Genomic DNA, 45,332 nt, shown 5'->3' with positions numbered 1-45,332 from the left:
GCTTGAGGCATTGGTTAGTACACTACCTGAAGCAACTTCATCTTCCGCTATCTCGACTTGCTCATTATCATCAGTTAAATCAGATACTGGTGGTTCAGGTTCGGCTACTGGCGGCTCTGGTTCAGGCTCTGGTTCTGGTTCAGGCTCTGGTTCTGGTTCTGGTTCAGGCTCTGGCTCAGGTTCGGCTACTGGTGGTTCTGGCTCAGCTACTGGTGGCTCTGGTTCTGGCTCTGGTTCAGCTACTGGTGGTTCGGGGTCAACAACCGGAACTTGTTCATTAATAGTATCTGCTTCAAAATTTGCAGGTAAAGGAGCCGCGTTATCTTGTTCTGCAGTATCGTAACCCGCTTGTGCTAAAGTTTCATCACCCGTTCGATTCAAAGTTATAAAATCGGTTCCCTCGTTAGCAACTTCACCTGCAGCCGTCTCAGGAAGATCAACGTCATCTCCAGAGGCAATTAACTCTTGAATTGCCTCTATCTCATTCTGCAGGTTATCTATATCTGTAATTTCGACAGCGTTAAGCTCACTCTCTGTAGTAACGGTATCAACAATCTCTTCCTTGACTAATTCTCCTTCAGAATTAGAAACTCTCTGTTGACTACCATCAGCAAAAGTTAATATAAGTTCACTGCCATTTGCTAAGTTAACTGTCGTGCCTGATTGAATAATATCGCCAACTTGTAATATAGTATTTTCAGCCAAATCAATACTTACTTCACCAATAACATCGGTTACTTCGGCATTTGCTGGGTTAGTATAATTTTCCATAGACAACCTTCCTATTAATTTGGTTTACCATATCTTAAAAAGCATTTAACAAAACTTAATGAATGATTAGCAATAAAATACTATAAATTAAGCTTAACTAATATTATTTAAATAAAGTCTGTACTAGCTATCTTTTATCGGTTAATTACTCCATAAAGTCAATGGCGTAATTAAGAATAATTAAGGTTATTTGCTATAACTTTGATCTACATTTGGCTTTTAAGATTATGCGTTCAGAAGTAGGCAATATGAGGTGCTTTTACTAGTTTAACAATGAACAATATATAACAAATAAACAAATAGCGATGCCGAGCGACATCGCCAATTAATAACAAAAATTACTATTTATTTTTAAAGCGACGAGCTGTTAATCCCGCTAACGCTAATGCAAAAATAGCAAGTGTTGATGGTTCTGGAACCGATGTAGTCACAGATTTAAAAACATAGTTTATATTAGCCCCTGCAATTGCACGATCACCAATATAAGCTGAGAATGCACCATCAACATTATAGAAATCATTAGGCTCAACATAAGACTCATCTTTTGATACTACTCCAACGTTAACTCCATTGACTGTACCTCCATAAATATCATACCAAGCCTCATGGTTAACGGTATATTCGGAAATATCTAAAAAATCAAATAAGTCATAGATCGCAATATCATTAGTACTTATAGCATATTTTTGATCACCAGTAAGAGCACCAAAAGTATGTGTTGCAGCCTCAATACCATTAAAGTTAGCAATCTCAGTATTAGCACCGTTTACGATTTCCACATCTGTAGGTAGTTTATATTCAATTTCTGAAGGAACTAAGTCGTATGAGCCTACATACTCCCATTGCACTCCTGCATCATCAGCATATAAATCACCTACAATTAACCCTGCATTCGCTTTTCCTGCAACACAAAGAGTAAATAAACAAACCAAAACAACATTTATAATTTTAGAACTCATACTACTTTCCTTAAACCCTACAGAGGGTCAGTAATTAAATCATATAAAACGGTATAGATCTCTTAACAACAGATAAGGCAATCTGTATGCCAAAAATTAAATATTCTTATATATCAATAACAAACAGCATAAACAATATTTATTATTATCCTGACTGTTAAAAAACATGACAGAAAATATTCCCTAACTATCATTTTTAAATTCAATGTATACTTACTTTATAGCTTAACACTTATGCATTATATTTTCATCAATTGATTATATTTTACCCAAACCATCAATAATTACAATGATATTACTTATCTACCATGACCATTTTATCCGAATTGCAACCTCTACATCATCCACTATTTACAAAACATAACGTAGTAGTTCAAGTAAAGCGTGATGATAATATTCACCCAACTATTTCGGGTAACAAGTGGCGAAAACTTAAATACAATTTAGAACATGTGTTACGGAGTAAAGATATTAATGGTGTACTTAGCTTTGGAGGCAGTTATTCAAACCACATACATGCTTTAGCATTTGCTTGTTTCCAAAAAGGTATACCTTGTGTAGGCTTCATCCGTGGTGAACAACAATATGCCAATAATTACACGTTAACATGGGCTAAATACTGGGGAATGGAGCTACATTTTATTGATCGTAAAACTTATCGTCGCAGACACGACATTGATTATTTAACCGAATTACAGCGACAGTATCCTAATTACTTTATAGTGCCCGAGGGTGGCAGTAACACACTAGCAATTAAAGGTGTTGCAGAAATAATCACAGAATTAAATAAACAAACTGATTACGACACATTAATCACGCCAGTAGGTAGTGGTGGCACTTTAGCGGGTCTTATCACTGGAGACCTCAACTCAAATGTGAATTTGCATAAACTATTAGGAATCGCTGTATTAAAAGAAGCCGATTACTTAACAAATACTATAAACAAATTATTACCAGGGCCAGTAAAATTGCATGATAACTGGCAATTACTCACTAACTTTCATCGTGGTGGTTATGCAAAGTTTAGCCAATTAGATGCCAACCGTATACTTGAATTTAACCGTATCACCAGTGTTGATTTTGAACCTGTTTATTCGGGAAAGATGCTTTTAGCGTTTATTGATTTACTTGAGCAAGGGTATTTTGCTAAAGGAGAGCGAATTATCTTATTACATACTGGTGGTATGCAAGGACTTGGTGGAATGATTGAACGTGGAATTTTAAAAACTGAACATTGGCGAGAGCCTGAAAAAATAAACTTAATAAAAAAGCCGTAATAACTAAAGTTATTACGGCTTCTTATAAACTATTAACTCTTGCTGCTTAATTTCCAGATAGTACGCTAATTTAAAGCGGCTTTTATTTGGCCACTTACTACGCCCATATCGGCTCTACCTTGCATCAAGGGTTTTAATGTTGCCATTACCTTACCCATGTCAGCCATTGAGGCTGCACCAGTATCTGTAATAGCTTGATTAATTAAGTCGTTAATTTCTGCATTAGTTAAAGGTTGAGGAAGAAAGAACTCTAAAGCACTTACTTCTTCAGCTTCTTTCACAGCTAATTCATCACGACCACCATCAGTAAACATTTTGATTGATTCTTTACGCTGCTTAACCATTTTGGTTAATACGGCAATAACATTCTCATCAGTTGCTTCGGTGTTATGATCAATTTTTGCTTGTTTCACTGCAGATATAGCCATACGAATAACACCTAGACGTAATTTGTCTTGGGCACGCATGGCATTTTTCATTTCATCTTGGAGCTGAGTTAGAAGTAACATCTAATTATACTCCAAAGGTTACTAAGGACATTCTAAATAGAATGCTTTTAGTACATGCGAACGTGGCGTGCGTTCTCACGAGAAACTTTTTTCGCTGCACGTTTTACAGCAGCTGCTTTTTTACGCTTACGTTCCCAAGTTGGCTTTTCGTAACATTCGCGACGACGAACTTCAGAAAGGATTCCTGCTTTTTCACATGAACGTTTAAAACGACGTAATGCTACGTCAAATGGTTCGTTTTCTCTTACTTTAATTACTGGCATGTACTTTTTTACCTTAGTATTATATCTATATAAATCGGTGTTTAACTTCGATCTCTTAGTAAATTCTTTCTATTTAAAAAATAAACTCAATCTTGTTTACACCCGCTCTATCAAAAATGGGTGACGTATTCTACTGCTAAGTGCTAAGTGATGTAAAGATTAATCTCGCTCCTGTATCAAATATAGTAGCGAAATATCACTAGGACAGGTAAAATCGTCTCTTTTAAGTGAATCAAAAATAATTTTATGCGAATTTTAGGTATTGAAACTTCTTGCGACGAAACAGGTATTGCTATTTACGATGATGGGCAAGGCAATCGTCCTGAAGGGATCTTAGCCCACCAGCTTTATAGTCAAATTGCTGTACATGCTGATTATGGCGGCGTTGTACCTGAACTAGCTTCTCGTGATCATGTTCGCAAAACAATCCCTTTAATTCAAGCGGTATTAAAAGAAGCTAATTTAACCCCCAAAGATTTAGATGGCGTTGCATACACTGCAGGTCCTGGACTTGTTGGCGCACTATTAGTTGGTTGTTCAATTGGTCGAAGCTTAGCTTACGGTTGGAACTTACCAGCAGTACCGGTCCATCATATGGAGGGGCATTTATTAGCTCCTATGCTAGAAGATGATGTACCTGAATTCCCATTTGTTGCACTACTTGTATCAGGTGGCCACACCATGCTTGTTCGTGTCGACGGTATTGGTCAATATAAATTACTAGGTGAATCTGTTGATGACGCAGCTGGAGAAGCTTTTGATAAAACAGCGAAATTGTTAGGGCTAGACTACCCAGGCGGCCCTGCGTTATCAAAAATGGCCGAATCAGGTGTTGCTGGTAGATTCAAATTACCTCGCCCTATGACAGACAGACCAGGTTTAGATTTTAGTTTTAGCGGTTTAAAAACAGCAGCTGGTACGTTAGTTAGAAAAGAGTGTTTCTCTGCAGATGGCAAAAGCTTCTCGGATGATATACTTAAACAAACCCATGCAGATATTGCTAATGCTTTTCAACAAGCTGTCGTTGATACCTTAGCCATAAAGTGTAAACGTGCTTTACAACAAGAGAATTTAAATCGCTTAGTCATTGCTGGTGGTGTTAGTGCGAATACAGCACTACGAGAAAAATTAGCCATTACCACTAAAAAACTTGGTGGTAGTGTATTTTATCCTAGACCTGAATTTTGTACTGATAATGGCGCTATGATTGCTTATGCAGGCTTACAAAGATTAAAAGCAGGCACACACGCAGATCTAACTTTTAAAGCCAGTCCACGTTGGTCATTAGATAGCTTACCTGCAGTTTAAAGCAATACAATGATGATAGTAAATTAAATCGACTAATTTATTTTTGTAGAGATTTTACTTTCTGTTCCTTTAAGTAAACGAACAATATTGTCTTTATGGCGTAATATAATTAACGCACTCAACATTAAAGCCGGATAAACATAAAGCGGCTTTAATATAAAAATATACAACGGCGCCAAAGAAACAGTAACAATAGCCGCTAAACTTGAATATTTAGTTAATTTTGCCACTGTAAGCCAAGTAATAATCAGTAAAAATCCTAAACCTAAGCCAATAGGTAATAAAGTTCCTAAGGCGGTAGCCACTGCTTTACCACCTCGAAAATTAAAAAATATTGGATACATATGCCCTAGACAGGCTGCGACACCAATAATCCCCAAATCTAAAGGCTCAACTTGCAAGAAATAAGCACTCCATACTGGTAAAGTGCCTTTTAATATATCTAAAAACAATACAGTAGCAGCTGTCAGTTTATTACTTATTCTTAAAACGTTTGTTGCACCAGGGTTATTTGACCCTGTTGTTCTAGGATCAGGTAAGCCAAGCACTCTACACACTAAAATAGCACTTGAAATAGAGCCTAATAAATAAGCAGCAATGATCATAGCAAAGGTTAATAGCAACATAATAATAAGAATTATCACAAATATAACAATTTTCTTTATTCTATCTTGTTATCTGCTAGTTTTTCTACACTTGCACAGGTAAACTCGCTTTTTATTTTGTAAAAATGATTCAATAGGTAACAAATGGACAAGGTTTTTATCAAAGGGCTAGCTATTCAAACCACCATTGGCTTTTTTCAATGGGAAAAAGAAATCAAACAAACCTTAGTTATTGATGTAGACATGGCTTGGGATACTGCAAAAGCAGCTATAAATGATGAACTTGAAAAAACGTTAGATTATGCAGAAATATCCACAGCGATAGAAGCATTTGCTAATGACAACCCTGTTGATTTATTAGAAACATTGGCTGAACGTATGGCAAGTTATTTAATGTCACAGTTTCACATCCCTTGGTTACGACTCGCTATTGGCAAACCCGGAGCAGTACATAATGCTATCACTGTGGGTGTAGAAATTGAACGTGGTACGCTTGAACAAACTAAACTTCATAATGAAACTACAAAATAATGGCTGATATTTATATTTCTTTAGGTAGTAATATTGAGCGTGAATACCATGTTAAACATGGTCTTGAAGCACTTGCTATTACTTTTAATATTCCTTTTGCACAACTGTCCTTATCATCTTTATTTGAAAGTGAAGCTATCGGTTTCAGTGGTAACGCATTTTACAATATGGTTATAGGTATAAAAACTCACGATAGTGTCGAGCAAGTGGCAAGTAAGTTACGTAATATTGAAATTGATTATGGCCGAACACATGACGCGAAAAAATTTAGCCCTCGCACCTTAGATCTTGACTTATTACTCTACGACGACTTAATCATTGATACCCCAGCACAATTGCCTAGAGAAGAAATTGATAAAAATGCGTTTGTACTTTGGCCATTAAGTGAAATAGCGCCAACGCTTATTCACCCTTTATTAAAACTAAGCTATCAAACTCTTTGGCAAAATTATAATAAAACTAGCCAACACCTAAAAATCGTTAAAAATTGTTGGTAATCACCACAAGAACAAGGGCACATAAAATATTATGACTACTTTAGAAATTATTATTTTAGCTTTACTTCAAGGCTTAACAGAGTTTTTACCCATTTCTAGCTCTGCTCATTTAATATTACCCTCTCAAATTTTGGGCTGGCAAGATCAAGGGCTAGCATTTGATGTTGCTGTACACGTAGGTACTTTATTAGCAGTCATGCTCTATTTTCGCAAAGAATTAGGAACAATGTCTGTTGCCTGGTTAAGTACATTTAATATTGGTCCAGCTAAAAATGATACGGACAGCCATATTAAATTTGAAGGGAAACTTGCCTGGTGGATTATCTTTGCCACGATACCCGCTGGCTTATTTGGCTTATTAGGAAAAGATTTAATAGAGGAGCATTTACGCTCAGCACTTATTATTGCACTAACCACAATATTATTTGGCTTTTTGTTAGGGTTTGCCGATGTAAAAGCCGGTAATAGAAAGGTTCATAAGCCACTGGAAAAATTAGGTATTAAAGGCGCAATGTTAATTGGTGTAGCACAAGCAATAGCACTTATTCCCGGTACTTCACGTTCAGGTATCACGATGACAATAGGATTAATGCTTGGTTTATCTAGAGATAATGCAGCCCGTTTTTCATTTTTATTATCAATCCCTGCCATTGCTATGGCTGGTAGTTACCTAACACTGAAATTGGTATTATCAACAGAAGCTGTTGACTGGCAAGCAATAGCCCTTGGCAGTTTTCTCGCTTTTATTAGCGCTTATGCTTGCATTCATTACTTCCTTATTTTATTAAACAAACTTGGTATGATGCCTTTTGTCATTTATCGTTTAATTCTAGGATTTGGCTTATTATGGTTTTTATTAGCTTAGAAAAGCGCACTCTTTAATATCATTTTTCAAAATAAATAATTTAAACAGAACAAATAGCGAATTCAAATATGATTGCAATTACTTTAGAAAATTTTCAACAAATCGTTTTAGAAGAATCAAAAAGCAAATTAGTATTAGTGGCTTTTTGGGCGCAACAAATACCTGAAAGTGTCGAATTAAAAGACAAATTAACCGTGAAAACAGCGCCCTATGCAGAACAAATACTCATGGCGACAGTCGACTGTGAAACACAGCAACAAATAGCGCAACAATTCGGTATTCAAGGTTTACCTACCGCTGTACTAGTGCAAGATGGGCAACCTATTGATGGGGTTTCAGGACCACAAACGGACGAAACCATTGCAACGTTTTTAGATAAGCATTTACCAAAACAAGAAGACACACTACTCGCCCAAGCAAAATTAGCGTTAACCGAAAATAATATCACTGAGGCACAAAATTTAATTACCCAAGCCTACCAACTTGATGAACAGCGCGCTGATATAAAATTGACACTAATCGATATCCATATACAAACAGGAAAAATAGAAGCAGCTCAAACATTATTAGATAGCATAAAAATGGTTGATCAAGATAGCTATTATCAAGCCTTATTAGCCAAACTAGAACTAGCAAACCAAGCTGCAAATTCACCAGAAATTCAAGTGTTAGAAAAAGAATTAGCCGATAACCCAAATGACATTAGCATCCAACATCAACTTGCGAGTCAATATAGCCAAGTAAATCGACATGAAGACGCTCTAAAAATATTATTTCGTTTAGTTCAAGCTGGTGAAGCAACAACTAAAGATAAAAGCAAAGAGTTATTTTTAGATGTATTAAAGTCATTACCTGATGGTGATATTATTGCCACTAAATACCGTCGTAAGCTATATACTCTTTTGTATTAAAAAACGAACGGTAAATAGCTAATTTCAATACCCGAAGAAAGAGATTAATGATTTCTTCGGCAATGAATATTGGCAATAATAAAGGTAACATTCTAAGGTAAATGTTCACTCGCTAAATAATCATGTGACTGCATTTCCTGCAAGCGGCTCAAACAGCGTTTAAATTCAAACGCTAAATTACCGCCGCTATATAGCTCTTCTAAAGGCATTTCTGCAGACATAATTAGTTTGACATTTCGTTCATAAAACTCATCAACTAAAGCAATGAAGCGTCGAGTACTGTCATCACTTTCTCGTCCCATTTGCTTAACATTAGCCATTAATACCGTATGATATTCTTGGCTAATTTTCATGTAATCACCTTGACTACGAGCACTTTCACATAAGACAGAAAAATCAAAATACACAATACCATCAGAGACAAGTACTGTAGGAAGTTGTCGATTATTTATTTCAATATCTACCCCAGACTTGATCGCGTCAGATGAAAGCTGTTTAAAATAATAATGTAAGTTATCAGTAGCTTTTTGGTCGAGTGGGTAATGGTAAATTTCAGCCTGCTCTAAAGTACGCAATCTATAATCAACACCGCTATCAACGTTTACAATCTCAGTATTTTCATTAATCAACTTAATAGCAGGTAAAAAACGTTCACGCTGTAAACCATTGCGATAAAGCTCATCAGGAACAATATTTGAAGTTGCAACTAAAATAACATTATGAGCGAAGAGCTCTTCAAATAAAGAGCCTAGAATCATAGCGTCTGTAATATCAGAGACAAAAAACTCATCAAAACAAATTATACGTGTTTCTTTAGCAAACTTTTTCGCGATAATTTTTAACGGATCTGATTGTCCAGTTAACGCTTTAAGCTCTTGATGAACACGATGCATAAAGCGATGAAAATGTACACGCATCTTGTTTTCAAAGGGTAAGCAATCATAAAAAGTATCAACTAAATAGGTTTTTCCTCGGCCTACTCCCCCCCAAAAATATAAACCTTTTATAGGTTTATCATCCTGTTTTTTATATACTTTTTTCCAACTATTTAAAACTTTTTTAAAGCTAGATATTTCTACCGGTTTGGTTTGTAAATCTTCATACAATCTTTGTAAATGCTTTACCGCATTTTCTTGAGCCGCATCAAAAAGAAAATCATCTTTTTTTAAATCTTGCTTATATTTATCAATAGGAGAGAGTTTAATCATGAATGAACCATGTTGAATTAGTTGTTACTTGCTTAAAAAGGAAAATTTACTTGAAAAAGAAAAAATTGCCAACATATTTAACCAATAAGTTAAGTTATCGCTACACAATATAATGCTTGCACTATATTATACTAAACAGATTAAACCTTACTTAGAGACAAATTTAATTAATTTGGTATTATTGTAAACCATTACAGCGTTAATTTATCACAAATTTTATTTCCATACATTTTAAGGTAATCCTATGACAGTTTTAAGCGCATTAATCATTTTTGTAGTTGGTGCAATTGTTGGCTTTTTTGCTAACCATTTTTTGTCATCTTCAAACCAAGAACAACGTAAATTATCAGAACAAGTAAGTAAAAGTGAAGCAGCGTTATCTCAATATAAAGTTGATGTTAGTGAACACCTTGCAACATCTGCCGGTTTATTAGAGCAAATGAATAATACGTGTCAAACAGCAATGAAACAAATGAAAGAAAGCACTCAGTTATTGCAACGTGTAACAACTAATGATGCTGATGGAATTCCTTTTTTTTCACAAGAAACACAAGAGCAACTAGCCCAAACAGCAGGTTTACGACATGAGAAACGTAGTACTCAACAAGATGAATCAAGTACAGAAGCTCCATTAGATTATTCTAATGAAGCAAGTGGTTTATTTGTCGATCAAAAGCCAAAAAACACCTAATAAGTTAGTATAAATATTGATTATTTATTATATCTTTCAGAAACATAGTGTTACAAATGTCCAAAATGCATTTTTGAACTAAACCTATTTTATTCAGTCTATTTGGAGGTATATCAACTTAACATTAAGTTGATTCAATTAAGTTTAGGAGAATTCATCCGTATGAAAAAGTTATCAATTATTCCCTTATCTGCTGTACTAGGTGCGGCATTGCTTTCTAGCTCCCTCATACCACTTACAGCACAGGCGTACTCTATTTGGCCAAGTAGCGTTACTGGTCAAGAAATGCCGAGTCTGGCGCCAATGTTAGAGAAGTCAACACCTGCTGTAGTCAGTATTGCAGTCAAAGGTACCCACGAAGTTAGACAAAATGTCCCCAACATTTTTCGATTTTTTGGTAATCCAAATCAAAACCCTAACCAAGCACAGCAACGCCCATTTCGTGGTTTAGGTTCAGGGGTTATTATTGATGCTAAAGAAGGATATATTGTTACTAATAATCATGTAATTGAAAAAGCAGACGAAATATTAATAACATTAAAAGATGGGCGTCAAATTGAAGCAAAGAAAATAGGGTCTGATGCTGATTCAGATATCGCCCTATTACAGATTGATGCCGATAATCTAACTCAAATTAAAATAGCCGATTCAGATGAACTACGTGTTGGTGACTTTGCTATTGCTATCGGTAGTCCTTTTGGCTTAGGCCAAACGGTAACCTCAGGTATTGTCAGTGCTTTAGGACGTAGTGGGCTAAATATTGAAGACTACGAGGACTTTATTCAAACCGATGCAGCGATCAATAGTGGTAACTCTGGTGGAGCCCTAATTAACCTACGTGGTGAATTGATAGGCATCAATACTGCCATTTTAGGCCCTAATGGCGGTAACATTGGTATCGGTTTTGCTATTCCTAGCAACATGATGAATAATTTAACTAAACAAATCATAGAGTTTGGCGAAGTACACCGTGGTGTATTAGGAGTTTCAGGCCGTAGCCTTAACAGTGAAATTGCAAAAGCAATGGAGCTAGAAACAAATCAAGGTGGTTTTATTGAGCAAGTAATGCCTGATTCAGCTGCCGATGAAGCAGGTATAGAGCCTGGTGATGTCATCACTAAAGTGAATGGCAAGCCAATAAAAACCTTTAATGAGTTACGTGGCAAAATTGGCTCTATCGGTGCAGGAAAAGAGGTTGAATTAACCATTGTACGTAATGGTAAAGAAAAAGAACTCGACGTTACCTTAAAACAATCTCAAGGTAATAATGTAGCAGCAGCTAGTATACATCCAATGTTTAAAGGGGCTGAATTAGAAAACAACAATAATAATAATGGTGTTATTATCAAAAATGTTGAAGAAAATTCTCCAGCTGCGCTAGTTGGTTTAAAAACTGGTGATTTAATTACTGCAATAAACCGCACACGTATTAATAATGTTGGAGATCTGCGTAGTTACTTAAAAGACAAAGAAGGTGTTTTTGCATTAAACATAATTCGTGATAATTACTCTCAATATTTAATGATTCGATAAAAACCTTATCATTAACAATAAGGCTAGTGAAAACTAGCCTTTTTATTTTTCTATTCGTCCAATATTTTATGCTAAACTCAAAAAATATAACAAAAATGATTATCGCAATGATAACTATTATACTGGACGCTATCCTTTGAAATTAAAACCTGCATTAAAGTACATTATAAATTCTATTAGTTATGGCGTATTATTTGCCGTTGCTTTACTTCTATTAAAGCCAAATTTGAATGACAATACTTTCATAAAACAACTTCTGAGTACCGAACAGCAAGAAACAAGCCCTCTTTCTTATGCTAAGGCTGTCAGTGTCGCTAGTCCTGCTGTAGTGAATATTTATTCTGAAGACATTATGCCAAGCTCTGTATATGGTCAGGCTGCCCGTAAAACAACCACATTAGGCTCGGGTGTTATCATGGATAGCAATGGCTATATCCTAACTAATCTGCATGTTATTCAAAATGCAGATTTAATTCATGTTGTATTGCAAAATGGCCAACAATTTCCTGCTCAAATCATTGGTTTTGATAAAATTACCGACCTTGCAGTATTGAAAGTTAACGCCAGTAATTTACCTACTATTCCACAAAAATATAATCAGCAATCGCTCGCTGGCGATATCGTTCTCGCGATAGGAAACCCTTTAAATCTAGGACAAACAGTTACGCAAGGTATCATCAGTGCTACAGGTAGAAGTGGCTTAAGTAACACTAGTTATCTAAACTTTTTACAAATGGATGCCGCTATTAATGAAGGCAACTCTGGTGGTGCTTTGGTTAATAGTAATGGTGTATTAGTTGGCATCAACTCAAGAAAATTTACTCAGTCAAACCCTCAACTAAATATTCAAGGAATTTTCTTTGCTGTTCCTTATGAACTAGCAGCTAAAATCATGCAACAAATTATTGAGAATGGTCGTGTAGTTCGTGGTTGGCTGGGTATTTCTGCGACTCAATATTCTACAGATGCAAAAGGAATTGTCGTTGAAGAGGTAAGTCCAAATAGCCCAGCAAAAGTAGGCAACATTCAAGTAGGTGATATTCTGTACCAGATAGGATCTCAACCTATAAATAGTATTGTACAAGCACTAGATATAGTTGCTGAAACAAAACCAAATACAACATTAATATTTAAACTGTACCGCCAAGGAAAAATTATCGAAACAAATATTACTATTGCTGAGTTTACTAATTAACTAGCGTATAACTTGCTAAAATAATTTATTAATGGCTTAAGATATATTGTTCCATTTCATCTGCGGGCATAGGTTTCGCGTAATAAAAACCTTGCCCATATAAACAATCCATTTTTTGAAGTAATTGTGCATTTTCAAGACTTTCAATGCCTTCACCTATGGTGGCCATACCAAGACTTGTCGCTAGATCAATAATAGTTTTGATAATAGCTCTACTATTATTCTGTTCATGAAAGTTATTAATAAAAGAGCGATCTATTTTCAAAACATCGATAGGAAATTGATGTAAATAACTTAAACTTGAATACCCAGTACCAAAATCATCAAGTAATATTTTAACACCTAAACGTTTGAGCGCTTTCATATTAGATAACACAATTTCGGTATTTTCCAACAGCGCTCGCTCTGTTAACTCAACCCTTAAATTCTCTGGCTTCAAACCAGTTTCTATCAATATACGTTCAATATCATCAGGTAATGTCGCACTAAAAAACTGATTACAAAATAAATTACAGCTAACATATAAGTCATGACGTAATAACGTGTCTTGCCATAATTTCAACTGCTGACACGATTTTTTCAATATTTGAAAATCAATTGCTTGCACTAAATTGGTTTCTTCGGCTAACGGAATAAACTCATCTGGATACACAAAGCCACGCTTATGGCTTGGCCAGCGAGCTAAGGCCTCAAAGCCTTTTATTTCTTCATTATTTAGCTGTATTATAGGTTGATAGTAAGGAATAAACTCTTCCCACTCAATCGCTTCCCTAATATCCGCTTCCAGAGAGAGTGCATTTTGTACTCTTTGATGCATACTTGCATCAAAAACTTCATAACGTCCCTTACCATTGCCCTTAGCATGATACATTGCAGTATCGGCATCTCTTAGCATAGTATCTGCATCATTGTAGCGTTTGTCACTAAACAAAATACCAATACTAGTTCCAGTGAATACTAATTGGTTATTAATAACAAAAGGCTCGGTAAGAAAATCAGTTATTCGTTGAGCTATATCAAAGGCTTTCTGATCTGATTCGAGATCTTCAATTAAAATAACAAACTCATCACCACCAAGTCTAGCAACAGTATCTTTACCACGTAAAATAGAAGACAACTCATAGGCTATAAGTTTTAATAATGTATCTCCAGCTTGGTGACCTAAACTATCATTAACAACTTTAAAACGATCCAAATCTAAAAATAATACCGCAAAGGATAACTCTGGCTTTCGTTTGTTGCAGGCAATAGCATGATTTAATAGGTCAAGAAATACAGCTCTATTAGGTAGACCTGTTAAACTATCGTGTGAAGCGGTGTGTTTTAATTTTTTTTCAGCTTGCTTACGTTGCAGAATTTCTTCTTCAAGCGCTAAGGTTCTTAGTTTGACTTGTTCCTCTAAGAGCTCATGGTTTTGTCTTTCTATTTCCGACATTTCTCGGCGTTTAATCGCAGAAGAAACATGATTAGAAACAAAATTAAGTAATTCTGCATCTTGTTCACTATAAATAGTACGAGGAGAATAACTTTGAATCACCATAACGCCTAATAGCTTTCCAACATAAAGTAAGGGAACCCCTAGCCAAGACTGTTCATCAGAAGTAGGCTTTCGAGTTTGACCACTCTCAAACAGCTCTTGCATATCTTGCTTCGTTAAAAGAACCGTTTTTTGCTGACGAATAACCAGCTCAGAATAATGATCTGATAGCTTTCTTTTTTTGAAATAATTTCGATCATGGTTTGACTCTTCATCGACAACATAAACATACTCAATCGTGTCACTTTCTTCATCGTATTTAGCAATAAAGAAATTAGTTGCGTTAATGAGCTGGCCAACAATATTGTGTACTTTCGAATAAAAAGCATCGATATCAAAACTAGCATCATTCGCTAACTCTGAAATTCGATATAAGGACTCTTGTAATAATTCGGACTTTTCTCGTTCCCGAATTTGTGCCATTAATTCTTGTGTACGTGCGTTTACAGCACTGGTTAAGCGCTCTTTATCTTGTAGACGGATCATAGCACTAACTACATGTTGACCAGTAAAAGTCAGCATATTTAAGTCTTGCTCAGTATACCTAACTTTTTCATTGTAACTTTGTACAACCATCACTCCAATAACTAAATCATTATGTAATAACGGCACACCAACCCAATCAGTTCCAGTTGAACCATGCTGCGTTATTTTACCGTTTTCATAGAGTTGTTTCTCTAATGATGGATTTACTAAGAGGGGCTGTGATGACTCTATCACCAGATGGGTAAAAGAGCCTGCAAGGGCATCATAATCTATAACACCTTCAGGCCTTTCATCTTTTTCATCTACATGATAAACAAACTCAAGTGTATTAAAAGTTTGATCATAAGTAACAACATAGAAATTCTCAGCCGTCATTAATGAGGCTATAGTTTTATGGACTTTAGGATAGAAATGGTTTAAATCTTCACACTCTTGAGATAATTTATTCAAATTAAACAAGGCATTATAACGCAACTGCAAATCTTGATGTTCTGATTGTAAAGTCAGAAGTGCTTGTTCCGCTGTTTCTTCTTTCTTAAGTTTAGCAGTGTCCATATTATTTTTTAAAGATCCATTAGACATAAATAAAAATCACCATTTCTACTACTTTCAATTTAATTCCATCAAGTGTATATAAGCATAATATCTCGACGAAAAAATTCACTCTGATAATGCTAAAATGACTGAATGATATAGGTATTATTTATTGTTAGCTTCCTCATTCATATTTTTTATAATTTCTTTTCTTTTGTGTTTATTACCACAAATAGCTTGTTGCTTTTCATCACGGTAATAACGAATATCAATACAATCTTGCTGGTATCTGCGCTCAAGTTCAGTACGAATTAACGGTTGCCCTTTAGTGTTCACTATTTGACGATGTAATGCTTGGCATTGTTGAATTTGTTCTGATGCTAACGTGATATCTTCACAAGTCTCATTATTACTTGAGCAAGCGGCTAAAAAAAGAACCAAAAATATAACTGAAAAAAAAGATAACTTCATGTTGTGTTTCACTTATTTATATTACAAATTTATTATTGAGCACATTATATAGCAAAGCATTAAAAAATCGTTATTATTTGTTTATATGCTTGATGATAGCTAATATCCGTTTACAATTGGCTTATACTTTACCTTAAAGAGAAAAAAATGACACTATCCGTTGTTGATTACACTGCTAAGAACGCACCAGAGCTGTTTGTGAAAAGCCTGAGAGAAACAGGATTTGGCGTATTAAAAAACCATCCTATTCAGCAATCTTTAGTTGAATCTATTTATCTTAATTGGCAAGAATTTTTTAATAGTCACGCCAAACAAGAGTTTGCTTTTGATGTTGAAAAACAAGATGGCTATTTTTCTTCTGAGATTTCAGAAGTAGCTAAAGGCCATACTCAAAAAGATATTAAAGAATATTTTCATGTTTACCCATGGGGCCGTATTCCTGATTCATTAAAAGATGAAATACTCAACTATTACCAATTAGCGTCTAACTTAGCCAGTGAACTATTAGACTGGGTGGAAGCCTATAGCCCTGAAGACGTAGCAAAAAACTATTCTCAACCGTTGTCTAGCATGATTAAAGATACACCAAATACGCTATTACGCATTTTGCATTATCCTCCATTAACTGGCGATGAAGAAGCTGGCGCAATAAGAGCTGCTGCTCACGAAGATATTAACTTGTTAACTATATTACCAGCAGCAAATGAACCAGGCTTACAGGTACAGTGCCAAGATGGTAGCTGGATAAATGTCCCTAGTGACTTTGGTAATTTAATTATTAATATAGGTGATATGTTACAAGAAGCATCAGGAGGGTACTTTCCTTCAACTACTCACCGTGTCATTAACCCTACCGGTAAAGCTAGCACAAAGTCACGTATTTCATTGCCGCTTTTCTTACACCCTTGTAGTGATGTAAAATTGTCAGATCAACATACTCAAGCCAGTTACCTACTTGAACGCCTACGCGAACTAGGTGTTAAATAAACGGCTCCCTGAATGAGTAAATTGGGAAATATCAATAATAGCGTTAGTAAATAAGTGATTAAATACTAACGTTAATTAGCTTACTTTCTCCTAAGCTCAAACTCTCATCTAAAACGTACTTACCAATGGATGTTCGATGTAAAGCTGTCACAGGGTTATTAAAGCGACCAAACATTCTTTTTATTTGATGATAACGCCCTTCTGTTAAGATAACTTCCGCCTGATATTGATTAATAATAGTCAAGGCGACTGGCTGAGTTGTAATATTTTCATAAGCAAAGTACATACCTGCAGAAAAAGCTGCAATATATTCTTGTGTTAATGGGTTTTGCAACGTAACTAAATAATGTTTAGCTACTTTGCTTTTTGGGGATGTTAATTTTTCAGACCAACGGCTATCATTAGTTAACAACACCAAACCTGATGTATTTAAATCTAAGCGCCCAACAATATGTAAACTCGCTTTTTCTTCAGCCGATAATAGTTCACCTAATAAGTCTATAACTGTTATATGTTTACTATCTTTGGTAGCGCACACAACCCCGATAGGCTTATACAACATAACGTACAAAGGTTGGTGTTGCTGAATAATCTTATTATCTAATGAAATAACAGAAAATTTATCAATAGATAAGGCAATATCTGTCGCGATCACCCCATCTACAGTTACTCTTTTTTGTGCTAATAATAAACGCACTTTTTTCCGATTAATTTGACAAGTTTCACTAATAAAGCGATCTAGACGAGCACGATTTATAGACATAATATAATAGTTACTAAATTAAAAAAGTTAATTTGATGAGACTAAATAGTATCTAAAGTTAACTGCTTAGCAACTAAATTAAGTACTTTTTGTAGTTTAATATGGAGCAACCCAGCAAGTATTTTATGCTGCTGGTTTAACATAGAAAACTCTGAATCAGTAATAGCAATATAGCAACTTAGTGTTTGATTTTTTTCACTGTTATTGTAATAGCTAAAAACATCATCGCTATAATTCTTTATTTCTGATTGAGCTTGGGCTTGTTTATGTATAGTAAAGCTGCTCGCTGTTTCTATAAATAGTTTAACGCTAAGCACAGCTTCTTCATTACCATACCAATTAGCAGTCATCGTTTGAAAATTAAATTGTGCTTCAAGTTTATTACATACCGATCTTATTTTAGTAAATTGCTGTACTAAATCATTACAAACAGAAATCGAAATAGGTAATTGTTCTGACATATTTTAGACTCAATTTAAAGCGACACATAAACGATATTATATCGTCAAACTATAATTAAAGCACGATGAGTAAGTGATTACCTAGAGACGATAAAAGAGCTCAAAAGTGAATAAATACTATCTTGATAAACTTTGCTATAATCTAAGTAAAGTTTTTTGTGAATAAGCCGATATATGGTTATTGAACATAATTATTAATTCATTCTGGAGTAGCGCTATGGCTATCAATATTACTAATGCACCAAGTTTCGCCCCCGAAAATAGCGGTAACGGTACAATTTTATCTGTTGCCGTAAAAGCAAAAGAGGTAGCCGAAGCTGAAGGAGAAATGGCATTGCAATTAATTCAAAGTGCAGCCCCTGTAGCTAGTTCAAACAATACAACTGCCAGCATTGGACAAAACATCAATATTAAAGCTTAACTCTATACGTTTAATAAGCTCATTTTAAAGACAGTTTATTCCATAATTATCATCGTTGATAAGCTATTCTTACTTTATCAAAGGGAATGATTTTCTTTGTCAGTCAGCTATGGGCTCTGCCCCCTGTTTTATTCATATTGTTGCCATAAAGAAGCTGCTACTTTGTCAATTGGCAATCTTTGTTCACTAAGTAACCATTTTACTATTTCAAAAGCTACATCAGGTGTCTTTTTATTTATTCTAGGCTTACACTTTTCCAGCCAATCAGCGACAATATCTTCATCTAATGTCCGCATTACCTCAGCAAATTTAAGATCATGTAATGCAAGTGCATTCGACTCTTGCTCCATTTGACCTTGTAATGGTTTAACGAGTAAAGGCAGCCCTAAATGCAAACATTCACTGATTAATTCAAAACCGCTATTTGATATAACCGCGCTAGCACGACACAAATCTTGTTTAAACCCTGCATAACAAGTGGCTCTTATCGATACATTCTTATCTTCGGTATTATTAACATCAGGAGAATATTGGATAAAATGTTTACTTGGAAATTGTTGTAATAACGTGGTTACTTTACTTTGATTTTCAAAGGGAAGATAAACTAAAACTACATCTTCATCCATTTTTCCAGTAAGACCGACATCAATAATTGGCGGTAAAATGGATTGCTCAAAAGGTGCCCAGTGCAGCCCAATAGAATCCTTTGCTGGCGCAAAGTAATTCATCACGAATTCAGCGAGTAAACTTTTTCCGGCTCGCGGTGTATTATGACCAAAAGCATATTGATGCCCAATACCAAGTACTGGCTTTTTCTTTAGCTTTGCAGCCCAAGCGGTCACAGGTTCAAAATCGGTAATAATTAAATCATAATCGTCAATTGCCAACGTATGAGCATCATAAATAAATCGTAAAAAATTGTTATTGAATGCGGTTGCTAAATAATTAACTTTGCCATTTTGAACAATAAAAGTAAGCCCTTGTTTATAAATAAAATCACCAAAGATCTCCATATCAAAGAGCTTATCTTTAGGGCGGCCAGAAAAAAGAAAAGTCACCTCGACACCATTTTCTTTTAATTGCTTAGCCATAATTCGACTTCGAGCTATATGACCATTCCCTGTGGCTTGAACACCATATAATATTTTCACACCATCACCACAACATAAGCAATACTACTTCCTAAAGTAGCCCCTACCAGCGTATCTGTTGGAAAATGAACACCAAGTATTACCCGTGATATTGCAACACTCGTTGCCCAAAAATAAAGTGGTGATGCAATTAAACCTAGCTCAAGCACACATAAGTTAGCTAATAGAAATGCTGCCATGGTATGTCCAGAAGGAAAGCTAAACTGATCAGAGGCTTCAATTACACTGGTGAAGCCTGTCACTATTTCAGGTGGGCGCCTACGCTTTAAGCTATTTTTTAATACAAAATATAATAACCGCTCTATAGCACAAGCCCAAAGCAATATAATAACAAAGCGCTTTCCTTCTTGAGGACTTATTAGCCAATAGCATAATGGCAGTAGAAACTGCATATAACCATCACCCGTTCGAGAAATAATACGAACCATGGCAATAAACTGAGGATAAAATCGAGATTTTCTACACCATAATAATACACGAAGATCATACTGATAAATGTCATTTAGCATAGCCATTTCCTCTAGTTTCTTTGTTATATGTAGTAGTTGAATACTGCTCTCTTAAAGAGAATTTATCTAACAATCAAGCGAATCACACTAGAATTATTGATGCTTTTCAATATAACGAATGCGTTTTTTAGTAAGCAATTTATCAAGATCAACCACCACTAAACCATCAACACAATCATTAAAATCTGGATCAATATTAAATGCTGAAAAACTGACACCGCCCTCTTCACATAAAGAAGAATATTGCTTATAAAGTGTTGGTACACTTACACCACAATTCGCCAATAAATGCTTTAAAGTTACAAAATCTTTTTCTTTATCAGCACCATCAAATGCTGCAAGAAGTTCACCTTTTTCCATATCGTCAAGTTGAAAAGGTATTTTCGCTTTCGCTATCATTTCTTCACTCGGAAAATAATGCTGGTAGTAATGTACAAGTAAATTTTTGGCCGGTGTTGGTAAAGCATTACTAATACTGACAGGCCCAAACAAATAACGATATTGCGGGTTTTTAGCTACAAACGCCCCTATTCCGACCCATAAATAGTCTAAACTTCGTTTTCCCCAATATTTTGGTTGAACAAAACTACGGCCTAACTCTAAGCCTTTGGCAAAGATTGGTGCCATACTGGGTTGATAATCAAATAACGTATTAGTATATATACCCTGAGATTGTGAGTTATCGATTAACTTCTGAGTTTCAGCAAAGCGATAGGCACCTACAACTTCTAAATCATCGTCGTCCCATAAAATCAAATGTAAATAATCTAGATCATACCCATCAACATCTCGACGCTTCCCCGTACCTTCGCCCACTAAACGAAAAGCAACTTCCCTAAGTCTGCCAATTTCGCGCATAATAGGTGAACAGCCTTGCTGACGATAAAGTAATATTTTCTTACCGTCTGCAGTATTACCCAATAACTCACACTGGCGAATAGCCGATCTAAGCTCAGCGCGATTCTCTGGATGAGCAATGGCTTTTTCTGTTTTTAATATTTCAGCTTTATTTCGAGCAATATTATACAAATGCTTTTTAAACAGTTTAACTTTACTGACTTGCGGCACATCAAGAGAATCAAAATATTCAAATGGAATAACATCACCAATTTTAATATTCATGCGTTTGTGCGCTTGTTTGAACATTTCCTTAATCAAGAGTAACGTAGACAATGGTTTGTACACTGCTGATATTGCATAGAAAAAAGCAGAATTTCGTGCATCCATATACACTGGAAGAATAGGCGATTGCGTAGCGGTAGCAAAATTAAGAAATCCTTTATGCCAACTACCATCACGTATCCCACTAGCTCCCATACGAGAGACCTCTCCTGCAGGAAAAATAATCACAGCCCCCTCGTTATTCAGGTGTTGGTATATGGCTTCAAGATTTTTTTTCGGCGTTTTATTACCCATATTATTCACGGGTAACAATAGAGAATGCAATGGTTTAACATTCATTAATAAGTCGTTGGCAACTACTTTAAAGTCTGGCCTAACTTCACTGATCATCTTTATTAGTGCAGCACCATCTAACGTGCCGATAGGATGATTCGCGATAATAATAACTTTACCGGTCGCCGGAATTTTTTCTCTATCTTTATCGCTGACACAGTAACCAAAATCAAAGTGATCGAGCATTGCTTCGGCAAAGTCTAGCCCCTTGGCATATGGATATTGTTTTTCGATAGTCAGTAAGGCTTTTTCATGCAACAGATAACGTAAAATGTTTCTGATACTTTTGCTCATCAATGACTGATGATTCATTTTTGGTAGGCTGTCACTAACAACTTGATCGACATTAAACATGTTCATTCCGCCATAATCAGATATTCACTGATTACTCAGAATATAGTACTTTTATGGCTAATATTTGACGTTTAAATGACAACTTTATGACATATTAATAAGTAATTAAACAACAGGAAAGTGTAGCGCCCGCTAAAGCATTATTGTTAATACTAACATCAAAAAATATTAATTCTTTAAGCTATGCAACCTTACGCCCTTTCGTGCCGTGTTTTTCAGGTACAATGTTAATAAGGTTACTAACATTATTAATTTTAGCCCAATAAACAAGTGATAAGTCTCCCCTGCTAGACTCTACTAACGCTGAACAGTTTTCAATCCAATCACCGTCATTTAGATACAGAATACCAGCTTCTTCAACGATTTCGGGGTGATGAATATGCCCACAAACAACACCATCAAAACCTTGTTTTTTTGCGGTATCGCAACACGCCTTTCTATATCGCGCTATTGCCTTGCCAGCCCCTTTCAATTTTCCTTTAATATAACTAGCTAATGACCAATAAGGCTGGCCTGATTTTACTCGAGCCCAGTTATACCAACGATTTAAAAACAACAAAAAATCATACAATAGATCCCCAACCCATGAATGCACAGGCCCAAAACAAACTTGTTGGTCAAACTGATCACCATGTAAAACCAGAAGTTTTTTACCTTGAGCTGTTATGTGTGTATAACTTCTATGAATCTCGATATCACCAAAATTCATTCCATCATACTTTTGAAGGGGTTCATCATGATTTCCTGGTAAATAAATAACGCGAGTGCCCTCTGAAGGCAAAGAGAGTAGTTTATGAAATAAGTTATTATGCGCTTTCGGCCAACGAAATTGTTTAGACATAGCCCACATATCGACAATATCGCCCACAAGATATAAGGTCTCTATTTGACTATGAATAAGAAAATCTAATAAATACTCAGCCTTACAGTCTTTACAACCTAAATGAATATCAGACAACCAAACAGTTTTATAATGCGTTTTTGACATAATAATTCCTATAATGAGTCATTATGGGCAAGGCTAATAAACGTTTCTTACAGTAGTGTGACTATTTTTTGAACATATCATGACAAGACATATGATGTAAGCAAGAAAGCCTAATATTGCGTGTTGATTTTTCTTTTGATCATAAGAAAATCAAGCAAAAAAAAACGTTTACCTGAAATCAAGTAAACGCATTATAAAAACATGAAACACTAAGGGAATAAGTATCTTCATATAGTAAGAGTAGTTATTCGTCTTAAAGTTCCCAATACCATGAAAATAATTAAACTTTATATTTTTTATAAAATTTAATTATCATTAAATAGAAAAAACACTTACCACATATAATGCTAAGACCCTTAACTTAATAACATTTTTTTGTGATACTTACTTTTAGAATACTAATTTTCAGCAAGCTAACTTTAAAAGTACTGATTGCCATATTACGCTCTATTTCATACCCCCTAAACAAATCTGGCCCTAAAAGCTGTAGGTGTTAGCCCTATTGTTTTAATAAATACCTTACGAAAACTATTTACATCATCATAACCTATGCTATGAGCAATTTGCTCAAAGCTTTGTGTTGTTGATTCTAATGATTCACATGCTTTTTGCACTCTAACTCTTTGAATATACTCAAAAGGCTTTATTGTTGTCGCATGAGTAAAATGACGTAAAAATGTTCGCTCGCTCATGCAAGCGACAACAGCCAAATCAGCCATCTTTAGTGATATATTATAATTTGCTTGTATATAATATTGAGCTTTTAAAATTTGATGATTGCCATGGCTAAATTTAGGTGTAAAAGTCTCATAGTAGCGCTGCTCTCTTTTACCTGTATCTACAATAAGGTACTTTCCAAGCTTACGCATAATATTTGGCCTAGAAAATTGGGCGACGATTTCTAACCCTAAATCAATCCATGATGTAAGCCCGCCAGCACTAATTATGTCTCCATCATTTATCAATAAACGCTCTATTTGGAGTGATACTTTGGGGTACTGATCCTTAAATTTATCGGCTAATTGCCAGTGTGTTGTCGCTATCCTGTTATCCAACAACCCTGTTTTGGCAAGTATAAATGCGCCTGCACAAGTAGAGCATAATATCGTTCCTCTCTTGTGCGCCTCTTTGATAAATTGTAATAACGCTGGTTGAGGCTTATTGTGATAACTATCATCTAAGCTAGGAGGAAGAATAACTATATCACTTTGAACCACACCTACTAATTCCTCGCTTGGTTTCACAATTAAAACTGTAAATTGCATATCAAGCTCGCTATCTCTAATTATCTGATTAGATAATAAAAATAGTTCTTGTAAGCCGTGAACTGCACTTTGTAGCGCGTTAGGGTAATCAATAATTATTACACAAATAGACTTTGTCATTTTTGCACTGTTTAATGGCAATTTCGCCATAGGCATTCTTAAGAAGGATTTCGCATAATACCTTTAACAAAACAGTGAAACAACACAAGAGGGTTATTATGTCTACTATTGCTTTATTATTAATTGATTTTCAAAACGACTATTTTTCAAGCTACAATGGAGCTAAATGGGCGCTGTCTGGTACTGAGACAGCATCATTAAATGCAGCAACTCTATTAACTAAATTTCGCCAGAAAAAATTACCTGTCATTCATGTTCGTCATGAATTTCCTTCTAATGATGCTCCATTTTTTTTACCTGAATCTAAAGGTGCACAAATTCACAACAGCCTTACGCCGCTTGAAAGTGAACCTGTTATTTTGAAACATCAAATTAATAGCTTTAAAGATACGGACCTACAAAAAATCATTAATGATCTTAATGTAGATAAATTAATTATTGTTGGTGCAATGAGTCATATGTGTATTGATGCTGTTACCCGTGCAGCTGTAGATTTTGGCTATGAGTGCCATGTTGCTCACGATGCTTGTGCGACATTAGATCTCGAGTTTAATGGTGTCATAGTGCCGGCAACTCAGGTTCATCATGCATTTATGGCTGCATTAAACTTTGGATATTGTAATGTAGATAGCACTGATAAATTATTAACGTTAGTTAATTAGCAGAGCAAAATTTATATTGTTATAGTGGATGGCATATTCAATTAAATGTTAATTATTGTTCAAAAAAGTAATAGTTTATGTAGGATAAATATGCGATTTAACAGCATAACGTTTTTGTTATAAGCTTTATATACTGCATTATTTAATTTTAATCGGTAATGAATTACACCGCATTCATTACCGATTTTTTATGAATTATTTAAGACCTTATCATCACTATTTTTTAGTTAAAGCCAGCTAAAAATCAAGCTTAACAATATGAAAGTTTGTTCATATTTTAATGGTAATATTCCAGTGCTATACTTTTTTGACTAATAAAAAGACAGATATGAAATTAAATTCATATCTCTTATGTTAGTGAAACTAAAGTGATTAAATTGATTATTAAAAATAATATAAAAATTATAATTATCCTTAGTTATAAGATTTTATAAAAATAAAAATTCAATTTAATTATTCCTTTTTATATTTAGCGCCGCTTCACTATGAATAATTTAGAACAAAAAATAACGGTAAAGCATTATCTATTTTGTCGAGCAAAATAATATTCGCTCTTAAATATGTAGTGTCATTATCATTCATAGGTGTTCTAGCTGCTTAAGTATAAATATTTATATCAGGCTGTAGCTATAAGGTATTAAATAATGTCGAATAAAAGTGGGGGCTTTTTTTCTTTCTTAATGAAAGATAAAATAATTGCTAAATCGGGGTTTAATCGCTGGCTAGTCCCGCCAGCATCTATTGCAATTCATTTATGTATTGGTTCTGTTTACGCATGGAGTATATTTAATCCTGCGCTAATTAGGGAGTTAGGGGTCGTTACTAGCTCATCTGGCGACTGGTCATTAAGTAATGTCGTTTGGATATTCTCTGTTGCTATTGTTTTTCTTGGCTTATCTGCTGCTGTCGCTGGAAAGTGGCTCGAAGAAGTTGGCCCTCGTTGTGTTGGTGTTACCGCCGCATTTCTTTGGGGCGGTGGCTTTATCATTGGTAGTTTTGGTATATCTACCCATCAATTATGGCTTGTTTACTTAGGCTATGGTGCCCTTGGCGGGTGTGGCCTAGGTTTAGGTTATGTTTCCCCTGTATCCACCTTGCTCCGTTGGTTCCCAGATAAGCGAGGGATGGCTACCGGTATGGCTATTATGGGTTTTGGTGGTGGTGCCATGATCGGCGCACCTCTCATCTCCTCGTTATTAAAATTCCATGCTGTAGCACCGACTTATCTAGGTACCGAAAGTAGTGTAAAACTAATAACTGAGGCAGGTAAGCGTTTTGCAGAAACAGCTTCTGGCACAGTAGAAGTTATTGTGGCAACCGCGCATGAAGCCGCGGAAATGGCCTTTCCTGGTGATGCAGGTGTTTATGTTGTTGGTACTGGTGATACTGGTGCAGCAGGCACATTTTTAACATTAGGCATTGTGTATTTTATTGTAATGATTGTCGCATCACTCTCATACCGTGTTCCTCCTGAGGGCTGGACCCCTGATGGGTGGACCCCTCCAGATAAAGATGCATCTGCCAAAAGCATGATTACCCATAACAATGTACATATTGATCAAGCATTAAAAACACCGCAATTCTGGAAATTATGGGTTGTTCTTTGCTTCAACGTAACGGCAGGTATTGGCGTTATAGGTGTTGCTAAAACCATGATGGTTGATATTTTTGGCTCAACGTTGCCTGATGTAGCGACCGCAACCTTTGCCGGCACTTATGTACTCATGATTTCGGTATTTAATATGTGTGGTAGATTTTTCTGGGCATCAATTTCCGATTTCATTGGAAGGAAAAACACTTACCATTTCTTCTTCGTATTAGGGACTATGCTCTACTTATCGATACCTTATGCTGCCTCTCAAGTAAGTGCTGATCCATCTACGGTATGGTTAATTATGTTCTACGCCGCAACAATGGTTATTTTCACTATGTATGGTGGCGGTTTTTCAACTATTCCAGCTTACTTAGCTGATATATTTGGTACTTTGCATGTTGGCGGAATACATGGCCGCTTACTTACAGCATGGGCTACAGCAGGTGTTCTTGGTCCATTTGCTATTACATACCTAAGAAATATGTCTGTGAATGATGCGATAGCCGATTTGGTTTCAAAAATAGATCCTGCGGTATTTCAAGCTAAATTTGGCTCTGCCGTTAGTCAGTTAAATGAGCTTGTTGCCGCAAAAACAGTAACCGTAAGTAATTTAATGGAATTAGTTCCAGCGGGTACTGTTGATCCAACACCAAGTTTATATAATAGCACTATGTATGCTATGGCTGGTTTATTAGTTATTGCTTTTTTTGCTAACTTAACAATTCGTCCTGTAGCCGCTAAACATCATGTGGAAAATACGCATGGTTAACAGTTAGTATTTGACTGATAAAGAACAATAAAAGCCGCGTTAACTTATAGTTAAAGCGGCTTTTATATATTTATTTAGAGAATATTATAAATCCCAAGGTAGCATATCTTCTAAATCTGCAATATCACCACAAGCGGTCGACTCATAGCCAGCTAACTTTGCTACTTCCTCATGAAACTTATCACTTTTTATTTCAGTAATTAAACGCTTTACCGAGAGTTCTTTTAGGGTATTTTGATGACAAACCAATACATAATGTTCAGTCGTTAATGGAATGAAATCCAAACCAAATTGACGTGCAGCAGTTTCAATTCCAATACCGACATCTGCCATCCCTGAAGCGACATAAGCAGCTATAGCTGAGTGTGTAAATTCAAACCGATCAAAGCCAATAACATCATTAGACTCAATTGATGACCTTGCTAATAATTCATCTATCAATAATCGTGTACCTGAGTGTTTTTGGCGATTAATAAATTTAACACTACTCTTTTTTAAATCTTCGATTTTAGAAATATTTTTAGGGTTATCTTTTTGAACTATCAAGCCTTGTTTACGTGTAACAAAGCGAATCACTTTATAGGTATTTGCTTTAAAGTATTTACTATAAATATCAATCAACCTTTGGCTAACAATATCAGTAGGTAAGTGAAATGCAGCTATATTACACTCACCTTTACTTAACGCGTCAAATGATTCTTCATAACTTCGGTATTGCAGATCTAATTTAAATTTATTAGTAAAGTTAGGTAGTAAAGCAATAGCATAACCATAGCTTGCTGCAATCTTTAACAAAGGCTCCTTAACCATTAAATGTTTTTGTATTTCTAAATTTAATTCTGACGCAATACTGATTAATTGAGGTTCAAATCGTGCTTGAGCTCTTTGTTCAGCCCAAAGTAACTTCTCACCTAGCGGTGTTAACAACGCCCCCCTTCCTTTTTTTAATTCAACTAAATCAGAACCGAAAAAATCAGTCCACTTTTTTAATACATTCCAAACATGGCGATAAGACATGCCTAATTTACTGGCAGCTACGGTCAATTTTCCAGAATGATGCACAGAGCTGAGCAACACAAAAAGTCGAGGATCTACATACTCGCCCTGTTCGTCATAAAATGACCATGCTGGTTTAATTTGAATTCTTTTTGATAACACTATTTTATCGGTCATTTTTCACCTTTTATTATTTTAGTTTTGAAGTTTAATTGTTTTAACCATTGATAATTATTTGTTTCACTACTCTATAATTTTTATATTTAGTAGTTAAATCATATCTTTAAATAGAGCAAAAAAAGAACTCATTTATGAAATATTGTTCATATTCTTATAGCAAACCAATGGTGATATAGTCAGCGTATAAAAAGAACTATAGACAATAACAAATATGCAGCTTAGTTCATATATGTATTTTGTCACAACCATCCAGGAGTTTGTATGCAAATCGAATTATCTTCCCCATTGTCCAGTGTGGAAAACATCATTGATTCTTTAAAAAATAAAAAAGGCTCTTTGCTGCCTATATTACATGCTATTCAAAAAGAAGTAGGCTATATAGCACCTCAGGCTATAGAGAGAATAGCGACAAAGTTGAAACAAACACCAGCAGAGATTCATGGTGTCATTAGTTTTTATCATCAATTTCGTATAGCCCCTCCAAGTGACTATCAGATTCAGATTTGCCGAGCAGAAGCTTGTCAATCTCGAGGGAGTAGGCAGCTTGAAGAACACGCCAAAGATCTTTTAAATATTGACTACCACGAAATGACAAATGATAAAAAATTCAGTTTGGATAGCGTTTATTGTCTAGGTAACTGCGCAACAGGACCTAACATTCGAGTTAATGATGATCTTCATGGTCGCATTTCTAATGAAAAATTTGAACAGATCATTGCTAATTTAAACAGCAAATCTAAGTGAGATAGACGATGAAAATTTTTATTCCACGAGAAAGTACCGCAATTTCATTAGGGGCACATGATGTTGCTCAAGCATTTACCGATTATTCATCTCAACACAATATTGACATCAGCATAATAAGAAATGGCTCCCGTGGGTTATATTGGTTAGAGCCGATGATTGAAGTTGAAACACCACAAGGGCGAATGGCATATGGCCCAGTAGAATCAGCAGATGTTGCAAGTATTATCGAAGACATCACTAATAATATCCTCCATGAAAAACAACCTGCGCATTCACTGGCACTGGGTTTAACAGAAAATATTCCTTATCTCAAAAAGCAAACACGCATAACATTTGCTCGCACAGGTATTATTGACCCAATTTCTCTAGCGGATTACCTCGCTTTAGATGGCTTCAAAGGTTTGCAAAAATCACTTGAGCTATCTACACAAGAAATTGTGACAACGATTGTAGATTCAGGTCTTCGTGGCCGAGGTGGCGCTGCTTTTCCTACCGGTATCAAATGGCAAACGGTAAGAGATGCAACTGCCGAGCAAAAATATATCGTTTGTAATGCAGATGAAGGAGATTCTGGTACCTTTGCCGATAAATTAGTAATGGAGTGTGATCCCTTTATGCTAATTGAAGGAATGATTATCGCTGGATTGGCTGTTGGTGCGGATCAAGGATATATTTATTTACGTTCCGAATACCTTATTGCTGATGAAATATTACAACAAGCAATTGAAATTGCCTATGAAGCAGGTTATTTAGGTAATAACATTTGTAATAGCGGTAAAACCTTTAATTTAGAAGTAAGATTAGGCGCTGAAGCCTATATTTGCGGGGAAGAAACCGCTCTTTTAGAATCCATAGAAGGTAAAAGAGGCCTAGTGCGCTTCAAGCCACCATTACCAGCTTTAGAAGGGCTGTTTGGTAAGCCAACTATTGTAAATAATGTACTGTCGTTAGCTGCTGTTCCTTTTATTATGAGTGAAGGTAGTCATTCATATCAACAGTATGGCACTAATCGCTCACGAGGTACTTTACCTTTTCAGCTAGCGGGTAATGTTAAGCAAGGAGGCTTAATTGAATTACCGTTTGGCTCAAGTTTAAAAGATCTTATTGATGAATTTTCTGGTGGTACCGCCAGCGAACGTCCAATAAAAGCGGTTCAAGTCGGTGGACCATTAGGTGCCTATTTACCAACGAATAAATTAGATATCCCACTTGATTATGAAGCCTTTTCTAAAGCTTCTGCCGTGTTAGGTCATGGTGGCATTGTCGTCTTTGATGACAGCGTTGATATGCTAGAGCAAGCCCGTTTTTCAATGGAGTTTTGTGTTGTTGAATCTTGTGGCAAATGTACCCCTTGTAGAATTGGTTCAACCCGTGGTGTAGAAGTCATTGATCGTATAAAAAACGATGAGCGCCGCGCTGAGAATATGGCTTTACTTAACGACCTTTGCGACACCATGGTTGATGGATCTTTATGTGCAATGGGCAGTATGACCCCAATACCAGTACGTAGTGCTTTCACTGATTTCCCTCAAGATTTCTATTTAACGACACAGGTAAACAATCATGATTAATTATTTTGATCCGGCAACAAACACAACCTCTAATAAGCCAATCGATTTTAATAAGGATTATGGCACTCCTGCCAGCACTTCAACACAAAAAGTGTCTATCGAAATTGATGGAGTAACAATAACAGTTCCTGCAGGTACCTCCGTTATGCGTGCTGCTGCAATGGCTGATATTAATATTCCTAAACTGTGTGCTACAGATAACATTGAAGCATTCGGTTCATGTCGTTTATGTGCTGTACAAATTAAAGGTATGCGAGGCTACCCAACATCTTGTACGACACCAGTAAAAGAAGGCATGGTAGTGTCTACTGAAAATAATGACATTGCAAAACTGCGCCGTAATATTATGGAGCTATACATCTCGGATCACCCACTTGATTGCTTAACCTGCTCAAGTAATGGAGATTGTGAATTACAAGATATGGCCGGAGCCGTTGGCTTACGTGAAGTACGTTATGGCTTTGATGGTGATAATCATCTTGACGCTAAAATTGATGAGTCGAACCCTTATTTCACTTTCGAACCGAGTAAATGTATTACCTGTTCTCGTTGCGTTAGAGCCTGTGAAGAAGTCCAAGGTACCTTTGCCTTAACTATTGAAGGTCGAGGTTTTGCTTCAAAAGTGAGTGCTGGTACTAGCGAAAACGACTTCTTATCTTCTGATTGTGTCTCTTGTGGTGCCTGTGTACAAGCTTGCCCTACTGCCACACTCACAGAAAAGTCAGTTATTGAAAAAGGCCAGCCAGAACATAGCGTTATTACAACATGTGCATATTGTGGTGTTGGTTGTTCATTTAAAGCTGAAATGAAAGGCGAAGAAGTGATACGAATGGTGCCCTACAAAGGCGGTAAAGCTAATCAAGGCCACTCTTGTGTAAAAGGTCGTTTTGCTTTTGGTTATGCTACCCATAAAGATCGCGTCACCGAACCTATGATCCGTGACAGCATTGATCAACCTTGGAAAGTTGTTAGCTGGGACGAAGCATTAGCGTTTTCAGCTAACAAAATTAAAAACATTCAAACTAAATATGGCCGAGAAAGTGTTGGCGGTATTACCTCATCACGCTGTACTAATGAAGAAACCTATTTAGTACAAAAGCTTATTCGCGCTGCTTTTGGTAATAATAATACCGACACCTGCGCACGTGTATGTCATTCGCCTACCGGTTATGGACTAAAAGCTACTATTGGTGAAGCAGCAGGAACACAAACCTTTGACTCAGTGATGAAGTCTGATGTGGTCATGGTTATTGGCGCAAATCCAACTGACGCCCATCCAGTATTTGCTTCACAACTACGTAAACGTTTACGCCAAGGGGCTGAGTTAATTGTAATAGATCCAAGAAGTATTGACTTACTAAATACCGCTCACATAAGTGCTAATCATCACTTACCATTAAAACCAGGCACAAACGTTGCCATGATCAATGCCATAGCACACGTAATACTTAGCGAAGGTTTAGAGGACAAAAACTTCATTGAACAACGTACCGATGAATACAACGAGTGGCGTGAATTTATTCTTGATGAGATCAATTCTCCTGAAGCAATGGAAAGTATTACCACCGTAAGTGCTGAACAAATTCGTATTGCTGCTCGTGCGTTTGCTAAAGCAAAAAATGGTGCTATCTATTATGGTTTAGGCGTTACCGAGCATAGCCAAGGTTCAACCATGGTAATGGGTATTGCCAACTTAGCATTAGCTACCGGCAATATTGGCCGAGAAGGCGTGGGTATTAACCCTTTACGTGGTCAAAATAATGTTCAGGGTTCATGTGATATGGGCTCATTCCCACAAGAGTTACCAGGTTATCAGCATGTTAGTGATGATGTATTACGTGCAAAATTTGAGAAAAATTGGGGAGTAACCCTAGACAACGAACCAGGGTTCCGTATTCCAAATATGTTTGATGCAGCTATCGAAGGAACGTTCAAGGCCATGTATGTACAAGGTGAAGATATTTTACAATCAGACCCTAATACCCAGCATGTACAAGCCGCACTAGCATCGTTAGAATGCTTAATTGTTCAAGATATTTTTCTAAATGAAACAGCATTATACGCTCATGTATTTTTACCTGGCTCTTCATTTTTAGAAAAAGATGGTACTTTTACCAATGCAGAACGACGTATCAATCGAGTGCGTAAAGTAATGAAGCCATTGGCTGAATTTGCCGACTGGGAAGTTACCCAAAAGTTATCTAATGCATTAGGCTATCCGATGAATTATCAACATCCATCTGAAATAATGGATGAAATTGCATCATTAGTACCTACGTTCAGTAAGGTTAGTTACGAAAAACTGGACAAGCAAGGTAGTATTCAATGGCCTTGTAACGACGAGTTTCCTGATGGCTCACCCATCATGCATGTAGACAACTTTCCAATTGGTAAAGGGCGTTTTGCGATCACGCCATACCTTGCCAGTGAAGACCGTGCTAATAAAAGATTCCCGCTATTACTCACTACTGGGCGAATACTCAGTCAATATAATGTAGGAGCACAAACACGACGTACCGACAATCAAACTTGGCACAAAGAAGACCTACTTGAAATACACCCTAATGATGCCGAAGAAAGAGGCATTAATGACGGTGACTGGTTAGGTATTACGAGTCGGGCTGGCGATACTGTCTTAAGAGCTAAAGTTAGTGAACGTATGCAAAGTGGTGTGGTATTTACTACTTTCCATCACCCGATAAGTGGAGCTAACGTTATTACCACCGACAGTTCAGATTGGGCAACAAATTGTCCTGAATATAAAGTTACCCCTGTACAGGTTGAAAAAGTCACCTCTCCATCAGATTGGCAGACGCGTTATAAAAAGTTTAGTGCTCAACAAAAAGAGCACTTTAAACGTTCACCTAAAAAACAAAAAGCTAGCATAGGAAGTTAAGTGTGACACTGGAAGATGAACCAAAATTACAAGCGAGCTATTTAACACTACCGGTAACTTATTGGAAACAAGGTAGTGGGCAAGAGCAAGTAAATCTTGACTGTATCGCCGAAGAAGTCCCTATTGCAATGGTTTACAATGGAATTTCTCACGCGGTTATGATGGCCTCGCCTGCTAATTTACATGAATTTTCTTTAGGTTTTAGCTTATCTGAAGGCATTATCAATAACGTAACAGAAATGTATGATATTGAGCTTGTAACCAGTGAAAAAGGGATAGAAGTACGTATTGAAATTAGTTCTGAACGTATGATGTCTTTGAAATCACACCGACGTAATCTTACCGGCCGAACAGGCTGTGGTTTATGTGGGAGTGAATCACTGGAAACAGCTATTCGGCCGATTAAGAGTGTAACGCCACAACCGTTACCTTCTTCCCAAGTCATTCAGTATGCCCTGTCACAATTAAGTGAACATCAAAAACTACAAGCGCTAACTGGCGCAGTTCATGGTGCAGCCTGGTGTGACGCAGCGGGGAAAATAACTTTATTATGTGAAGATGTGGGTCGACATAATGCTTTAGACAAGTTAATTGGTAGTTTAGCACTACGTAAAATCAATACCCAAAGTGGCTTTGTTGTGATTTCAAGCAGAGCAAGTTATGAAATGGTACAAAAAGTGACAAGTGTCAATATAGCTACCTTGGTCGCAGTTTCGGCACCAACAGGGCTAGCTATAACCTTAGCAAACCAAGCCAATCTTAACTTGATTGGCTTTGCTCGACCAGGTAGACATACTTTTTATACCACATTCGATAAATAGTTAAAAATAGGAAGATATAGTGATGAGTAGTTCTCAAATTGAAAACTTAGTTAGTATGCTCAATCAAATTGCTAATAATAATAATTATAAAAAAACAGATGAAGAAACGGCAAAAGTCGTAGCTAATCATGTAAAAAGGTTTTGGGCACGTTCCATGAAAGAAAACATACTCAAGTATGCTGCTAATGATGGTTCACAGCTATCTCCCACCATAAAACTAGCATTAGCTCAACTATAACGTTATCCCTCGACTTAATAGAGGGAATATTATCAGTTCAACTTTAATGTTTTTATCAGACAACCAATTTGCAACCTAATAAATAATTGTCTGATAATAACAACCAATAGATTATTTGCATTCATATAACAGTATATTTAAGTTTCAATAGTTGAAAACGAGCGAGTGAATACTTATTCGAAGTAAAATATAAAGAAGAGTTTTAGAAAACCGTTTGAGCTATTTAAAATAATTCAAACGGTTACTAAAATTTGTGAGATGACACATAAGCCGGGTTTTGTATCTTCCATAGGAAGTGACAATCATTCGTCTAGGCCTTAAATCACTCTAAGGCTCAAGCAACCTACCCGGTTTCCACGCGAGCCACGCTTATATTACCAAAACTTGCGTTTTAATAATCATGAAACCCTATTTGGTCTTGCTCCAGGTGGAGTTTACCCTGCAATTACTGTTACCAGCAATCCGGTGCGCTCTTACCGCACCCTTTCAGCCTTACCTGTTCTATATTAATAAATTAAGATAGCCATCGGCGGTCTTCTCTCTGCTGCACTTGTCGTCGGCTTGCGCCGCCCAGGCGTTACCTGGCACCCTGCTCATCGGAGCCCGGACTTTCCTCCCCCCACTAAATAAATTCAGTAAGCAGCGATTGTCTAGTCAACTCGAGCGCATTTTACCTGTTAGTATTCTAATGAGCAAGGATCTGTTTCTCTAAACGCACTTATAACGATAAAGAAATATAATAATGAACACTCAATATAGCGATGTAATGCTTTATAGCTCTATACTTTTAAACTTAGTGCAATATCATAAAGTGCATTCTTTTTTACACCATAAATTTCAGCAACAATAGCACAGGCTTTTTTCGGTTTCATTTCAACTAACAATAACTTTAAGGTTTTAATGACTTCTGCAGAGATTTCATCTGGATCAGCTTTATAACCTTCAATAATTAACACCATTTCACCTTTAAGTTGATTAGCATCTTGTTCGAGCCAAGCAAGAAAATTTTCAGCGGTATCTGAATGGATAGTTTCAAAAGTTTTTGTTAATTCGCGAGCAATAACCACATAACGTTCGCCACCTAATGTAGCCACTATGTCTTTTACTGTGTCAATAGCTCGTCTAGGAGCATCATAAAAAACCATCGTTCTCGGCTCATTAATTAATGCTAATAACGTACTTTGTCTTGCACCAGACTTTGAAGGTAAAAAACCTTCAAACGAAAATCGATCTGTCGGTAGCCCAGCAACACTTAACGCAGCAATAGCAGCACAAGCACCAGGAATAGGCGATACAGGTAAATTTAAGCTACGACAATGTCGAACTAAATGAAAGCCAGGATCACTAATTAACGGCGTTCCCGCATCAGAGACTAAAGCAATACTTTTTCCTTCTTGCAATAGTTGCGCAATATAATCTTGTCGTTGGCGTTCGTTATGATCATGCATTGATAATGTTTTATTCTTAATTGCATGCGCAGACAATAGTCTTTGTGTATGGCGAGTATCTTCACAGGCAATAATATCAACTTGAGTTAATACCGATAACGCTCTTGAACTGATATCACCTAAGTTTCCAATAGGCGTAGCCACTATATACAAAGTACCGGGATTTATTATGTTTTCACTCATTTCAACTTACTTCTTTCATTGATACTTATTAAGGTGCAGGATTTAGTTGAGACTCACTGCAATGGCGTTTATTATAACCCTACACAGAGTTAAAAATGCATGGATTTTTCCACTTGAGTCAAACTAATTTTCTAGTGTTTAATTTATTTAAACAAAAGCACGCCAATGTATCTTTTATACTATTGATATTGATAGCCTTATTTATTTCGGCTTGTAGCTCGAAACCTACAACCCAAAAAGAAAGTACGCCAGTTTCTCAAGCGACGCTTAAGGAAGTCAAAACAACTGCAACAGCGGAAGAAAAACTCGCTGCGGCACAATCATTAAATGCTAAATTGCCTCGTGATGAAGAGTCATTACTTGCACAACAAGCAGTCGTTAATAAATTATTAATTGAAGCAAGTGAGCTTTTTCTTCAACAACAGAATTATGCTAAAGCACTTTTGTTAGCAAATGAAATTACAGCGTTTTATCAGGAAGACTATCAAAAAACTTACACATTATTAGTAATAAAAGCTCGTAGTTTATTCGCATTAAATTATTTACCGCAAGCTCTACAACAATTAGAACTAGCTAATGAATTGGTGACCTACACTACTAATGAGAGCACAATTCCATCACTACAACCATCTTTTGAATATTACCAAGTATTGAGTCAAGTATTAGCGAAAAAAGGATACAATGTATCAGCACTTACTGCGCAATTGAGTGCTTTCACTTTAAACGCTACCCCTACAAATGATGATATTCAAGCTATTTGGCATAACCTTGAAGTATTACCACAGTGGCAATTAAAACAACTTATTAACAATAAGCCACCATTAATTAAAGGCTGGGCAACATTACTCAATTATAGCCATCAGTTCGGTGCTAATCCCAAACAGTTTTCACGTTATTTAAGTTTATGGCAGCAACAAAACCCTGAACACCCTGGCATCAACATAATAGAGCAATTAAAAGCAACCAATTCCGCGATCCATAGCCCTGAGCGTATTGTCGAAAACAACATTGGAGATATCTCTGAAAATCGAAATAAAATTAACAACATAGCTATCTTGTTACCACTAAGTGGCAGCCAACAAAAAGCAGGCCTAGCCGCCCAACAGGGAATATTAGCCGCTTATGAAAGTGATAATCAAAACAACGCTGAAAATCACTTGAACAGCCATGAAAAAAGTAATATTTACTTTATTGACACTAACCAACTTGACTGGGAAAACTTAGCAGCACAATTTTCTGAACTTAATATTAATCAAGTCATTGGTCCCTTATTAAAACCAAATGTTGAACTATTTTTAGCATCAAGCATGCAAAATTTAGCTCTTCAAGTGCCAACATTATTATTGAACTTGCCCTTTGAACATCAACTTTCTGAAATTCAAGTTGCCTTATCTATGCGCCCAGAAGATGAAGCGGTTCAAGCTGCTGCCACACTCAGCCAGCAAGATTATCATAACCCAATGATATTAAGTCATAACGATAGAGTATCAAAACGTATAGCCCACGCTTTTAGACTACAATGGCAAGCCTCTACAGGAAAATCGGTAGAAATAGTTTATTTCACTCAAGGTAAACAAATGCAGGCAAGTTTGAAAGAAAATCTAGATATTAATGCTAGCCAAGATCGCATAAAACAATTAAGTAGCAGCCTAAAAAACAATATAAAATCAGAAACAAGAAATCGTCGTGATATTGATATGATTTATCTTATTGGTAGTGCTGCTCAAACTCGCTTAATTAAACCTTATATCGATGTAAATATCAGTCCATTCGCTAAAGTCATCCCTGTATATGCTAGTTCTAGAAGTCATAGTAATTTTAATGATAAATACAATGCAAGTAGTACTAATGATTTACATGGCCTTACTTTTACCCAAATACCTTGGTTGCTAGCATCAAAAGAGCAAAATAAGTCATTAAGCGAACTTAGCGATAGTTTATGGCCTAAACGTTCAGATAGCTTATCAAGAATATTTGCTATGGGATTTGACAGTTATCAACTTTTAAATAAACTCCCACTTATGAAAAAAGCGCCTTATATTCGTCATTTTGGTCAAACAGGTGAGTTGACTTTAAATGATGAAAACATACTTACTCGAAGTCTTATATGGGGTCAGTACAAAAATAACAAGGTGACACAAATTGGCATGGAATAAAACGCCAACAAGTCAGAGTAAAGGCAAAGCTAGTGAAGGCTTTGCCCAGCAATATCTAACCCAACAAGGTTTACTTTTTATAGATAAAAACTTTCACTGTCGAAAAGGTGAAATAGATCTTATTATGAAAGACGGAGATACACTCGTCTTCATTGAAGTAAAATATCGTAAAAATAACAACTTTGGCGGTGCCATTTCTGCCGTTTCTCAATCAAAACAACAAAAAATTAAACATTGTGTTGCATTTTTTCTGCATAAAGCCAATTTAAATGAATATAATACCCCTTGTAGGTTTGACGTTATTGCTCTAGAAGGTGATATTAACCAACCACAAGTTACTTGGCTAAAGAATGCTTTTTAGTCAATGTTTAAGCGATAGCAAAATACTGGAGTTATTTAGCCCACATGTTAGAACAGATCCAAAATAATTTTACCGAAAGTATTCAAACACAAATAGCAGCAACAGAGGCTATTTCTAGCGCTATAGAGCAAGCAGGCATGATGATGGTGCAATGTTTGTTAGCGGGTAATAAAATGCTTGCTTGTGGTAATGGTGGTTCAGCTGGACATGCTCAACACTTTTGTTCGCAATTACTGAATCGTTTCGAAGCAGAACGACCAAGTTTACCTGCTATATCACTCGTTTCAGGTAGTGTCGTAATAACTTCTATCGCTAATGATGGCCAGTATAATGAAGTCTTTTCAAAGCAAATTCGTGCCATTGGTAATAATGGTGACATTTTACTAGCTATCTCAACCAGCGGAAACTCACAGAATGTAATTAAAGCAGTTGAAAGTGCAGTATCTCGTGACATGCCTATCATTGCATTAACAGGTCATGACGGGGGTGATATTGCCGGTTTATTAGGTGAAGGAGATGTTGAAATTAGAGTACCATCTTCTAGAACTGCGCGTATTAACGAAGTGCACCTCATTGTGCTGCACTGTTTATGTGAAATTATTGATACAACATTATTTCCACAATCGGAGCTTTGATTAACTATGGCTATTTTATCTAAAATTTCGAAGAATCGACCAACAAAAATTGTTAGCACACTACTCCTATTAGGTATTTTACAAGGTTGTACAGCAGTCACAGTAGTCGCTATTACTGCTGGTGCAAGTATGGCAACAGATCGTCGTAGTATAGGTAATCAAATTGACGACCAAACTATTCAAGTTAATGCTTATAATCGTATCGCAAAAAATAAAGCCTTAAGTGACAATACAAATTTACACCTAACAAGCGTAAATGGTTCGGTATTGATTATTGGGCAAGCACCTACCACTTACCTTAAAGATCAAGCAATCAAGATTATTAGCGAAATTGAAGGGGTAGTACGTGTACATAATCAAATACGTATTGGTAGTATTACTTCGGTAACTACACGCACCAATGATATATGGCTAACTTCAAAAGTAAAAACGGCCTTATTTTCTGATAGTAGTGTTAATGGTAAGAACATTAAAGTTATCACAGAAAATGGCGAGGTTTTCTTAATGGGAATTGTATCTAAAAAAGAGGCTGATGCTGCGGTAAATATTACTCGTAACATTAGTGGAGTTAATAAGGTATTTAAAGCGTTTGAATATATTTAACCGTTAACTGTATTGTTAACAACCCAAACATTAATCAATGCTGATATTCGTTATAAGACGATGTATTCTGTCGGTTACAGAATACATCGTATCTTCGCTTTGAGAATGCTTTTATCATTAGTAACTAAAACATTATCCTCTTAAATAAAGACTTATGGTGTAAATAAGATTCTTTACTCAAACTATAGTCCATCATCCTAATATAATTAAAAACCTTACTATTTAAAGTTCAATAAAAAGGTTTTATATAAACAAGTTATAGAACGAGAGCCCTATTTTTACTTAATAACTTTTAAACTAGCTTTACTTTTAGACGACTTTTTCAATTCTGCTGGTTTATCACCAGAGGAAACACTACTCAGACTCGGCTTAGTTTTTGCCTTGGCTTCAGTCTCATCAGTAATCAAACTATCTTTAGCATTAATCTCATCATCACTTGGGTGCTCTACTGCAAATGAAGTACCAGCACCATTTTCTTTAGCATAGATAGCTGAAATTGCGCCATAAGGTACGGTCATATGCTCGAGTTTTCCGCCAAAACGCGCACTAAACTCAATAGCTTTTTCACCCATAGCAATACTGCCAACAGCAGGTGATGCTATATTTAATACAATTTGACCATCATTGACATAAGACATAGGCACCAAAACACCGTAAACACTCACATCTACTACAATGTATGGCGTTAAATCGTTGTCTGAAATCCAGTCATAAAAAGCCCCAACTAAATAAGGCTTATTAGAAGTCATTTTTATAGAAGTCGCGTCAACCATATTAAGCAGGATGACCAAAGCGTAATTCACGTTCATCTTCAGTTAATGAAGCTTGAAATGATTCACGTTCAAATAAGCGTAACATGTAAGTTTTCAGCTCTTTTGAGCCATCAAGACCTTCAAGTTCAATACCAAAAGCAGGTAAACGCCATAGTAATGGTGCTAAGTAACAATCAACTAAGCTGTACTCTTCACTCATAAAATAAGGAGCTTCATTTAATATTGGAGCTACACTCAATAAGCTTTCTTTTAACTCTTGACGTGCTTTTTGCGCTTGCTCAGCACTACCCGTTAAAATAGTTTTTGCTAAGCTATACCAATCATTTTCAATACGGTGCATCATTAAGCGACTACGGCCACGTGATACTGGGTAAACAGGCATTAATGGTGGATGAGGAAAACGTTCATCTAAATATTCAATAATAATTTTAGCTTCATAAAGGGCTAATTCACGATCAATCAATGTTGGCACTGTTCCATAGGGATTTAAATCAATCAAATCTTCCGGTAAGTTTGCCAAATCAACATAATTAATATCAACACCAACACCTTTTTCTGCTAATACTATACGTGTTTGATGACTATACATATCATCAGCATGCGAGAATAACGTCATTACTGAACGTTTATTTGCTGCTACGGCCATAGGGCCTCCTATTCTTTATAAAACAAAAGCGCGATGAAGTTTCCTTACGTGGAAACCCGTCGCGCTATAATATCACCTTAAAGTAAGCCTAATTACTTTCTTCAAGTTAACCGTCTACATTGTTATTAATGTATGTCTTTCCAATATTCTCTCTTAAGGAAATAAGCAATAATAAAGAAGACAAACAAGAAAATTAATACTTTGTAGCCTAAGCTTTTACGTTCTAACTTACTTGGCTCACCAACGTATTCTAAAAAGTTAGTTAAATCACGAACAACAACATCATACTCTTCTGTTGTTAAACTACCACCCATCGCAGGTGTCATGTGCCCATGTTCGTCAAGTGAACTAACACCTTGCAGATCTTGTAACACATGTGGCATACCAACATCTTTAAATACTTTGTTATTTACACCAAATGGACGACTATCATCCATATAAAAAGAACGTAAATAAGTATATATCCAATCTGGGCTACGTAAACGTGCTTCTAACGTTAAATCAGGTGGCGCTGTACCAAACCAACTAGCGGCTTCTTTTTTAGGCATAGTGTTGGTGATATGATCACCAACTTTTTCGCCTGTGTACATGTAATTTTCAACACCATCTGCATTATCAATACCTAAATCAGTAAAGGTACGATTATAACGTTGATACCCTAATTGGTGACAACCTAAACAATAATTAACATACGTTTTAAAACCATTTTTTAATGATTCTTTATCTGATAAATCATTATTTGCTTTGTCTAGTTGCATACTTGGACCTGCCGCCGTGGCAAATAATGGAACAAGCGCACATAAAATTAACAGTAATTTTTTCATTAGTGAGAAATCCTCGTTGGTACAGGCTTACATTTTTCATTCTTAGAATAGAACCAAAGTGCTACGAAGAAACCAAAGTAACCAAAGCTTGCAATAGTACCAATTAAATTAGCTACAGGTGTTGCTGGTAAAGTACCTAATACACCTAGAATAATAAAACAAATTGCAAATTGAATTAAATTAAACAAGTGCCATTTAGAGCGATACTTAACAGATTTCACTACACCACGATCAAACCATGGTAATAAGAACAATACAATAATGGCACCAAACATAGCAATAGCACCTAATAACTTATCAGGAACAACACGTAAGATTGTATAGAAAGGACCAAAGTACCAAACAGGTGCGATATGTTCAGGTGTTTTTAACCCATTAGCAGGTTCAAAGTTCGGAGCCTCAATAAAGTAACCCCCACCTTCAGGCGCAAAGAACATCACCCAACAGAATAAAATTAAGAAACCAGCAACACCCATAATATCTTTTACAGAGTAATAAGGGTGGAATGGTATTGCATCCACAATATCGTATTTATCCGTATATTGCTTATGGAATTTAAACTTGCTTAATTCTTCAGGTTTAACACTACCTTTAGGTTGTTTTACATCTGTACCTTCAGGGTTATTTGAACCAACTTCATGTAAAGCAAGAATATGTAAGAACACTAAAATAACTAAAACTAATGGCATCGCGATAACATGTAGTGCGAAAAAGCGATTTAATGTAGCACCAGAAATAACATAATCACCACGAATCCATAATGTTAAATCATCACCAATAACAGGAATAGCACCAAAGAGGGAGATAATAACTTGTGCTCCCCAATAAGACATATTACCCCAAGGTAATAAATAGCCCATAAAAGCTTCAGCCATTAATACTAAGAAGATCAACATACCGAAGATCCACAGTAATTCACGTGGTTTTTGATACGAACCATACATAAGGCCACGCATCATGTGTAAATAAACAACCACAAAAAATGCTGACGCACCGGTAGAATGCATATAACGTAATAACCAACCATAATCAACGTCACGCATAATATATTCAACACTGGCAAATGCACCATCACCAGATGGTTCATAGCTCATGGTTAACCATACGCCGGTTAAAATTTGATTTACAAGTACTAACATAGCTAAAGAGCCAAAGAAGTACCAAAAGTTAAAGTTTTTCGGCGCAGGATATTGTGCAACATGCTTATTCCAAGCATCCGTTACTGGTAAACGCTTATCTATCCAAGCCATAAAGTTTGCCAACATTATGCTTCTCCTTCACTAACACCAATTAATAATGTGTTGTCATTAGTAAATGAATGCTCTGGAACCATTAAGTTTAATGGTGCAGGAACCCCTTGAAATACACGCCCAGCCATATCAAATTTACTACCATGACAAGGACAAAAGAAACCATCTTTCACGCCGTCAACAAACTGTTCGTAGTCGCCACCATGATAAGTTGGAGCACAACCTAAATGAGTACAAACTCCTAGCGCAACTAAAAATTCAGGTTTAATAGAACGATAAGCATTAGTAGCATAATCTGGCTGTTGAGCTTCTTCTGAATTAGGATCACGTAGTTTATCATCATGCTTGGCTAAGCTATTGACTGTTTCTTCAGTACGTCGTACGACATAAACAGGTTTACCACGCCACTCTGCACGGATTAATTGACCTGGCTCTATTTTACCTACATTGACTTCTACTGGAGCACCCGCAGCTTTCGCGCGAGCACTTGGATTCCACGAACCAATGAAAGGCACAGCCACACCGACCACACCGGCACCACCAACAACAGCAGTAGCCGCCGTTAAGAAGCGTCTGCGGCCGTTATTTACAGGCACATTGCTCATTCACACTCTCCAATTCATATTGATTACCAAACAATTATTATTAGCCTTATTGCTCATCCATTATCTCAGGATGAATAAGCAACATGCCTTATTTTTGTTTGATCAAGTTTATACCAAGGGGTACATCGACAAAAAATTTTTATGATCATAAAGAAATAGGTCGTTTTTTACAAGGTAAAAAGTCAGCTAAGTGTGGTAGATATCAAAATATTTTGATATTGATCATCATAAAAAGTAACTTACACGAAAAAGATTGGGATATTAATGAATAAGATTTTGAATCAAGTTACAGGTGACAACAGTCACCCTTACAGAAATGCCCTACGAAAGAATTGATTACCATCATCGTAGGGGCGAATTTATTCGCCTACTACGCCTACTAATAATGGGATATAACATAATACAGATGTTATTGACGTGTTTTGTGTTCAGGCGACTGAAGTCGCCCCTACAAAAACGCTCCTACAAAACACCAATGAAAGAATTGATTACCAACATAGTAGGGGCGAATTTATTCGCCTACTACGCCTACTAATAATGGGATATAATATAATACAGATGTTATTGACGTGTATTTGTGTTCAGGCGCTTGAAGTCGCCCCTACAAAAACGCTCCACAAAACACCCATGAAAGAATTGATTACCATCATAGTAGGGGCGAATTTATTCGCCCCTACTACGCCTACTAATAATGGGATATAACATAATACAGATGTTATTGACGTGTATTTGTGTTCAGGCGACTGAAG

General features: G+C 36.2%; 44 protein-coding genes and 1 other RNA gene. 22 read left to right on the top strand and 23 right to left on the bottom strand.

The window, feature by feature from the left end:
* Both Q4496_RS16025 and Q4496_RS16020 read right to left on the bottom strand, forming a co-directional pair.
* Window positions 1–771: retention module-containing protein (locus tag Q4496_RS16025; protein ID WP_303610810.1), on the bottom strand; the 771-nt coding region annotated here is incomplete at its 3' end.
* Between the two features lie 341 nt (window positions 772–1,112).
* The gene (locus tag Q4496_RS16020) at window positions 1,113–1,730 is read right to left on the bottom strand and encodes a PEP-CTERM sorting domain-containing protein (RefSeq protein WP_303610809.1); all 618 of its coding nucleotides are present in this window, start codon (window positions 1,728–1,730) and stop codon (window positions 1,113–1,115) included.
* 308 nt (window positions 1,731–2,038) lie between these two features.
* Between Q4496_RS16020 and Q4496_RS16015 the strand changes: the two genes are divergently transcribed.
* On the top strand, window positions 2,039–3,007 hold the full coding sequence (locus Q4496_RS16015) for a 1-aminocyclopropane-1-carboxylate deaminase/D-cysteine desulfhydrase (protein ID WP_303610808.1): 969 nt from the start codon (window positions 2,039–2,041) through the stop codon (window positions 3,005–3,007).
* Window positions 3,008–3,072: 65 nt separating this feature from the next.
* On the opposite strand, the gene Q4496_RS16010 is transcribed toward Q4496_RS16015, so the two are convergent.
* Together Q4496_RS16010 and rpsU are read right to left on the bottom strand one after the other, a co-directional pair.
* Window positions 3,073–3,516, bottom strand: a complete 444-nt coding sequence (locus Q4496_RS16010) for a GatB/YqeY domain-containing protein (protein ID WP_215974293.1) — start codon at window positions 3,514–3,516, stop codon at window positions 3,073–3,075.
* A 47-nt stretch (window positions 3,517–3,563) separates the two neighbouring features.
* A complete protein-coding gene (rpsU, locus tag Q4496_RS16005; RefSeq protein ID WP_114326764.1) occupies window positions 3,564–3,779 on the bottom strand; it encodes a 30S ribosomal protein S21 in 216 nt (71 codons plus the stop codon).
* 246 nt (window positions 3,780–4,025) lie between these two features.
* Here rpsU and tsaD point away from each other — a divergent pair, with 246 nt between their 5' ends.
* Complete coding sequence (gene tsaD, locus Q4496_RS16000) at window positions 4,026–5,087, top strand: tRNA (adenosine(37)-N6)-threonylcarbamoyltransferase complex transferase subunit TsaD (protein ID WP_215974292.1); 1,062 nt, start codon at window positions 4,026–4,028, stop codon at window positions 5,085–5,087.
* Window positions 5,088–5,119: 32 nt separating this feature from the next.
* Here tsaD and plsY read toward each other — a convergent pair whose 3' ends face one another.
* A complete protein-coding gene (gene plsY / locus Q4496_RS15995; protein ID WP_215974291.1) occupies window positions 5,120–5,713 on the bottom strand; it encodes a glycerol-3-phosphate 1-O-acyltransferase PlsY in 594 nt (197 codons plus the stop codon).
* A gap of 123 nt (window positions 5,714–5,836) precedes the next feature.
* Here plsY and folB point away from each other — a divergent pair, with 123 nt between their 5' ends.
* From folB to Q4496_RS15975, 4 genes are all read left to right on the top strand, one after another.
* A complete protein-coding gene (folB, locus tag Q4496_RS15990) occupies window positions 5,837–6,223 on the top strand; it encodes a dihydroneopterin aldolase (protein WP_215974290.1) in 387 nt (128 codons plus the stop codon).
* Entirely contained in the window at window positions 6,223–6,720 is a 498-nt protein-coding gene (folK, locus tag Q4496_RS15985; RefSeq protein ID WP_215974289.1) for a 2-amino-4-hydroxy-6-hydroxymethyldihydropteridine diphosphokinase, read from the top strand. Before folB ends, folK begins: the two co-directional genes overlap by 1 nt.
* A gap of 31 nt (window positions 6,721–6,751) precedes the next feature.
* On the top strand, window positions 6,752–7,585 hold the full coding sequence (locus Q4496_RS15980) for an undecaprenyl-diphosphate phosphatase (protein ID WP_215974288.1): 834 nt from the start codon (window positions 6,752–6,754) through the stop codon (window positions 7,583–7,585).
* 68 nt (window positions 7,586–7,653) lie between these two features.
* Window positions 7,654–8,496 carry a tetratricopeptide repeat protein gene (locus Q4496_RS15975; RefSeq protein WP_215974287.1) on the top strand — a complete coding sequence of 281 codons (843 nt, stop codon included), beginning with the start codon at window positions 7,654–7,656 and terminating at the stop codon, window positions 8,494–8,496.
* Between the two features lie 92 nt (window positions 8,497–8,588).
* Here the strand turns inward: Q4496_RS15975 and zapE are convergent, their stop codons facing one another.
* Complete coding sequence (gene zapE / locus Q4496_RS15970) at window positions 8,589–9,704, bottom strand: cell division protein ZapE (RefSeq protein ID WP_215974286.1); 1,116 nt, start codon at window positions 9,702–9,704, stop codon at window positions 8,589–8,591.
* A 244-nt stretch (window positions 9,705–9,948) separates the two neighbouring features.
* Between zapE and Q4496_RS15965 the strand changes: the two genes are divergently transcribed.
* From Q4496_RS15965 to Q4496_RS15955, 3 genes are all read left to right on the top strand, one after another.
* A complete protein-coding gene (locus Q4496_RS15965; protein WP_303610807.1) occupies window positions 9,949–10,395 on the top strand; it encodes a YhcB family protein in 447 nt (148 codons plus the stop codon).
* Between the two features lie 162 nt (window positions 10,396–10,557).
* Window positions 10,558–11,928: a Do family serine endopeptidase gene (locus Q4496_RS15960; protein ID WP_215974284.1), complete on the top strand. Its 1,371-nt coding sequence runs from the start codon at window positions 10,558–10,560 to the stop codon at window positions 11,926–11,928.
* Window positions 11,929–12,064: 136 nt separating this feature from the next.
* Entirely contained in the window at window positions 12,065–13,123 is a 1,059-nt protein-coding gene (locus Q4496_RS15955; RefSeq protein ID WP_215974283.1) for a trypsin-like peptidase domain-containing protein, read from the top strand.
* A gap of 28 nt (window positions 13,124–13,151) precedes the next feature.
* Here the strand turns inward: Q4496_RS15955 and Q4496_RS15950 are convergent, their stop codons facing one another.
* Complete coding sequence (locus Q4496_RS15950; RefSeq protein ID WP_252727650.1) at window positions 13,152–15,728, bottom strand: EAL domain-containing protein; 2,577 nt, start codon at window positions 15,726–15,728, stop codon at window positions 13,152–13,154.
* Between the two features lie 117 nt (window positions 15,729–15,845).
* Entirely contained in the window at window positions 15,846–16,151 is a 306-nt protein-coding gene (locus Q4496_RS15945) for a hypothetical protein (RefSeq protein ID WP_215974282.1), read from the bottom strand.
* A 147-nt stretch (window positions 16,152–16,298) separates the two neighbouring features.
* On the opposite strand from Q4496_RS15945, the gene Q4496_RS15940 reads away from it, so the two are divergent.
* On the top strand, window positions 16,299–17,138 hold the full coding sequence (locus tag Q4496_RS15940; RefSeq protein ID WP_215974281.1) for a 2OG-Fe(II) oxygenase family protein: 840 nt from the start codon (window positions 16,299–16,301) through the stop codon (window positions 17,136–17,138).
* Between the two features lie 58 nt (window positions 17,139–17,196).
* Here Q4496_RS15940 and Q4496_RS15935 read toward each other — a convergent pair whose 3' ends face one another.
* Window positions 17,197–17,901 carry a pseudouridine synthase gene (locus tag Q4496_RS15935; RefSeq protein ID WP_303603018.1) on the bottom strand — a complete coding sequence of 235 codons (705 nt, stop codon included), beginning with the start codon at window positions 17,899–17,901 and terminating at the stop codon, window positions 17,197–17,199.
* Window positions 17,902–17,942: 41 nt separating this feature from the next.
* Window positions 17,943–18,362, bottom strand: coding sequence for a hypothetical protein (locus Q4496_RS15930; RefSeq protein WP_215974279.1), 420 nt, complete (start codon window positions 18,360–18,362; stop codon window positions 17,943–17,945).
* Between the two features lie 217 nt (window positions 18,363–18,579).
* Here Q4496_RS15930 and Q4496_RS15925 point away from each other — a divergent pair, with 217 nt between their 5' ends.
* Entirely contained in the window at window positions 18,580–18,783 is a 204-nt protein-coding gene (locus tag Q4496_RS15925) for a cytoplasmic protein (protein ID WP_303610806.1), read from the top strand.
* A gap of 128 nt (window positions 18,784–18,911) precedes the next feature.
* On the opposite strand, the gene Q4496_RS15920 is transcribed toward Q4496_RS15925, so the two are convergent.
* From Q4496_RS15920 to Q4496_RS15900, 5 genes are all read right to left on the bottom strand, one after another.
* Window positions 18,912–19,934 carry an MJ1255/VC2487 family glycosyltransferase gene (locus Q4496_RS15920; protein ID WP_215974277.1) on the bottom strand — a complete coding sequence of 341 codons (1,023 nt, stop codon included), beginning with the start codon at window positions 19,932–19,934 and terminating at the stop codon, window positions 18,912–18,914.
* Window positions 19,931–20,443, bottom strand: a complete 513-nt coding sequence (locus Q4496_RS15915; protein WP_252727649.1) for a phosphatase PAP2 family protein — start codon at window positions 20,441–20,443, stop codon at window positions 19,931–19,933. Before Q4496_RS15915 ends, Q4496_RS15920 begins: the two co-directional genes overlap by 4 nt.
* A 93-nt stretch (window positions 20,444–20,536) precedes the next feature.
* Complete coding sequence (locus Q4496_RS15910; protein ID WP_303603021.1) at window positions 20,537–22,252, bottom strand: lysophospholipid acyltransferase family protein; 1,716 nt, start codon at window positions 22,250–22,252, stop codon at window positions 20,537–20,539.
* 181 nt (window positions 22,253–22,433) lie between these two features.
* Window positions 22,434–23,240, bottom strand: coding sequence for a UDP-2,3-diacylglucosamine diphosphatase (locus Q4496_RS15905; RefSeq protein WP_303610805.1), 807 nt, complete (start codon window positions 23,238–23,240; stop codon window positions 22,434–22,436).
* 461 nt (window positions 23,241–23,701) lie between these two features.
* Window positions 23,702–24,655 (bottom strand): GlxA family transcriptional regulator, encoded by a 954-nt coding sequence (locus Q4496_RS15900; protein ID WP_252727648.1) that lies wholly within the window; start codon window positions 24,653–24,655, stop codon window positions 23,702–23,704.
* Window positions 24,656–24,723: 68 nt separating this feature from the next.
* Here Q4496_RS15900 and Q4496_RS15895 point away from each other — a divergent pair, with 68 nt between their 5' ends.
* The gene (locus tag Q4496_RS15895) at window positions 24,724–25,287 is read left to right on the top strand and encodes a cysteine hydrolase family protein (RefSeq protein WP_215974274.1); all 564 of its coding nucleotides are present in this window, start codon (window positions 24,724–24,726) and stop codon (window positions 25,285–25,287) included.
* A 644-nt stretch (window positions 25,288–25,931) separates the two neighbouring features.
* The gene (locus Q4496_RS15890) at window positions 25,932–27,650 is read left to right on the top strand and encodes an OFA family MFS transporter (RefSeq protein WP_215974273.1); all 1,719 of its coding nucleotides are present in this window, start codon (window positions 25,932–25,934) and stop codon (window positions 27,648–27,650) included.
* An 84-nt stretch (window positions 27,651–27,734) separates the two neighbouring features.
* Here Q4496_RS15890 and Q4496_RS15885 read toward each other — a convergent pair whose 3' ends face one another.
* Window positions 27,735–28,823, bottom strand: coding sequence for a substrate-binding domain-containing protein (locus tag Q4496_RS15885; RefSeq protein WP_303610804.1), 1,089 nt, complete (start codon window positions 28,821–28,823; stop codon window positions 27,735–27,737).
* A gap of 264 nt (window positions 28,824–29,087) precedes the next feature.
* Here Q4496_RS15885 and Q4496_RS15880 point away from each other — a divergent pair, with 264 nt between their 5' ends.
* Genes Q4496_RS15880 through Q4496_RS15860 form a run of 5 tightly spaced genes read left to right on the top strand, consistent with a single transcriptional unit; the run spans window position 29,088 to window position 35,099 of the window.
* Entirely contained in the window at window positions 29,088–29,570 is a 483-nt protein-coding gene (locus tag Q4496_RS15880; RefSeq protein WP_215974271.1) for an NAD(P)H-dependent oxidoreductase subunit E, read from the top strand.
* A gap of 8 nt (window positions 29,571–29,578) precedes the next feature.
* Window positions 29,579–31,144, top strand: coding sequence for an NADH-quinone oxidoreductase subunit NuoF (locus Q4496_RS15875; RefSeq protein WP_215974270.1), 1,566 nt, complete (start codon window positions 29,579–29,581; stop codon window positions 31,142–31,144).
* On the top strand, window positions 31,137–34,040 hold the full coding sequence (gene fdhF / locus Q4496_RS15870; protein ID WP_215974269.1) for a formate dehydrogenase subunit alpha: 2,904 nt from the start codon (window positions 31,137–31,139) through the stop codon (window positions 34,038–34,040). The genes Q4496_RS15875 and fdhF overlap by 8 nt, the downstream gene beginning before the upstream one ends.
* Before the next feature lie 2 nt (window positions 34,041–34,042).
* Window positions 34,043–34,861, top strand: a complete 819-nt coding sequence (gene fdhD / locus Q4496_RS15865; protein WP_215974268.1) for a formate dehydrogenase accessory sulfurtransferase FdhD — start codon at window positions 34,043–34,045, stop codon at window positions 34,859–34,861.
* 22 nt (window positions 34,862–34,883) lie between these two features.
* Complete coding sequence (locus Q4496_RS15860; protein ID WP_215974267.1) at window positions 34,884–35,099, top strand: formate dehydrogenase subunit delta; 216 nt, start codon at window positions 34,884–34,886, stop codon at window positions 35,097–35,099.
* A 250-nt stretch (window positions 35,100–35,349) separates the two neighbouring features.
* On the opposite strand, the gene rnpB is transcribed toward Q4496_RS15860, so the two are convergent.
* Window positions 35,350–35,761, bottom strand: an RNA gene (rnpB, locus tag Q4496_RS15855) — RNase P RNA component class A.
* 117 nt (window positions 35,762–35,878) lie between these two features.
* Window positions 35,879–36,730: a 16S rRNA (cytidine(1402)-2'-O)-methyltransferase gene (gene rsmI, locus Q4496_RS15850; RefSeq protein WP_215974266.1), complete on the bottom strand. Its 852-nt coding sequence runs from the start codon at window positions 36,728–36,730 to the stop codon at window positions 35,879–35,881.
* A gap of 113 nt (window positions 36,731–36,843) precedes the next feature.
* Here rsmI and Q4496_RS15845 point away from each other — a divergent pair, with 113 nt between their 5' ends.
* From Q4496_RS15845 to dolP, 4 genes are read left to right on the top strand one after another with little or no spacing between them, the layout of a single operon-like run.
* Entirely contained in the window at window positions 36,844–38,886 is a 2,043-nt protein-coding gene (locus Q4496_RS15845) for a penicillin-binding protein activator (protein ID WP_303610803.1), read from the top strand.
* A complete protein-coding gene (locus Q4496_RS15840; protein WP_215974264.1) occupies window positions 38,873–39,247 on the top strand; it encodes a YraN family protein in 375 nt (124 codons plus the stop codon). The genes Q4496_RS15845 and Q4496_RS15840 overlap by 14 nt, the downstream gene beginning before the upstream one ends.
* Window positions 39,248–39,291: 44 nt before the next feature.
* Window positions 39,292–39,882: a phosphoheptose isomerase gene (locus tag Q4496_RS15835; RefSeq protein WP_215974263.1), complete on the top strand. Its 591-nt coding sequence runs from the start codon at window positions 39,292–39,294 to the stop codon at window positions 39,880–39,882.
* Window positions 39,883–39,888: 6 nt separating this feature from the next.
* Window positions 39,889–40,485 carry a division/outer membrane stress-associated lipid-binding lipoprotein gene (gene dolP, locus Q4496_RS15830; protein WP_215974262.1) on the top strand — a complete coding sequence of 199 codons (597 nt, stop codon included), beginning with the start codon at window positions 39,889–39,891 and terminating at the stop codon, window positions 40,483–40,485.
* Between the two features lie 278 nt (window positions 40,486–40,763).
* On the opposite strand, the gene Q4496_RS15825 is transcribed toward dolP, so the two are convergent.
* The 5 genes from Q4496_RS15825 to petA all read right to left on the bottom strand — a co-directional run bounded on the left by Q4496_RS15825 (window position 40,764) and on the right by petA (window position 44,583).
* Window positions 40,764–41,234: a ClpXP protease specificity-enhancing factor gene (locus Q4496_RS15825; RefSeq protein WP_303603030.1), complete on the bottom strand. Its 471-nt coding sequence runs from the start codon at window positions 41,232–41,234 to the stop codon at window positions 40,764–40,766.
* Between the two features lie 25 nt (window positions 41,235–41,259).
* A complete protein-coding gene (sspA, locus tag Q4496_RS15820; RefSeq protein ID WP_215974261.1) occupies window positions 41,260–41,904 on the bottom strand; it encodes a stringent starvation protein SspA in 645 nt (214 codons plus the stop codon).
* 125 nt (window positions 41,905–42,029) lie between these two features.
* Window positions 42,030–42,728 (bottom strand): cytochrome c1, encoded by a 699-nt coding sequence (locus Q4496_RS15815; protein ID WP_215974260.1) that lies wholly within the window; start codon window positions 42,726–42,728, stop codon window positions 42,030–42,032.
* A complete protein-coding gene (locus Q4496_RS15810) occupies window positions 42,728–43,993 on the bottom strand; it encodes a cytochrome bc complex cytochrome b subunit (RefSeq protein ID WP_215974259.1) in 1,266 nt (421 codons plus the stop codon). The genes Q4496_RS15815 and Q4496_RS15810 overlap by 1 nt, the downstream gene beginning before the upstream one ends.
* Window positions 43,993–44,583, bottom strand: a complete 591-nt coding sequence (gene petA, locus Q4496_RS15805) for a ubiquinol-cytochrome c reductase iron-sulfur subunit (RefSeq protein WP_215974258.1) — start codon at window positions 44,581–44,583, stop codon at window positions 43,993–43,995. Before petA ends, Q4496_RS15810 begins: the two co-directional genes overlap by 1 nt.
* Window positions 44,584–45,332: the final 749 nt, after the last annotated feature.

It is taken from the genome of Colwellia sp. 5_MG-2023 (genome assembly GCF_030547795.1).
In the GTDB taxonomy this organism is placed as follows: Bacteria; Pseudomonadota; Gammaproteobacteria; order Enterobacterales; family Alteromonadaceae; genus Colwellia.
This window is presented reverse-complemented; position numbering and strand designations above follow the sequence as displayed.

Coding starts and splice junctions, on each gene's coding strand:
- dolP (WP_215974262.1), top strand. CDS start 39,889: ATGGCTATTTTATCTAAAATTTCGAAGAATCGACCAACAAAAATTGTT.
- Q4496_RS15895 (WP_215974274.1), top strand. CDS start 24,724: ATGTCTACTATTGCTTTATTATTAATTGATTTTCAAAACGACTATTTT.
- rsmI (WP_215974266.1), bottom strand. CDS start 36,730: ATGAGTGAAAACATAATAAATCCCGGTACTTTGTATATAGTGGCTACG.
- Q4496_RS15900 (WP_252727648.1), bottom strand. CDS start 24,655: ATGGCGAAATTGCCATTAAACAGTGCAAAAATGACAAAGTCTATTTGT.
- Q4496_RS15910 (WP_303603021.1), bottom strand. CDS start 22,252: ATGTTTAATGTCGATCAAGTTGTTAGTGACAGCCTACCAAAAATGAAT.
- Q4496_RS15905 (WP_303610805.1), bottom strand. CDS start 23,240: ATGTCAAAAACGCATTATAAAACTGTTTGGTTGTCTGATATTCATTTA.
- Q4496_RS15965 (WP_303610807.1), top strand. CDS start 9,949: ATGACAGTTTTAAGCGCATTAATCATTTTTGTAGTTGGTGCAATTGTT.
- Q4496_RS15945 (WP_215974282.1), bottom strand. CDS start 16,151: ATGAAGTTATCTTTTTTTTCAGTTATATTTTTGGTTCTTTTTTTAGCC.
- sspA (WP_215974261.1), bottom strand. CDS start 41,904: ATGGCCGTAGCAGCAAATAAACGTTCAGTAATGACGTTATTCTCGCAT.
- Q4496_RS15930 (WP_215974279.1), bottom strand. CDS start 18,362: ATGTCAGAACAATTACCTATTTCGATTTCTGTTTGTAATGATTTAGTA.
- petA (WP_215974258.1), bottom strand. CDS start 44,583: ATGAGCAATGTGCCTGTAAATAACGGCCGCAGACGCTTCTTAACGGCG.
- folK (WP_215974289.1), top strand. CDS start 6,223: ATGGCTGATATTTATATTTCTTTAGGTAGTAATATTGAGCGTGAATAC.
- Q4496_RS15890 (WP_215974273.1), top strand. CDS start 25,932: ATGTCGAATAAAAGTGGGGGCTTTTTTTCTTTCTTAATGAAAGATAAA.
- Q4496_RS15875 (WP_215974270.1), top strand. CDS start 29,579: ATGAAAATTTTTATTCCACGAGAAAGTACCGCAATTTCATTAGGGGCA.
- Q4496_RS15825 (WP_303603030.1), bottom strand. CDS start 41,234: ATGACTTCTAATAAGCCTTATTTAGTTGGGGCTTTTTATGACTGGATT.
- Q4496_RS15815 (WP_215974260.1), bottom strand. CDS start 42,728: ATGAAAAAATTACTGTTAATTTTATGTGCGCTTGTTCCATTATTTGCC.
- Q4496_RS15915 (WP_252727649.1), bottom strand. CDS start 20,443: ATGCTAAATGACATTTATCAGTATGATCTTCGTGTATTATTATGGTGT.
- Q4496_RS15935 (WP_303603018.1), bottom strand. CDS start 17,901: ATGTCTATAAATCGTGCTCGTCTAGATCGCTTTATTAGTGAAACTTGT.
- Q4496_RS15835 (WP_215974263.1), top strand. CDS start 39,292: ATGTTAGAACAGATCCAAAATAATTTTACCGAAAGTATTCAAACACAA.
- Q4496_RS15860 (WP_215974267.1), top strand. CDS start 34,884: ATGAGTAGTTCTCAAATTGAAAACTTAGTTAGTATGCTCAATCAAATT.
- Q4496_RS16015 (WP_303610808.1), top strand. CDS start 2,039: ATGACCATTTTATCCGAATTGCAACCTCTACATCATCCACTATTTACA.
- rpsU (WP_114326764.1), bottom strand. CDS start 3,779: ATGCCAGTAATTAAAGTAAGAGAAAACGAACCATTTGACGTAGCATTA.
- Q4496_RS15880 (WP_215974271.1), top strand. CDS start 29,088: ATGCAAATCGAATTATCTTCCCCATTGTCCAGTGTGGAAAACATCATT.
- Q4496_RS15975 (WP_215974287.1), top strand. CDS start 7,654: ATGATTGCAATTACTTTAGAAAATTTTCAACAAATCGTTTTAGAAGAA.
- Q4496_RS15885 (WP_303610804.1), bottom strand. CDS start 28,823: ATGACCGATAAAATAGTGTTATCAAAAAGAATTCAAATTAAACCAGCA.
- Q4496_RS15940 (WP_215974281.1), top strand. CDS start 16,299: ATGACACTATCCGTTGTTGATTACACTGCTAAGAACGCACCAGAGCTG.
- Q4496_RS15925 (WP_303610806.1), top strand. CDS start 18,580: ATGGCTATCAATATTACTAATGCACCAAGTTTCGCCCCCGAAAATAGC.
- Q4496_RS16010 (WP_215974293.1), bottom strand. CDS start 3,516: ATGTTACTTCTAACTCAGCTCCAAGATGAAATGAAAAATGCCATGCGT.
- Q4496_RS16020 (WP_303610809.1), bottom strand. CDS start 1,730: ATGAGTTCTAAAATTATAAATGTTGTTTTGGTTTGTTTATTTACTCTT.
- plsY (WP_215974291.1), bottom strand. CDS start 5,713: ATGTTGCTATTAACCTTTGCTATGATCATTGCTGCTTATTTATTAGGC.
- Q4496_RS15960 (WP_215974284.1), top strand. CDS start 10,558: ATGAAAAAGTTATCAATTATTCCCTTATCTGCTGTACTAGGTGCGGCA.
- Q4496_RS15980 (WP_215974288.1), top strand. CDS start 6,752: ATGACTACTTTAGAAATTATTATTTTAGCTTTACTTCAAGGCTTAACA.
- Q4496_RS15950 (WP_252727650.1), bottom strand. CDS start 15,728: ATGTCTAATGGATCTTTAAAAAATAATATGGACACTGCTAAACTTAAG.
- folB (WP_215974290.1), top strand. CDS start 5,837: ATGGACAAGGTTTTTATCAAAGGGCTAGCTATTCAAACCACCATTGGC.
- zapE (WP_215974286.1), bottom strand. CDS start 9,704: ATGATTAAACTCTCTCCTATTGATAAATATAAGCAAGATTTAAAAAAA.
- fdhF (WP_215974269.1), top strand. CDS start 31,137: ATGATTAATTATTTTGATCCGGCAACAAACACAACCTCTAATAAGCCA.
- Q4496_RS15810 (WP_215974259.1), bottom strand. CDS start 43,993: ATGTTGGCAAACTTTATGGCTTGGATAGATAAGCGTTTACCAGTAACG.
- tsaD (WP_215974292.1), top strand. CDS start 4,026: ATGCGAATTTTAGGTATTGAAACTTCTTGCGACGAAACAGGTATTGCT.